The organism is Sphingopyxis sp. (assembly GCF_050725615.1).
GTDB lineage: Bacteria > Pseudomonadota > Alphaproteobacteria > Sphingomonadales > Sphingomonadaceae > Sphingopyxis.
In genome coordinates this window covers 1-57,671 of sequence record NZ_JBOHHU010000010.1, presented here as the reverse complement: position 1 = coordinate 57,671, position 57,671 = coordinate 1, and the positions used below count along the sequence as shown (strand labels likewise).

The window sequence follows — 57,671 nt, the reverse complement described above, 5'->3', positions numbered from 1 at the left end:
AGCTTCCTTGTTGGCGAGCGCGACCGGGGTGCCCGCTTCGAGCGCCGCCATCGTCGGGGCGAGGCCTGCACAACCGACAATCGCCGCCATGACAAGGTCGGTGGGTTGCCGCGCCGCCGCAACCAGCGCGTCGGCGCCTGCAGCGACTTCGATCCCTGTCCCGGCCAGCGCCCCGGCCAGGTCGCCATAACGCTTGTCGTCGGCAATCACCGCGATGGCCGGGCGGAATTCCTTCGCCAGCCGCGCCAGTTCGGTCACATCGCTGTTCGCGGTGAGCACTTCCAACCGCCACGCCTCGCCGTCGCGGCGCACCAGATCGAGGGTCGATTGCCCGACCGATCCCGTCGCGCCGAACAGCGAGAGCCGGCGCGACATCTCAGTGAACCGTGCGCACGACAAGGTCGCCCGCAAAGGCGAGCGCGCCGAGGATCAAAGCCACCGGCAGCAACCCGTCGACACGATCGAAAATCCCGCCATGGCCCGGGATCAGCTTGCCCGAATCCTTGACCCCGGCGCGGCGCTTCATCCAGCTCTGACCAAGGTCGCCGAGTTGCGCGATCAGGCCCATGACGAGGCCGATCCACAAAGGCACCCCGATGATGCCCGCCCGGTCGCCGAGCGTCGCACCGACGACGAGCGCGGCGATCATGCCGCCGAACAGCCCAGACCAGGTTTTCGAAGGGCTGATCGTCGGCGCCAGCCGCGCGCCGCCGAAGGCGCGCCCGGCAAAATAGGCGCCGATGTCGGTCGCCCAGACCATCGCGAAGACCCAGAGCGCGGCGGTCATGCCGAGCGTGTCGCGGATGAACCACAGGCCGCCAACGGCCCCGATCGTCAGCACGGGACCGAGGACCATCAAGCCGGTCTTTGCACCAGCGCCCAGCGTCATCGCGCGGACCAGCGCAAACCATTCGACGAGCAGCAGCGCCGCGCCGACGAGCAGCAGCAGCGCAAAGGCGATCCCGCCGAACCACAGCGCCGCGCCTGCGATCGCGAGCAAGACGATCGCCGATCCCACGCGCACCATCAAGTCCGATTTGGCAGCTGCCATGATTTAGAGTCCCCCGTAGCGGCGGTCACGCCGCGCAAATTGATCGAGCGCCGCCTGCAGATCGGCGGGCTTGAAGTCCGGCCACAGACGGTCGGTGAAATAGAGTTCGGCATAGGCCGACTGCCAGAGCAGGAAGTTCGACAGCCGCACCTCGCCGGAGGTGCGGATGAGCAGGTCGAGCGGCGGCATGTCCGCGGTGTCGAGATGCGCCTCGATCGCCTCGGCGGTGATCGCCCCCTCGGCCGCCGCAGCACTCGCGGCGCGCACCAGTTCATCCTGCGCGCCATAGTTGAGCGCGACGGCGAGCGTCGTGCGCTTGTTGCCGGCCGTGCGTTCGAGCGCGTTGTCGATCAGCGCGACGACGTCGGGCGCGAGCGCGCGCCAGTTGCCGATCACCTTCAGTTTCACGTCATTGGCGGCGAATTCGTCGAGGTCGGACAGGATGAAGCGCTTCATCAGCCCCATCAGGTCGCTGACCTCTTCCTCAGGCCGTTTCCAGTTTTCCGAGGAGAAGGCGTACAGCGTCAGCGCCTCCAGCCCCATGTCGCCCGCCGCGCGGACGATCGTCCGCACCGCCTCGACTCCGGCCTTGTGCCCGGCGACGCGCGGCAGCAGGCGCTTCTTCGCCCAGCGGCCATTGCCGTCCATGATGATCGCGACATGGCGCGCGCCGTGGTTTTGAACCGTCACAAAAGCCTCAGAACGGAAAAGAGGTGCGTGCCAGGCAGCACTAGCCCAGGATTTCCTTTTCCTTGGCGGTCGCGGCGGCATCGAGTTCGGCGATCGTCGCGTCGGTCAGCTTCTGCACCTCGGTTTCGTGGCGCTTGCGCTCGTCTTCGCTGATTTCCTTCTTATTCTCGTCGGTCTTCAGATTGTCCATGCCGTCGCGGCGGACGTTGCGCACCGCGATGCGCGCCGCCTCGGCATATTTGCCGGCGAGCTTCGACAATTCCTTGCGGCGCTCCTGCGTCATTTCGGGGATCGGCAGCCGCAGCGTCTGGCCGTCGACGATCGGATTGAGGCCAAGCCCCGCCGAGCGGATCGCCTTGTCGACCGGACCGACGTTCGACTTGTCCCACACCTGCACCGACAGCATGCGCGGTTCGGGCGCGCTGACCGAGGCGACCTGGTTGAGCGGCATGTGGCTGCCATAGACCTCGACGGTCACCGGATCGAGCAGCGCGGTATGCGCGCGACCGGTGCGCAGGCCCGCAAGGTCGCTCTTCAGCGATTCGACCGCGCCGTGCATGCGGCGCTCGAGATCGGCCTTGTCATATTTCGCCATCGTCTTTTCCTCTCTTATGCGTGGCCGGCGGCGTCGCTGACGACGGTCGAGACACCCTCGCCCGCCAGCACCCGCGCCAGATTGCCCGGCTCGCGAATATTGAACACCACGATCGGGATGTGATTGTCGCGGCACAGCGCCACCGCGCTGGCGTCCATCACCTTCAGATTATCGGCGAGCACGCGGTCATAGCCCAATGTGTCGTACCGGACCGCCGTCGGGTCCTTCTTGGGGTCGGCATTATAAACGCCATCGACGCTGGTGCCCTTCAGCAGCGCGTCGCATTTCATTTCGGCGGCGCGCAGCGCGGCGCCGCTGTCGGTGGTGAAATAGGGTGCACCGACGCCCGCCGCAAAGATCACGACGCGGCCCTTTTCCATATGGCGTTCGGCGCGGCGGCGGATGACGGGTTCGCAGACCTTGTCCATCTCGATTGCCGACTGGACGCGCGTTTCAACGCCAAGCTGTTCGAGCGCATTCTGCATCGCCAGCGCGTTCATCACCGTCGCCAGCATGCCCATATAATCGGCCTGCGCCCGGTCCATGCCCTTGGCGGCGCCCGCCATGCCGCGAAAGATGTTGCCGCCGCCGATGACGAGGCAGATTTCAAGCCCGCTTTCCTTGGCGGCTTTCACCTCGGCTGCCATCGCCGCGACCGTTTCGGGATCGATGCCGAAGGGGGTCGATCCCATCAGCGCCTCGCCCGACAGTTTGAGCAAAATGCGTTTCAGGCCGGGCAATGCCATGTCGGGGGGAACCTCTTGCTTCTTCCAAATAAGCGAATGGCGCGCACCCTAGAGCGGGCACGCGCCATTGCCAAGCGGACTGCCGCGCTGCCGCGCCGCAATCCCGCGTTTCTTTTTAGACGCCGGCGACCGCCGCGACTTCCGCCGCGAAATCGCTTTCTTCCTTCTCGATGCCTTCGCCGAGCTGGAAGCGGGTGAAACCCTTGAGCGTAATCGTCGCACCGACATCCTTGCCGGCAGCGGCGACGACTTCGGCGACCGGGGTCTTGCCGTCCATCACGAACAGCTGCGACAGCAGCGCGTTTTCCTTGCGGAACTTGGCGATGCCGCCGTCGACCATCTTGGCGACGATGTCGGCGGGCTTGCCCGACTGCGCGGCCTTTTCTTCGGCGATCGCGCGTTCGCGGGCGACGAGGTCGGCGTCAAGGTCGTCGCCGTTCAGCGCCAGCGGGTTGGCGGCGGCGACATGCATCGCCAGCTGCTTGCCGAGCGGTTCGAGAACGTCGGCGCCGGCGGTCGATTCGAGCGCGACGAGCACGCCGATCTTGCCCATGCCCGGCGCGGCCGCGTTATGGACATAGGCGGTAACGACGCCCGAGGTCACCGACATGATCGCGCTGCGGCGCAGCGACTGGTTTTCACCGATCGTCGCGACATTCTGGGTCAACGCTTCGCCGACGGTGCCGCCCGACGGATAGGTTGCGGCGCCGAGCGCGTCGATGTCGGTCAGGTTGCCGGCGAGCGCGACCTGGGTCACGTCGCGGACGAAGCCCTGGAACTGCTCGTTCTTGGCAACGAAGTCGGTCTCGCTGTTGACTTCGACCATCGCGCCGCGGGTGCCGTCGGTGGCAACGCCGACCAGGCCTTCGGCGGCAACGCGGCCGGCCTTCTTGGCAGCGGCGGCGAGGCCCTTGGTGCGCAGCCAGTCGATCGACGCTTCGATGTCGCCGCCATTTTCGGCCAGCGCCTTCTTGCAGTCCATCATGCCGGCGCCGGTGCGGTCGCGCAGTTCCTTGACGAGGGAGGCCGTGATCTCAGCCATGAGTGATCCTTTCCTGTGGGGGCAGGCCGTCTCTCCGGCCTGCGTGCCGCCCGCGCGCATGGCGGGGCGATAAGTCAAAACGATGACCGGGACGGCGTACGGACCAGAGGCCCGCACGCCGTCCCGTCATCCGAGCAAGCGCTTAGGCGTCGCTCTGGCGTTCGGTTTCGGCAGCCGCTTCGGGCGCAACCTGTTCGTCTTCGGTCACCGGCGCGGCAACTTCGGCGGCGGGAGCCGCTTCGGCAGCCGGGGCCGCTTCTTCGACGAGCACGGGCTCGGCGACGGGGTTCACCGCCGCACCCAGGTCTTCGCCGCGATCGGCGCGAGCCTGCTGGCCGCCACGGGTCGCCGCCTGGGCGATCGCATCGCAATAAAGACGAATGGCGCGCGCGGCGTCATCGTTCGCCGGAACCGGGAAAGCGATGCCGTCGGGCGAGACGTTCGAATCGAGGATCGCGACGACGGGGATGCCAAGGACATTGGCTTCCTTGATCGCCAGCTCTTCCTTGTTCGCGTCGATCACGAACATCACGTCGGGAATGCCGCCCATGTCGCGGATTCCGCCGAGCGACATTTCGAGCTTGTCGCGTTCGCGGGTGCGGTTGAGCACTTCCTTCTTGGTAAGGCCCGAGGTGTCGCCCGAGAGCTGCTCTTCGAGCGTCTTGAGGCGCTTGATCGAACCCGAGATCGTCTTCCAATTGGTGAGCATGCCGCCCAGCCAGCGATGGTTGACAAAGTGCTGACCCGAAGCGCGGGCCGCATCGGCGATCGGGCCCTGCGCCTGGCGCTTGGTGCCGACGAACAGCACCTTGCCGCCCGAGGCCGCCGAGGACGCGACGAATTCGAGAGCGCGCGCGAAGAGCGGCACGGTCTGCGACAGGTCGAGAATGTGGATGCCGTTGCGCGCGCCGAAGATATACGGCTTCATGCGCGGATTCCAGCGGTGGGTCTGGTGGCCAAAGTGGGCGCCAGCCTCGATAAGATTCTGCATCGTGACGACAGGGGTCGCCATGGTCTTTCTCCTTCCGGTTGGTCCTCTGGAAAGCAAGAACCGGGTGTCGCAAGCGACGGATCCCGGCACCGGTTTATGTGCGCCTTCCATGTGGAATGGGCGGGCCGTTAGCGGCAGCGTCGGTCAAAAGCAAGGGCCAAGCGGCGATTTTCGTCGCATTCACCCGCCGGACAAGCATATCGTACAGACTCGTCCCGGCGACGAAATGACTCCATTCGTCGCAAAACGGTTGAGAACAAAACGAGAACATGGAACGACAGGCCTAACGAAACCGTCGTCCACGAACAGGGTTTCGCACAAAGACACCGGAAGGACAAGATGATGGTTCAGGTCGCCGCCGCTCTCCTCTTCGCCATTGCCGCCGGGCTCGGCATCACCGTGATTCTGGCGATGCTGAAAATGAATGGCGATGCGATTCTCTCGGCACTCGTCGGCGAAGGCGCTTTTCCGATCGTCGCGGCCCCCTCGTCCGGCCCGAGCAGCGAAGCGACGCCGCTGCGCCCCTTGGCGGCGCGCCGCAATGCACCGCGCCCGGTTCGCAGCCCCCTCCCCGCGCAGGTCGTTCTCAGTCGCGCCGCCTGATGCGCGCATAGCTGGCGATGCCGAAGGGCAGCAGCGCCACATAGACGACACAGACGCCGAGCAAGGTCAGCCAGGGCGCGGTAACCAGCGCCGCGCCGAACAGGCCGACGCCCGCCAGGGCGAATATTCGCCACGAGCGACGCAGGCGGAACGACGACCAACTGTAGGTCGGGATCGCCGAAATCATCAACATCGCAACGCCGATCGCCCACGGCATCACCAGATACCATTCGCGGAACAGGTCGTTGTCGGTGACCAGCCAGAGATAGACCGGAACAAACGACAGGCCCGCGCCCGCCGGGGCCGGGATGCCGGTCATAAAGCCCGCCGATTTGTGCGGCTGGAATTCGGCATCCATGCGCGAATTGAAGCGCGCGAGCCGGAGCGCACAGCATACCGCGAGCGCGAGCGCCGCCGTCCAGCCGAATTTCGGCGCATATTGCAGCGACCAGAGGAAGAGGATCATCGCCGGCGACACGCCGAACGCGATGACGTCCGAGAGCGAATCCAGTTCGGCGCCGAACTTGCTTTGCGCGCGCAGCAGCCGGGCGATGCGGCCGTCCATACCGTCGAGCACGCCGGCGACGATGATCATCGTGATCGCCGCCGCCCATTCGCCGTCGATCCCGAAGCGGACGCCGGTCAGGCCCGAACAAAGCGCAAGGATGGTGATCGCATTGGGCGCAAAGGCGCGCAGCGGAATGCCCCCGATGCGGCGACGCGCGGCGTCCGCCGGAACTGGATCGGGATCGGCCACGCTATTGACCGATGCCGTCGAGGAGGTCCGCGGTGCCGATGCGCGCAACGATGGTCTCGCCCGCGAGGGTGCGCTGGCCGAGCAGCACCTGCGGCGTCGTGCCTTGCGGCAGATAGACATCGACGCGGCTGCCGAAGCGGATCAGCCCGACGCGCTGGCCGGTCGAGACATCCTGTCCCATGCTGACGAACGGCAGGATACGGCGGGCGACGAGCCCGGCGATCTGGGTAAAACCGATGCGCACCCCGTCGGCGCGTTCGACGACGAAATGCTGGCGTTCATTCTCTTCGCTCGCTTTGTCGAGGTCGGCGTTGACGAATTTTCCCGGAATATAGACGATCTTGCGCAGTGTGCCGGCGATCGGCGTGCGGTTGATATGAACGTCGAAGACGCTCATAAAAATCGACACGCGCAGCATCGGTGCGTCACCCAAGCCATCGGCGCCGGCGATCTCGGGCGGCGGCGCCACCTCGGCGATCTGCGTGATCAGCCCGTCGGCGGGCGCGATGATCACATCGCTGCCGGTCGGGGTGACGCGCACCGGATCGCGGAAGAAGGCCGCGACCCAGGCCGTGATGCCGAGCATCAGCCAGCCGGCGATTTCCCAGCCGAGCAGCCAGAAGCAGAGGGTGACGATGGCGGCGATCAGGACGAACTTGCGCCCTTCGGGATGGATCGACGGCCAATGCCATTTGACACCGCCACCGGGGCGGTTGGAGGAGATGGAGGAGGACATGGCGGTCTTTCTAGGGGCGAGGTCCGACATAGACAATGCATAAGCGCCGCCATCGGTGCCAGCTTCGGCACCAATTGGGGCGCCACGGGGCGGTTGAACAATCGCGCGGCATTGCTTAAGGCCCCGTGCAACTCGACTCCCCGCAGGAAAAGGCACGCATATGGGCAAGATCAAGGTAGTGAACCCGGTCGTCGAACTCGACGGCGACGAAATGACCCGGATCATCTGGCAATGGATCCGCGAACGCCTGATCCTGCCCTATCTCGACATCGACCTGCATTATTACGACCTCAGCGTCGAAATGCGCGACGAGACCAATGACAAGATCACCGTCGACGCCGCCAATGCGATCGCCAAATATGGCGTCGGCATCAAATGCGCGACGATCACCCCCGACGAAGCACGCGTCGAGGAATTCAAGCTGAAGAAGATGTGGAAGTCGCCGAACGGTACGATCCGCAACATCCTCGGCGGCGTCGTGTTCCGCGAACCGATCGTGATGAAGAATGTCCCGCGCTTGGTTCCCGGCTGGACCGACCCGATCGTCGTCGGCCGCCACGCGTTCGGCGACCAGTATAAGGCGACCGACTTCCGCGTCCCCGGCCCCGGCAAGCTGCGCCTGGTGTTCGAGGGCGAGGATGGCACGCTGATCGACGAGGAAGTGTTCCAGTTCCCGTCGGCGGGCGTCGCGATGGGCATGTACAACCTCGACGATTCGATCCGCGACTTCGCGCGCGCCAGCCTGAACTATGGCCTCGCGCGCGGCTGGCCGGTGTACCTCTCGACCAAGAACACGATCCTCAAGGCCTATGACGGCCGTTTCAAGGACCTGTTCGAAGAGGTGTTCAACGCCGAGTTCAAGACCCAGTTCGACGCCGCCGGCATTGTCTACGAACATCGCCTGATCGATGACATGGTCGCCTCGGCGCTGAAATGGTCGGGCAAGTTCGTGTGGGCGTGCAAGAATTACGACGGCGACGTCCAGTCGGACACCGTCGCGCAGGGTTTCGGCTCGCTCGGCCTGATGACCAGCGTGCTGATGACCCCCGACGGCAAGACGGTCGAATCCGAAGCCGCGCACGGCACCGTCACCCGCCACTATCGCATGCACCAGCAGGGCAAGGCGACCTCGACCAACCCGATCGCGTCGATCTTCGCCTGGACCGGCGGCCTTAAGCATCGCGGCAAGCTGGACAACACCCCCGAGGTGATCCAATTCGCCGAAACGCTCGAGCGCGTCTGCGTCGATACCGTGGAAAGCGGCAAGATGACCAAGGACCTCGCGCTGCTGATCGGCCCCGACCAGAATTGGCTGACCACCGAAGGCTTCTTCGAAGCGGTCGTCGAGAATCTCGAAAAGGCCATGGCCGCCTGAGGCTCAATCGAAGGGCCGGCAAAGTTTGCCGATTTGATTGACATAGGCGACTAGCCAAGGGGGGCCGGCCTGCATAAGGTCGGCCCCTATGGTATCGGAAACCGACACATCGGCCATCGGCAACGCGCTGGTGGTGCTGGGCGCCGCAGGCATCGTCATCCCCGCGTTCGCGCGCTTTCGGATCACGCCGGTGATCGGCTTCATCCTCGTCGGCCTGCTCGTCGGCCCGTCGGGACTGGGGTCGTTGGCGGGCGATTATCCGTGGCTCCGACATGTCACGATCGCCTCGACCGAGGATATCGCGCTCTTCGCCGAGTTCGGCATCATCCTGCTGCTCTTCTCGATCGGCCTCGAACTCTCGTTCCGGCGCCTGTGGCAATTGCGCAAGCTGGTGTTCGGGGTCGGTGCGGCCGAATTGCTGCTCGGCGGGGCCATCCTCGGCGGCGCCCTGATGCTGTTCGGAAGCTATTCGGCGCCCGCCGCCTTCGGCCTCGGCATCGCGCTCGCCCTGTCCTCGACCGCGATCGTGCTGCCGATCGCGGGAACAAAAAGCGCGGTCGGCCGTGCCTCCTTTTCGATGCTGCTGTTCGAGGATCTGGCGATCGTGCCGATCATCTTCCTGCTCGGCGCGCTGTCGCCGACCGCGACCGGCGACAGCGCCGAACTGCTGATCACAACGCTATGGCAGGGCGCGCTCGTCGTCGCGGTGCTGGCGCTCGCCGGCTGGTTCCTGCTGCCGCGCATCTTCGCGCAGGCCGCCCGCGCCAAGGACCCCGAACTCTTCCTCGCCGCCAGCCTGCTCGTCGTCATCGTCGCGGCGCTGGCGACCGCGACGGTCGGCCTGTCGCCGATCGTCGGTGCGCTGCTCGCCGGGGTGATGATCGCCGAAACCGAATATCATGGCGAGGTCGAGGCGATCACGGCGCCGTTCAAGGGGCTCGCGCTCGGGGTATTCCTGATCAGCGTCGGGATGGGGCTCAACCTCAAGACGATCGCCGATCAATGGCCGCAACTGATCGCCGCGGTCGTCGGCGTCGTCGCGATCAAGGCGACCGTGACCGCCGCGCTGCTACGTTTTTCGGGCGTCGCGCGGCGCGGTACCGCCACCGAAGTCGGCCTGTTGATGGCAAGCCCGTCGGAAACGACCCTGATCGTGCTCACGGCGGCGCTTGCCGCACAGCTGATCGACCCCGAAACGGCGTCCTTCTGGCAATTGGTGACCGCGATCGGCCTGACTATCACCCCGCTGCTCGCGCGCGTCGGGCATGACATCGCTCGGCGCATCGAAATGCGCAGCGGCGACACCCAGGTCGATGAGACACCGGCCGGGCGCACCGTCGTCGTCGGCTTCGGCCGTGTCGGACGGACCGTCGCCGAATTGCTGCGCGACCATCAGCGGCCCTATATCGCCGTCGATGCCGATATCGACACGGTGGCGACGGCGCGACGCGACGGTTTTCTCGTTCGTTTCGCCGATGTCGCGCGCCCGGGCAGCCTCGACAAGCTGGGCATCGAAAATGCCGATGCGGTCGTGCTGACGATGGACGATCCCGTCCAGCAACTGCGCATGACCAAACAGATGCGACAGAAATATCCCAAACTGCCGATCATCAGTCGCGCCCGCGACGCCGATCATGCCGCCGCCCTCTATCAGGCGGGGGCGACCGACGCAGTGCCCGAAACGCTCGAAAGTTCACTGCAACTCGCCGAGGCGGTGCTGATCGACCTGGGCGTCGCGATGGGGCCGGTGATCGCGTCGATCCACGACGTGCGCGCCAAGATGCGGCGCGAGATTATGACCAAGGGCGACCTCGACCAGGAACCGCGCATCCGCAAGCTGCGCGCGCAGCCCCCGAGCCGGGGCGAAGAAACCGCCTAGGGCCTTTTAGCGCCCGCCTGCGGCGGCAGACGCCGAACTGCCCAGCGCCGATGCCTCGGCGAGCGTCATGCCCGTCGGCAGGATCGCCAGCGACCATTGTTTGTCGGCGACCAGATACTGCTTCGCCAGCCGCTGAATGTCGGCGGCGGTGACCGCGCCGATATCCTGTTCCATCGACAGCGCAGCATCGGCGATGCGAGGATCGGTGGTCGCACCCTCCAGCAGATACATCCAGAAAACATTGCCGGTGGAGGCGCGCATCACCTGCTCGCGGATCGGCCCGGCGTTGCGTGCGAGTTCGTCGGCGGTCACCGGATTGGTGGCAAGATCGGCGGCGATATCGCGGGCAATGCTGTAGAAACGATCGATGTCCTTCGGCGCGAGCAGGCTGCCGACGAGCAGATAGCCGCCGCTGTCGAAACCCGTCGGCCAATGGCTGTCGACGACGGGACCATAACTCGCGCCTTGCTCGGCGCGCAGCCGGTCGAACAGGCGGTCGTTGAAGATCGCCGCGAGCACTTCGAGCGCGCGGGTGTCGCGCGGTGCCGCCATGCCGCCGCTGGTCGGCCAGGCCGTCATCGCCGCCGCCTGCCCCTTTTCGCCGCGGTGATAGGCGAGCTCGGGCTTGGCATCGTGCCTGGCGAAGGCGACCTTCTGGCCGCCGGCGGGCAGGATCGGCGGGCGCAGTTTCAGCGCGCCGACGGTTTCGGACAGAATCTTGCGATAATCCACGCTCGACAGGTCGCCGAACAACTGCACCTCGATCGGCCCGCTCGCGAGGCGCGGTTCCCAGAAGGCGCGGAAAGCGGCGGGTGTCAGCGCCTCGATCGCGGCCTTGTCGGGCGGCGACCAGCGCGTGTCGTTGGCGCTGAGCCAGCCGCGCAGATTGCGATCGAGCACGGCGTTGGGGGTCGCATCGTTGAGGTCGTAGCCGGTGAGGAAACCGACGCGCAGCCGCTCGACCGGCGCCGCGTCCCAGCGCGGCGTGGCGAGCTTGCCCGCAATCAGCCGCATCTGGTCGGCAAGGTCGTCGGGTTTGGTCTCCGCCGACAGTTCGAAGGCATCGTCGTCGATCGCGAAATTGAGCTGGATCTGGCGCCCGTTGGTCAGCGCGTCGATCTCGTTCTGGCCCCATGGACCGACGCCGCTGGCGATCAGCGCATAGTCGCCCGTCCACAGCAGGTTGGGTTCGGTCGCGGCGACGCTGCGGTTGCCGGTGCCGAAGCGGACGTTGACGCGCACCTTGCCGGGTTCGACCCGGTTGTCCGATACCAGCGCGGTCACGCCATTGGCGAAGGCGATCCGTTCGGCGCGCAGTCCGCCAAGCCGGCTGGTGGCGGTGATCGCGGTCGGCGTCCCGATCGGCGGCAGTTGCTTGAAATTGACGTCGGCGGCGGTCAGCCGGTCGTCGCGAATCGTCGCGGGAGCATTGAGCGCCGCGAGCAGCGCGGGCTGCCCCCCTTCGATCGGCGTCGGGGTGGTGAGCACGACGCGCGTCGTGGCGGCGGAGAAGATCGCCTTGCTGACGTCGAGCATCACCTTCGGGGTCGCCGAGGCGCGGATCGCGGCGAACATGTCGACCTGCCCCTGTGGGCTGGTCACCGTCTCGCCGATGTCGACCGCCCGCACCATATCGTCGGCAAGCCGGGCGCCGGGTTCGTTGCGGGCGTTCTGCAGTTCCTTGACCAGAAACGCCTGGATCTCGTTCGCTTCACGGTCGATGTCGGCCTGCGACGGCGCGGTCTGGGTCGCGTCGGCGATGACGCCGCGGACGTCGGCCAGCGCCGATTTCCAGTCGCCAAGCGGCACGATCTGCGCCAGCGTCACATCGGCGCTGCGGCTGATATATTGCTGCTCGGCGGTTGCGACGAGATAACTGCCCCCCGCGCGCGCGCGATTTTCGAGCCGCCGGTTGACGAGCGCTATCGCGAGAAATTCGAGGTAGAGCCGCCGGGTGTTTTCGACGGTATCGATCCGCTTCACCCACGGCCGGACCATCGCGAGGGTCAGCGCGGGTGGCTGGTTGGCCTCGACGATCGACAGCGCAGCGGGCGCCTTGGGATTGGGCTTGCCGAAATCGGGCTGGGTCGGCGCCGGACCGCCGGCTTTCCAGTCGCCATAATATTTGGCGATCAGGCGTGCGAATTCGGCGGGATCGCCGTCGCCGACGATCACCACGACGGCGCGGTCCGGGCGGTACCAGCGATCATGGAAGGCCTTGACGGTGCCGGCGCGCGCGGCGGCCAGCGATTCGTATGTCCCGATCGGCGAACGATCGCCGAGCAACTGCCCCGCGAAGAGATGCGCGTTGGTCGCGTCGGCGATTCGCTTTTGCGGGCCGTCCGATTCGCGCAGTTCCGACTGCACGACGCCGCGCTCGGCGGCGACTGCGGTGTCCGAAATCAAGGGTTCGCGCACCATGCCGGCGAGCAATTTCATGCTTTCGTCGAGCGTTGCCGGCGTCGCGCTGGGCAGGTCGAGTTGATAGGCGGTCTGCGTCGGGGTCGTCTGGGCGTTGGAATCGCTGCCGAAGCTGACCCCGAAACGCTGCCAGATGCGCTTGGCTTCGCCGTCGGGAATATGTTCGGAGCCGCGGAAGGTCAGATGCTCCAGAAGATGCGCAAAGCCGCGCTCCTGCTCGGTTTCGAACATCGATCCGACGTCCATGCGGACCCGGATCGACACCTGTCCCGGGGGGACGCCGTTGTTGCGCACCGCGTAGCGCACGCCGTTGGGCAGCACACCGAATTGCCACGCGGTGTCGCGCGGAATGTCGCTGCCTTTATAGAGCCAGCTGTCGGGGTCGGCCTGCGTCGTCGGGCTGATGTTTTGCGCCAGCGCGAGCGGCGGCGCCGCCAGCAAGGCGGCGGCGGCGCAGGCGGAAAGGAGCGATCGGGCGAAGCGCAGCGTCGGCGCGGGAGAAGTGGACATTGCCCCACCTTATCGCGTCCGAACCTTGCTCGCCACTGAACTGTCGCGGCGCTTGCCCTCTTCATCGCTTCTGCTTAGCCCTTGGGCATGACCGATGCCCCCGCCCCGCCGTTGATAGCGCTTGTCGAGATGACGAGCGGGATCGATCCCGATGCCAATCTGCGGACGATGGACCGCGCGCTGGGCGCCGCTGCGGCAGCGGGCGCAACCATGGCCTTTTTCCCCGAAATGTCGGTACTGCTCGACCGCGACCGCACAAGGTCGGCGGCGCATATCGGAACGGAGGGCGACAGCAGCTGGGTTCCGGCGCTGCAGGCGATGGCGCAGGCCCGCGGGCTGTGGATCCATTCGGGCTCGATGCCCTTCCTGTCGGACGACGGAAGCCGCCGCATCAATCGCAGCCATGTGATCGCCGCCGACGGAACGGTCGTCGCGGCCTATGACAAGATCCATATGTTCGACGTGTCGCTGCCATCGGGCGAAAGCTGGAGCGAATCATCGAGCTATGCCGGCGGCGAGTCGCTGGTGGTGGTCGGGACACCGATCGGCATGCTCGGCCTCAGCATCTGTTACGACCTGCGCTTCCCCGAACTCTATCGCGCGCTCGTCGAGCGCGGTGCCGAGGTGATCGCGATCCCCGCCGCCTTCACCGTATCGACCGGCGAGGCGCATTGGCATGTGCTGCAGCGCGCCCGCGCGATCGAAAACGGCTGCCATGTGGTTGCTGCGGCACAGGCCGGGACGCACGCCGACGGGCGATCGACCTATGGCCACAGCTTGGCGGTCGGACCGTGGGGCGAGATACTCGGCGAATCGACGGCATCGGGCGTTGCGGGCGACACCTACGCCCGACTGGTGCTGGCGCCGATCGACGGCGCCGCCACCGCACGCGCGCGTCAATCGATCCCGATCGACCGATCCCGCGCGAATCGCCGCCTGATCCTCTGATAACGGCAAGGAACGGCGACGGGAGGGATGCGTCCGCTTCCTCCAGACGTGCAAAAGGCCCCGAGCGAAACTCGGAGCCTTTTGAAACTCGAACTCGACGAGCCGATTACGGGCTGGTCGGGGTGTCGCTGTTGTTGCCGCCGGCGATCACGGCGCCGCCGATGATGGCGAGCAGTGCGAGGAGCGCGATGATCCAGGTGCTGCCGTCCAGTTCGCTCTGGCCGTCAACGGCCGAGACGGCGCGAACGTCGTCGAACGACACCGCCGAAATAGCAGGCGCAGCCGAGGCCGCAACCGGTGCTGCAATCATCGATGTCGCGGCGAGGGAGATCGCAGCTTTCTTGAGCAGGTTCATCATTTTCTCCATCCACTGGAATTTTGATCTTCTCGAATTGATCCGGGGAATCACCCCAAACCGCTTCTGCCTCACCCTTCTATGCAGGGCTGCCAGATATTGCAAGGCGTTTTGCCGTACTGCAGCATTTCTTAGGATTCTGCTAAATCTGGAAAAAATCCTTCTGGCGGTGTTCGTTACCCGCGTCGCACGCGCTCGAAAGGTTCGCTGGTGACGGGATAGCCCAGATGGCTTGGGATGCACAGGTGCGACTCTCCCCCGCGTTCCTCGATCCACGGGGTCACCAACTCGAACGGATGCGCGGCAGCATGAGCGGAAAATGCGGCGAAATCATCGGCCTGTGCCAGCTTTTCAAGGTTCCGGCGGGTCGGAAAGATGATCGAGACCTCGCCGCGGTCCGCCATGGCCAGCGTTTCGGACGCGCTGGCCCAGAAAATATGGCTGTGCTCGGCCTCCTCGACCGTCAGTTCATGGCTGTGCGCGGGGGCCTCGATCGCAAAAAAACGCGTGTCGAAGGTGCGCGCTTCCTTGAAGTTGGGGCACCAGCGCGCGAAGGGCACCAGGGCGTCGAGTTCCAGCCGGTCGCCGCGTTCGGCCAAAATGTCGGACAGCAGCCGCTCGGCGAGCAGCGCCTGCCGCACCGCCGGAACATCTTGCTCGTCCAGCGAGGGCCAGCCCACGGCAAGGCCGGTTTCTTCGAGCGTTTCGCGCAAGGCGGCCACGCGCCCTGCGCCATCGGCGCTCATCTCGCCATAGCCGTGATTGCTGGCGACCAGATAATCGTCCGGGTCGATCCGGCCGCCGGGAAACACCATCGCGCCGGCGGCAAAGGCCATGGTCGCCGCGCGCTTGACCATCAGGATCTCGGCGGGGCCGCCCGCGTCGGCAGGCCGCATGATGACGAGGGTGGCTGCGGGAATCGCGCCGTCGGGCAGGGTCTCTGGTTCGCTCATTATCACTGGCGATAGTCCCACGCGGGCGGCTTGTCATCCGCCATTGCGAGCGGACGGACGCCGGTGCAAGATGGCCGCACAAGAGGTCATGGGGGAGCAAGGTCTTGGGTATCGTCGAGATATTGGGCGTCGCGGGCAGCCTCAGCCTGCTCGCGGGCTGGCGGCTCTACCTCACCATATTGGCGACCGGCGTGGCGATGCACTTCGGCTGGCTGCCGCTGCCCGACCATCTGCAATCGCTCCAGATTCTCGCCAACCCCTGGGTGCTCGGCGTCGCATTGGTCGGCACGATCGCCGAATTCCTCGCCGACAAGGTCGCCTGGGTCGATTCGGCATGGGACGCCGTCCATAGCTTCATCCGGCCGCTCGGCGGCGCGCTGCTCGCACTGGCGCTCGTCGACAGCTCGGACCCGGCGTGGCAGGTGATCGCCTTCCTGCTCGGCGGCGGTGGCGCGCTGCTCAGCCATAGCGCCAAGGCGACGACCCGCGCCGTCGTCAACGTCAGCCCCGAACCCTTCAGCAATGTCGCGGTGTCGACCGGCGAGGATGTCGCGACGGGCGGGCTGCTGGCGCTCGCCATCGCTTATCCGCCGCTCGCGATCGTCATCGCGGTGCTGATGCTGGTCGCGGCGGTGATCGTCATCATCGCGCTGCGACGCCTGCTCCGCAACATCAAGGCGACGCTGAAGCGGACGCTGGGTGACGAACCCGCCGGCGAGTTGCCGCCCGCCTGATCAGCCGGGCAGCAACGCCTTCAGCGGCGTCTCGGTATCGGCAAGCTGTTCGGCGCTCGCCTCCAGCCCGGCCGTCACCAGCATCCGGCCCTGGACATAATCCTTGGTCGCGTTGACGCAGTCGAGCGCGATCACCTTGCCCCGGCGCAGATACACGACCGAAAAGCTGCGATCGGCGACCTGGCCACGCAGCACCGTCTGATCGTGCCCGGTCGACAGCCCCGCCGTCTGGAGCTTGAGGTCATATTGGTTCGACCAGAACCAGGGTATGGCATGATAGCGCGCTTCGTCGCCGCAAATGCCCTTGGCGACCACATTGGCCTGGTCATTGGCATTTTGCACCGATTCCAAACGGATGACCGCACCCTCGGCAAAGTCGTTCTCGTGCGCGGCGCAGTCGCCGATCGCATAGATGTCGGCGAGGCTGGTCTTGCAATGATGGTCGACGAGCACGCCATTGCCGCCTGTCGCGCCCGCCGCGATCAGCGGCTCGACGGCGGGAACGATGCCGATGCCGACGATGACGAGATCGGCGGGAACGACCTCACCGTCCGCCAGCCGGACGCCGGTGGCGCGCTCGCTGCCTTCGATCGCCGCGACCTGCACGCCGAGGCGGAGGTCGACGCCATGGTCGCGATGTTCCTTTTCATAAAAGCGCGACAGATCCTCACCCGCAACGCGCGCGAGCACGCGGTCGAGCGCTTCGAGCAGCACGACGGGCTTGCCCGCCTTGCGCAGCACCGCCGCGGCTTCGAGCCCGATATAGCCGCCGCCGATGACGACGATCTGGCTCGCGGTCTCCGACGCCGCCTTCATCGCGTCGGCATCGGCGCGGGTCCGCACGCCCTGGACGCCGGGCAGGTCGCCGCCGGGGATCGGCAGCATCCGGGGGCTGCCGCCCGTCGCCCAAACGAGCTTGCCATAGGCGATCGTCTCGCCGCCGTCGGTGGTGACGCTGTGCGCCGCCGGATCGACCGACACGACGCGCTTGTTCAGCAGCATCGCGACGTCGCGTTCGTCCCAATATTTGGCGGGACGGATCTGGATGCGTTCGAATTCCTTTTCGCCGGCGAAATATTCCTTCGACAGCGGCGGACGCTCATAGGGAAGTTCGGGCTCGTCGCCGATGATCGCGATGCTGCCTTCGAACTTCTGGGTGCGCAGCGCGACCGCGACCTGCGCGCCGCCATGCCCTGCCCCCACGATCACCACGTCGAACCGCATCGCCATATCTCTCCCGCACCGGTTTATGCGGTGTCCCTTGCACGCGGCAGGGGGAGAGGCAAGCGGCGGCGGCGCCGTAACGGAATAGAAATTCTTGGGGAGCCTTTCGGTCGGCTCCCGACCGGATCGACCCGTCGCGCCGTTATTTCGTCGTCCACCCGGGCCGCAGATAGGGCGCCAGATTTTCGCAAAGCTGCTTCCATTCGGCGGGCGTCACCGGCAGCATTGCGCGTTCGCGCGCGAAATATTCGGCCGGGGGCGCCAGCGCCGGCCAATCGCTGGCGAGGACGAAGCGGTCGAGGCCGATTTTGCGCATCCCGGCGACATAGAGTCGGCGCATTTCCTCGGGCGTGCGCGTTTCGGTCGATTCCTTGGCGCCCGGCAATTTTGCCGGATCGAATGTCATCACCGCCGACATGTCGAGGACGAGGTTGGCGGTTCCCGGCGCCTTGCGCGCGATGGCGTCGCCATAAGCGCCCAGTGCTTCGAGCGTCGGCTGGTCGATGCCGGCATAACCGCCGCCATGCGCGATCTGGACCGGCAGATCGCCCGCCTGCGCCAGCACCTTGTCGATGAAGATATTGACGCTGGCCGCGTTGAACGGCGCCGCGCCGCGCAGATGGACGACCAGCGGCATATGCGCCTTGTTCGCCGCCGCGAAGAAACGGCCGAGCGCGTCGACCTGTCCGGCATCGGCGGTGTCGAAACCGCTGTTGCCGAGGTGGAGCTTGACCCCCGACGCGCCCGGCTGCTGCGCCCAATAGGCAAGCTCGTCGAGGGCGTTGGGGGCGAAAGGATTGATCCCGACAAAGGCGACCAGCCGCCCCTTCGACGCCAGCGCGGCGTCGACGTTGAAGCGGTTCTCGCCGCGCATCCGCTCGGCCATGACGGCGGGCTCGAGCGGCACCCCCGCGAAGCCGAACATATAGGCGGTCGACAGCAGCACTCCCTTGTCGATACCGGCACGATCGAGTTCGCGCACCGCATCCTCGCCCGACCGTTCGAGGAACAGGTCGGACGAAATGCCGTCGAAGATGTCGGGATAGGCAGCCTGCATCGCGCGCAGATGATCGGTGATCAGCTTGCTGTCGATATGCATATGATGGTCGGCGCGGGGCGCTGGCTCGGCGCGACCGGCCTCCTGCGCCAGCGCCAGCGGCGCGGCGAACAAGGCGAGTCCGAGGACAAGAGATCGGCCGATCATCGCGCAACGCCCTGCGCCGCGAGCACGCGCAGGATATTGCCGCTCCACATCTTTTCCAGGTCGCTGTTCGAATAGCCTGCGGCCTTCAGCCGCTCGGTCACCTTGGGCAGCGCGGATATGTCCTCGATCCCCGGAAGGCCGCCACCGCCGTCCCAATCGGCACCGAAGCAGATATGATCGACCCCGCCGACCGCGATCGCGCGTTCCACCATGGTCAGATAGGCCTCGAAATCGGCGGCCCACATCTTCTCCTTCTGGTCGAGCGCGCGCCAGCGCCGCGTCAGCTCGGCCTGCTCGGCGGGCGTCATTTCGCCGATATGCTCATATTGTCCGAACAGCTCGGCGCGCGCGGGCGTCATGTCCATCTCCGACATGAAGATCGTCGAGATGCACATCGCCCCGCCCTTCGCTGCAAGCGCCTTCAGCCGCCCCTCGTCGAGGTTGCGCGGATGATCGTGCGCCGAGCGCAGGCTCGAATGCGAGAGCAGGATCGGATATTTCGACAGCGCGAGGATCTGGTCGAACGTCGCATCGGACGAATGGCTGGCGTCGATGACGATGCCGAGGCGGTTCATCTCCGCGACCCATTTTTTGCCGAGCGGGCTGAGGCCGTTCCAGCGCGGCTTGTCGGTCGCGCTGTCGGCAAACTGGTTATTCTTCGAATGCACCGGACCCGCGAGCCGCACGCCTTTTTTGTAGAATTCGTCGAGCAATGTCAGGTCTTCGCCGAGCGGATAGCTGTTCTCCATCGACTTGAAGGCGATCAGCTTGCCCGCCTTGTCGAGCCGGCGCGCATCGTCGGCCGTCAGCGCGGGGCTGATCGCGTCGGCGTGTTTGGCGATCGTGGCGTCGATCAGGTCCGATCGCTTGCGCGCAAAGGCCAGCGCATCGGCATAGCCCTTGGCATCGAGCGGCCCCTGTTCGGTGTAGATCGCGAAAAAGCCGCCATCGAGATTTCCGTCCTTCATGCGCGGGATGTCGAGTTGCGACAGGTCGGTCGCGAGGCTGTGGCGGTCGGCGAAGCTCCAGCCCGCGCGGTCGAAATGGAGCGGGGTGTCGAGATGGGTGTCGAGCACCAGCATCCGGCTGTGCAGCGGACGCTCATCGGTCGCGCCCTTTTCCTTGGCCGCCGTGCAACCCGCCAGCGCCGTCGCGGCCAACAATATGGCGAACCGCTTCACTTCTTTTCCTCCACCGGTTTCAGGTCGAGGTCGTGATAATCCCAGCTGAAGTCGGCGATCTTGCTCACTGCCTTCATCGTCACGCCGCTGACTTTGCCGTCGGCGTCGAGTGCGAAGGTCACATAAGCGGGCTCGATCGCGGGATCGTCAAAGTCGGTGACGAAGCTGTCATATTGCCAATGCTTGAGCCGTCCAACCATGCGCGGCGTCGAGGTGAAATCGATCGTCAGCCCCTTGTCGCTATTGGCGACGACGATGTCGCCATACCAGGGGTCGCGGTAGCGCCCGGCGTAGCGCGCAGGATCGAGCGACGGCCCGACCTTGGCGGGGGCGGCCTGCGTCTGCTTCAGATATTCGACGCCGCCCGCGAGCCGCTGCTTGTACCAATCCTGCCATTTTGTCGTCCAGCCATAGTCGGGCTGGTCGAGATAGTGATCGATCAGCTTGAAGGTCAGCCCGAGCAACATCCCGCTTTCTTCGCTGTTCATCATAATCGCAAAGCCGACATTCTTGTCGGGGATCATCACGACGCGGGTGATCGATCCGAACACGCCGCCGCTGTGCTGGACGATGCGATGGCCGCGATAATCCTGCACCTGCCAGCCGAGCGCATAGGCTTGCTGCATCGGCTGCGCGGGTTTGAGCGCAGCGGGCAATTCGGTGATCGGCATCGGGGTCACCGGCTTCCACATCTCGGCCGCGTGCGCTTCGCTGAACAGATGCTGGCCGTTCGGCAGCGCACCGTGCGCGAGCTGGATCTTGAGCCAGGCCGCCATATCGTCGGCGCTGAGCGCCAGCCCGCCCGCCGGCGCGCCGTTTCGTCCCAGCTCATCGCGCTCGTCGAGCGCCTGCTGGTCGCCGAGCCCGCGCAGCGGCCCGTTCAATCGTGCGTGCGGCCAACTGCGGTTGGGGATGCGAAAGCGGTCCTCGCTGTCGCTGGTCGCGTTCTTCATGCCGCCGGGGCGCAGCACGCGGTCGCGCATGAAGGCTTCCCAGGTCTGGCCGCTGACCTCCTCGATCAACTGCCCCGCGACGGCATAGAGGATATTGTCGTAGGCGTAGGCCGAGCGGAAACTGGTCTGCGGCTTGAGCCAGGCGACGCGCTCGACCGTCTGCTTGCGCGTCAGGTTGGTGCGCGGGACGAACATCAAATCGCCCTGCCCCAGCCCGAGGCCGCTGCGGTGGACGAGCAGGTCGCGGATCGTGATCTCCCGCGTCACCCAGGCGTCGTACATGCGGAACCAGGGCATATGCTTGATGACCGGATCGTCCCACGCGATCTTGCCCTCGTCGACGAGGATCGCGAGCGCGGCGGCGGTCATCGCCTTGCCGGTCGAGCCGGTCTGGAAGAGCGTCTGGCCATCGACCGTCCCGCGCTCGCCGAGCTTGCGCTCGCCCCAGCCGCGCGACAGCGTCGTCTTGCCGTCCTCGACGATCGCGATCGACACGCCCGTGGCGCCGATCTCCTTGCGCAGCGCCTCGACGTCGGTCGCGAGATCCTTGGGCGGCTCGGCCCAGGCGGGTATCGCCGTCGTGGCGAGCAGCGAAAAGGCGAACAAGCGGGCGTGTTTCATCGCACGGTCTCCAGGGGGGCAAGGGGGGATGGACGCAGCAGGCGCCAGATACCGATGGTCAGCAGCGGCGCGACAAAGACGGCAAGGAACAGCCAGGCGAGGAAGCGGTAGCCGCTGGCGATCAGATCGACGAGGCCGATGCGCCCCGCGACGAAGATGCAGCCCGCGAGGATCACCGCACCGATCGCCGCGCGCGCGCCGGTGGTCAGCGGCGCGCGGCCGCGGCTTTCGATCGCACCCGAAATACGCTCGTTGATCGCATGCACCGCCCCCGCCCCGCTTTCGAGCAGCGCGGCGAAGATCATCACCTGGAAGATCACGTGGAACCCCGGCACCGTCATCTGGCGGAGCAGGAAATCCGACGGCAAGGTCTCGGCGCCAATCGCGGGATAAAAAGCCATCATCGCGACGAAGAAGAGGATCGCGGGCAACATCGACAACGGCCCTGCGATGATCCCCGCCAGCACCGCGTCGCGCTGGCTGGTCAGATGGCGCAACACCGGCAGGATCACCACCGCGCCAACGATATTATAGCTCGCGTAAGTGAGCCCGCCCGCCATCCAGTTGCCCGACGGCGGCGGCGCGTTGGCGAACCCCTGCCCGATCAGCCCGCCGAAACTGGCGAGCGCGATGACGAGGAACAGGCCGTAGACTGTGTAGAGCAGGATCGAGACATATTTGAACATCTGCTCGACGACGCCCGTCCCCCACGCGACCACCGCCGTGATCGACACGCCCAGCAGCAGCGACCCCGTCCATTCGGGCCAGCCGAAGGTCGCGGCGCCGATCGCCCCCGCCGCCGCGCCGAACACCGCGAGGATCAGGACGACGAAGATCAGATAGGCGATCTCGAACGCGATCCAGCCCGGACCGAGAAGCCCCTGGAAGAAGGCGCGATAATCATAAGCGCCGAGCTTGCGCGCGAGCGCGAAGGTGACCGCCGCGACCAGACTCCAGACGCCTGTCGCAAGCAGCATCGCCGCGAGCCCGCCCCACGGTCCCGAGGGCACGAAATATTCGGCGAGTTCGCGTCCCGTCGCATAACCGCCGCCGATGATCACCGCCTTGAGCGCGAAGCCCGGGAGCAGGAAGCGCTGGAACCAGCTCGACGTCCCGGCTGGTTCGGCGGCGCTCATGCGAGGCAGCTGTCCACGAGCGCGGCGAAGGCCGCGCCGCCGCGGATGGGATCGGCGACCGGCAGCCCGAGCCGCCGGCTTTCGGCCGTCATCAAGGCTTCGGCCTCATCGGTCCCCAGGCTGGAGGTGTTGAGGCTGATCCCGCCGCAGCGGATCGCCGGGTTGGTCCGGCTGCCGAGGCGGATCGTCAGGTCGATGACCTCCTCGACCGTTGGCAGCGCGAAGCTTTCCATGCCGAGGATCACCGTGCGCGACGGATCGTGGCAGACGACGAACACGTCGGGCTGGCTGCCATGGAGCAGCCCGAGCGACACGGCCGCATAGGCGGGATTGAAGATCGACCCCTGCCCCTCGATCAGGTCCCAATGATCGGCGGGCGCATCGGGGCTGAGGATTTCGGCGGCCCCGGCCTCGAAGTCCGACACCACCGCATCCATCGGGATGCCCCCGCCCGCGATCATAATTCCGGTCTGGCCGGTCGCCCGGAAATCGGCGTCGAGACCGCGTTCGACAAAGGCGCGGTGCAGCGCAAGCGCGGTATATTTCTTGCCAAGCGCGCAGTCGGTGCCGACGGTAAGCAGGCGTTTGCCGGTGCGCTTTTGCCCGTTGCCCACGGGAATGTCCGCAGGCGGGGTCCGCACGTCGATCAGCCGCTGGCCGGTGCGGCGCGCCGCCTCGACGAGCGCAGGCACGCTGTTCAGCCGCGTGTGCAGCCCGCTGATGATGTCGAGCCCGGCCTCCATCGCGTCGATCAGGATCGCGACCCAGCTTTCGCCGATCACGCCCCCCTGGTTGGCGACCCCGATCACCAGCGAGCGAGCGCCTGCAGCCTTGGCCGCCGCAGGGTCGAGCCGCGGCAGGCCGGTGGTGACGGTGCAGCCTGCGGCGGAAAACTCGCCAACGCAGCGGTCAGCCGCCCAATCGGCGAGCCCGAAGGCGGTCTTCGCAAAGCTCGCCTCCCTCGTGTCACCAAGGAACAGCAGATAGGGCTGCGGCAGGGTCAGTCGGTCGGACAGGCGTCCGGTGGGCGCGTTCATCTGGTTCACTCCGTCGGCGTCAAAAGGACATGTCGAGCGCGACGCCAACCGTGCGCGGCTGCAGCGGCGAAATCGCGAGGAAGCTCGGCCGGTTGAGTCCGTCCGCCATCGTCGAGCGCGCCATCTCCCCCTTGTTGTCGAGCAGGTTACGCGCATAGGCGCGCAGCGTCCAATGGTCGCTGAAGGTCACCGATGCGTTGAGATCGACCGACGTATAGGGTTTGGCGAGCGCGGTCAGCGGATCGCTCTCCACCAGCGAAAAGCGGTTTCCGGCATGGCGGACGCCCGCACCGAAGCTGCCCTTGTTGCCACCGCCGAGTTCGAATTCATAATCGGCGCGCAGCGCACCGCTGAACTTGGGCACTGCGGGCAAGCGGTCGCCGTCGAAACCGCTGATTTCGGGGACATCCTCGCTGAGCGTCGCGTCGGTATAGCTGCCCGTTGCGGTGATCGTCAGCCCCGGCGCCGGGCGCAGCAGCATCGATCCCTCGATGCCCTTGCTCGTCGCCTTGCCGCCGTTGGCGCCGCCCGACACGCCACCGAAGGCGCGCACGACCTGGATGTCGGTCCAGTCCATCCAGAAGAGCGCGACATCGACCGACACCAGACGGTCGGCGAAATCGGCCTTCAACCCGATCTCGTAATTCTTCATCCGGTCGGCATCGACCGTCGGGGGCACATTGGGCACGACGACGTTGGGGCCGCCCGGACGATAACCGGTGGCGACGCGGGCATAGAGCATCGCATCGTCGTTGATGTGGAACTGCGGGCTGATCGAGTATGTGAAGACATTCTCCGCCGATTCACCCGGATTGTTCGCCTGCGGCACGATCGCGCCCGAACTGATCTGGCGGAACGTCTGCTCGTTACGCGCCCAGCGCAGGCCGCCGGTGATCTCGAACTGGTCGGAGAAGCGGAAGGTCGCGTTGGCGAAGGCGGCATATTCCTTATAGGTCGCAGGCAGGCCGACGATCGCGAGCGGATCGAGTCCAGGGATCGGATTGCCCGCCATGTCGAACGACCGGACGAGCTGGGAATTGCTCGTCGTCTCGTCGGTGAAGAAGCCACCGATCAGCCATTCGAAACGCCCGCCGCCCGGCGAGGCGAGGCGCAGTTCCTGCGTCCATTTTTCGAGCCCGAGATCAAGATAGAAGGGCGTGATGCCCGGCGCGATCGCGCCCCCGGTAAGCAGCGGGAAGAGCACGCCAAAGGCATAGCTCGTATCCTGCACCTGCCGACTCTGCGTCTTGCTATAGGTCGTCGCCGAGGTCAGCGACGCCGCGCCGAAATCATAGTCGAGTGTCGCCGAATAATAGTCGAGGTCGATGTCAAAGGATTCGGGCACATAATTGTTGAACGATCGCCCGTCGCCGAGCCGGTTGCCCGCCAGGTCGGCGGCATAGGTTCCGTTGCCGTCCGAATCGAGCGATTGCCAGATGCCCGCAAGCTTGACGCTGAATTCGGGGGTCGGCTGCCACAGCAAGGCCACGCGGCCGCCGCGCTGTTCATAGTCGTTCTGGTCCTTGAGCGCGGCATTGTTGACGCTGTCGACCCAGCCCGGCGTCTTGCGCCAGGCGAAGCTCGCCGACATCGCCAGCCTGTCGGTCACGATCGGGACATTGACCATCGCCTGCGCGCCCCAGCCGAGTCCGTCGCCACCCTTGATCGCGAAGCCCTCGACCCCGGCGCGCACCTTGAACGCGCTGGTGTCGGGCTGGACCGTGACATATTTGACCAGTCCGCCGATCGAGCTTGCGCCATAGAGCGTGCCCTGCGGGCCCTTCAGCACTTCGATACGCTGGAGGTCATAGGGCATCAGGTCGATCGTGAACGCGCCAGAGCGGTTGTAAATCGCGCTCGATCCGACCGGCGCCTCGTCGAGATAGATGCCGACCGTCTGTGCGGAGCTGAGCGGCGCGACGCCGCGCAACGTGATCGTGGTCTGGCCCGGCGTGCCGCTGTTCGATACCTGCATGCCGGGAACGAAGCCCGCATAGTCGACAAGCGACGCCGCGCCTTGTTCCTGCAGCGCCTTGCCGTCGACGACGCTGATCGAGATCGGCACGTCCTGGACGTTCTCCACGCGCTTCTGCGCGGTGACGACGATTTCGCCCTCGACGGCAACCGCTCCGGCTTCCTGCGCCGCCGCCGGCATCGCGGCCATCAGTGCGGCCATGCTTCCTGCAATAAAGAGACCCTGTTTCATCGTCTTACCCCCAGACTTGCGCGAGCAGGCGGCGGAAATTGCCCCCCAACACCGCGGTGATGTTTTCGTTGGAATAGCCCCGGCGGATCAGTTCCTCGGTCAGGTCAAAGACCTTGAGCGGATGGTCGAACCCGTCGATGTCGATCTTGTCGCGAAAGCCGTAGCTCGCCTTGTAGCCCTGCTTGAGCAGCGCATATTCGTCCGGCTTCATATCGTCATAGCCGTTGAGATCGGCGTCCGAACCGATGCCGACATGCTCGATCGCCGTGAGCTTTGCGACATGATCGATATGGTCGGCCATATGCCCGACATTGGTCGGATCGGTGCTGCGCACGAACATGCGCACCCCGGTGATGCCCATCACCCCGCCCTTCGCCGCGAGCGCCTTGATCGCCGCATCAGTCTTGACGCGTGGATGGTCGACCAGCGCACGCGCATTGCTATGGGTGATCGCGATCGGCCCCTTGGCGATCTCGATCGCGTCGAGCGTGGTCTTGTCGCCGCAATGCGAGACGTCGATCAGCATCTTCTGCTTTTCCATCTCGGCGATGATCGCGGCGCCATAGTCGCTGACCCCGCCATCGACGCGTTCGGTACTGCCCGACCCGATCATGTTCTGGCTGTTATAGGTGAGTTGCGCGCAGCGCAGGCCGAGGCGGCGGAAGGTCGCGACATCCTCGACGCGCTCGAACTGCTCGGCATTCTGGATGCCCATGATGACGGCGCATTTCCGGTCGGCCTTGGCGCGGTCGAGGTCGTCCACGGTGTCGACGAGCGTGAAGACATGGCTGTTGCGGCCGGCAAAACCCTGCCAGCCGGCAAGGAACTCCAGCCCCTGCGCCCGCGCGTCGGGGCCGCCGAGGCCATAGGCGTTGTGGAAACCGGTGATGCCGCTACCGCGAAACTCGGCGGCTTCGGCGTCGGTCAGGCGATGCGCGACATAGTCGGGCGAGGTGGTGATCTTGAGTGGCGCGAGCATGTCGATGACCAGCGACGACGCGACGATATCGACCGCGCGGCGCGAATAGCTGCGCCCCGGCGTGGCGGCAAAGGCGAACGCACTCCGGCCGATCATCGGCGCGGACAAAGCGGTGCCGACCGCGCCGGCGACCAAGGCGCGGCGCGTCAACGGGAATGACGTCTTCATTCCACCCTCCAACTCACGAAATCTACAATTTCGACACTATTGTCCTAATCAGAGAATTGTCAACCCAAATAGGACATCGTTACGTCACAAACCCCAAATTTCTTCCGGACAATGTATCCGTCCGCCCGCATAACGCACCCCCGGCTCGCGATCGCTCGCGAGGAAGGTCGGTCCGTCGAGATCGACGATGTCGCAGAGCTGCCCCAGCACGAAGGACGGCGCCATCGACAGGCTGCTGCCCATCATGTTGCCGACCATCACGTCGAGCCCGAGCTTCTTCGCCTGCCGCGCGATCGCCAGCCCCTCGGTCAGCCCGCCGCATTTATCGAGCTTGATGTTCACGACGTCGAAACGCCCGACGAGCGACGCGGTGTCGGCGAGCGTCACCGCGCTTTCGTCGGCGACGAAGGGCAGCGGCCGTTTCAGTCCGTCGAGATCGGCCTCACATCCCCGTTTCAACGGTTGTTCGAGCTGCGCGACCCGGTTCGCCACCAGGACTGGAAGCAGCGCGCGCAAGGTCGCGATGCTATAGCCCTGGTTGGCGTCGACGCCGATCCAGGCGTCGGGCCGCGCGGCGCGGATCGCCTCGACCCGCGCGATGTCGTCATCCAAATCGCCGGTCAGCTTGACCTTGACCGGCGCCTCCGGATCGAGCGCCAGCGCGGCGCGCGCCATCTTGCCCGGCGCGTCGGCGCCCAGCGTCAGCGTCGAGAGCAGCGGCTGCGGCGGCGCGAGTCCGGCGATGTCCCACACCGGTCTGCCCGCCTGTTTCGCTTCGAGTTCCCAGAAGGCGCAGTCGATCGCATTGCGCGCGCCGCCCGCCGGGAGCAGGTCCTGCAATTGCTCGCGCGTGATCCCGGCCTCGATCGCGCCGCGGACGCGCTGCGCCTCGTCCAGCATATGGTCGATGTCGTCGCCGAGATAATAGACCCCGGCCCCCTCGCCACGCCCCGAATGCGTGCCATCCGAAAGCTCGGCGACGAGCAATGCGGTCTCGGTGAAGACATGCCCCGAAATGCGGAACGGCTGGTGGTAGGGAAAGCGCTCGACCCGAAGGTCGAGCGCCAGTTTCTGCTTGCCCATCGTCGTCATCAATACACCATGTTGAAACCATAGAGGTGGAAGACCAGCGTCACCCAGACAAGAACCAGCGCGGCCAGCACGAGCAGCACCGCGCCGAGCTTCATCGTCCAGCGGCGCTTGCCCTTGATGCTCTGTCCCAGGTGCCACACCGCGGTGATCAGCAGCCCGAAGGTGGCGAGCGGGGTCAGGATGCGCAGCAGGTGGATCAGCCAGTCGAGCGGCCCGCCGATGCTGCCGATATCGGCCGAGAAGGCCGCGATCAGGCCGATCCAACCCGCGAGCGCGCCAAGCACCAGCCAGGCAAAGATCCGCGACAGGCGGTAAGCGCGGCGCGCCTTGCCTTCGAGCGCGAAGTCGGCCTTGAAGCTGCGCCGGACCAGCGCGCGCACCGGCCACGCCAGCGCGGCGAGCAGGACGATGCCGAGCGCGAAGATCAGCGCCGGGTTGAGCCAGGCCGCATTGGTGCCGGCGGACGCGGGTTCGAACACCATGAAGGGCGAGCCCGCATCGAGGCTCCAGCGCGTGACGCGGCCGTCCTTGACCTCGGCGGCGAGCCGCTCACCGGTGCCGGTGTCGCGCCACACGAACGGCTCGACCTCGACCCAGTCGCGCGCGCCGGCGCCCAGGCCGTCGAGCGCCGGGAGGGTAATCTTGCCATCCTCGGTCAGGGTGATCTTCGCCTGTCCGAGCAGCCCGAACAGGCTCATAAAATTGGTGAAGCTGCCACGGCTGCTTTCATAATGTCCGACCATCATCTGCGCGTGCGCGGCGGCGGTTTTGGCGTCGACGGTGCCGGGCTTGTCGGCGCCGGGCAGGTAGCGGTCGGCGAATTTGTGGAACAGGGCGCTGCGCACCGCGCCCGCATCGCCCGCCTGCCCGGGGCTGTTCATCGAGATATAGACGCCGATGTCGGCATCGGGGAACAGCCACAGATAGGAGTGGAACCAGACGGTGTCGCCGCCATGCGCGATCGCGCGGTGACCGTTGACCCATTGTTCGTAGAAGCCGAGCGCCATGCTGTTGAGCGGACCCACACCCGGAGCCTTATAATCATGCATCATCTTCGCGGTTTCGGGCTTGAGCAGCCCGGCGCCGTCATTGAGGTGCGCGATCATAAACTTGCCCATGTCGGCGCCCGACGCCGACAGGCTGCCCGCAGGGGCAGGGACGACGATCTCGAACGGCTGCGCCTTGCCGGTGACGTTGGGATAGCCCTTCGACATGTGCGGCGCGAGGCTGGCGGGAAGCGGCTGACGGAACGATGCATGCGTCATGCCGAGCGGCGTGAAGATATGCTTTTCGACATAGGAGTCGAAATCCTCGCCGCTCACCCGCTCGACGATATAGCCGGCCAAGGCGGTCGCGTAATTGGAGTAAGCCGGCGTCGTTCCGGGCGCGAAAACGCGATCGGGCAGCGCCAGCGGCATCTGTTTCTTGAGCGTCATCACCGCCTTGGGATCGCTGCTGATCAGGTAACGCACCGATTCCTGGAAACCCGCCGTATGCGTCATAATGTTGCGCAGCGTGACCGGCTTGCCCTGATAGGGCGGAATCTTGAAATCCAGATAGGCGTTGACGTCCTTGTCGAGGTCGAGCTTGCCCGCTTCGACCTGCTGCATCACCGCCGTCCAGGTGAACAGTTTCGATACCGAGCCGGGGCGGAACAAGGTAGTTTCGGGCAGCACCGGCGCGCGCTTGGCGACGTCGGCGAAGCCATAGCCCTTCTCCAGCACGACCTGACCGTCCTTCACGACGACGACGACCGCGCCGGGGATCCGCCCGCGTTCGAGCGCATAGGGCAGATAGCCGTCGAGCCAGGCTTCGAGGTCGGCGCGGTCGAGCGTCACCGGCGGCGCATCGGCTTTCGCGGTCGGCGCTGCGGGCGCCGCCACCTTCTTGGCGGGCGGCGCGACCGCCGGCCCCTGCGCCATCAGCGGCACCGCCGCGAGCGCGGCCAGTCCGATCATCAGCTTGCGAACAAAACGCATCGCGACCTCCCTTTTGCTGGCGCGCTCACTTAGCCTTGCAGCGAGCCGCGCGACCCCTTACCAAGGGACCAACATCTGTTAGCCCAATAGGGACATAATGATCCTGATTAGAGAATTGTCAAACGGCTTATGGCGACTTTGATGGCAAACCGCACAAAACCGCCGACGCTGGGCGAGGTGATGCGCGGGATTCGCTCGCGAAATCGCTGGACGCTCAAGGAGATGAGTGCGAAGTCGGGCATCCCCGTGTCGACGCTGTCCAAGGTCGAGCACGACCGGCTGACGCTGAGCTACGACAAGCTCCAGCAGCTCAGCCAGCGACTCAACATGCGCATGTCCGACCTGTTCGCCGAGGATTCGGAAGACGCGTCGCCGCGCCCGACCGGCCGCCGCAGCGTCGGCACGATCGACAATGCGGTGCGCGTCACCACCGACAATTATGATTATCACTACCTGTGCACCGACCTGCGCCAGAAGCGGATGATTCCGATCCTGACGCGCATTCGCGCGCACAGTGCGACCGAATTCGGCGAGCTCGTCCATCACCAGGGCGAGGAATTCATCTATGTCCTCGAAGGCCGGATGGCGGTGCACACCGAATATTACGACCCGGTCGTGCTCGAAGTCGGCCAGGGCATCTATCTCGATTCGTCGATGGGCCACGCCTATGTCGTCGCGGATGGGTGCGAGGAGGCGCTCGTGCTGGGCGTCTGCTCCAGCGCCGACGACGGCTTGATGGATTCGCTGATGAGCCTGCACGGCGACGGCGAAGGCGGGCTCTGACCCAAAGGGCGGTGGCCTTGGCCCGCCGAATGAGGCACAACCGGGTCCGGTGGCGGAACACGGGGAGCAAGCCGGTCAATGCAGAGCCAAGTTCGCCCCGGCAGCCGACCGACCGACCATCCGGACGTCCAAGCCTGACGCATGGCGGAGGGCGACGCGGATATCCTTGCTGCCGCCATCGCCGGGAACCGCGACGCGTTCGAAGCGCTGCTCCGCCGGCACTATGACCGCATCCATGGGCTGGCGTGGCAGTTGACCGGGTCGCGCGCCGACGCCGACGATATCACGCAGGATGTGTGCTGCATCCTCGCCGAGAAATTGTCGGGCTTTCGCGGCGAGGCCAAATTCACCACCTGGCTGTGCAGCATCGTCTTCAACGCGTGCCGCGACTTTCGCCGACGCCGCAAGGCCTTTGCGGGCTTCACCGACCGGCTGGCGGTGATGGTCGGGCTGATGGACGCGCCCGACGGCCGCGACCTGTACGACGCGCTGTGGGTCAAGAGCGCGATCGCGCGGCTGAAACCCGATCTGCGCGATACCGCCATACTCGTCGCCGGGCAGCAACTGACCCATGGCGAGGCCGCCGCGATCCTGGGGGTTGCTGAAAACACCGTTTCGTGGCGGATGCGCGAGATCCGCCGCCTGCTCGCCGCCGGGTCCGACGCGCCCGAATAGGGTCGAGGCCGGACCCGCAAATTTTTTTCGCAAAGCCGCCAAGGATATCCGGACCCGGCGCGTCCCAGTGACATGCGGGCGATTGTGCACCGCAGTCATCAGGGAGGTTTCCATGCCCCGTATCCATGTCACGACGACCGCCGGACTGGCGTTCGCGCTCCTCGCCGCCTGCGCGGCCGTCGACAACAGCGACGTCGCGTCGCCATCCGCTTCGCCCGACGCGGCCGCACCCGGCGAACGGCGCGAAGCCGACAAGTCCTCGTCCGAAATCATCGTCACCGCCGCTCGTGTGCGGGGGACACAGGATGTCCCGGTATCGGTGGTTTCCCATCATAATGGCTATGTCGCCGCGCCCCCTCCGCCGCCTCCGCCGCCGCCGGCTTATGTGTCCGGCGCCGTGACGGCGAAGCGGGCGGCGCCGATGCCGATGGGCGGCACCCGCCTCGACCAGCGCGCGCCGATCTATCAGGAGGTCGGGCGCGACAAATTCACCTCGACCACCGAAAACCCCTTCAAGATCGCCGAGGCCGAACCGGTGTCGACCTTCTCGATCGACGTCGACACCGCCTCCTATTCCTTCGTCCGCGCCTCGCTGAACCAGAATGTCCTGCCGCAGCCGGCGGCGGTGCGGACCGAGGAACTGGTCAATTATTTCCCCTATGACTATGCGGCGCCGACGAGCGCGCAGCAGCCGTTCAGCACCAATGTCGCGGTGATGCCGAGCCCGTGGACCGAGGGGCGCAAGCTCGTGCGGATCGGCATCAAGGGCTATAAGATCGCCCCCGAAACGCGGCCACGCGCCAATCTGGTGTTCCTGCTCGATACCTCGGGATCGATGCAGTCGGCCAACAAGCTGCCGCTGGTCAAACAATCGCTCGCCATGCTGCTCGATCAGCTCGACGCGGGCGACCGGGTGTCGATCGTCACCTATGCCGGCAGCGCCGGGACGGTGCTCGAACCGACGTCGGCCGGCGAAAAGAGCAAGATATTGGCAGCGCTCGACCGGCTCGAGGCGGGCGGCAGCACCGCCGGGGCCGAGGGGATCCGCCAGGCCTATGCACTCGCCGAACAGAATCTCGACCCCAAGAGCGTCAACCGCGTGATCCTGGCGACCGACGGCGATTTCAACGTCGGCATCACCGACCAGAATGAGCTGAAGGGCTATATCGAGCGCCAGCGCGGCAAGGGCATTTTCCTGTCGGTGCTCGGCTTCGGCATGGGCAATTACAACGACGCGCTGATGCAGACGCTGGCGCAGAACGGCAATGGCGCCGCCGCCTATATCGACACGCTGAGCGAGGCGCGGAAGACGCTGGTCGACGAAGCGACCTCGACGCTGTTTCCGATCGCCAAGGACGTCAAGATCCAGGTCGAATTCAACCCCGCGACCGTCGCCGAATATCGCCTGATCGGATATGAAACGCGGATGCTGAACCGCGAGGATTTCGAGAATGACAAGGTCGACGCCGGCGATGTCGGATCGGGGCAGACGGTGACCGCGATCTATGAAATTACCCCCGTCGACGGGCCGCGCGCGAACGGCGAGCTGCGCTATCAGACGGTGGCGCAGCGCGCGCCGGTCGTCGGCAAGGCCAGCGAATATGGCTTTGTGAAAATCCGCTACAAATTGCCGAAATCGGACACCAGCCAGCTGATCTCGACCAGCATCGATCGCCGGGTCGAATTCGCCCGCTTCGACGATGCCCCGCGCGATGCGCGCTTCGCGGTCGGGGTCGCCGCCTTTGCCGAACTGCTGCGCGGCGGCAAATATAGCGGGTCGATGACCTATGACGATGTGCTGGCGATTGTCGGCGCGGCGCGCGGGTCCGATGATTTCGGCTATCGCACCGAACTGGTGCAGATGGTCCGCGCCGCCAAGAGCGCCGGTGCGCTGGCGCGCCTCGATCGCTGAAGCGATGCGGGAACGGCGGCGCGGGGCAATCCGCGCCGCCGCATCCGCCATTGCCGAACGTCGCGAGGCGACTTCGAGACAATCGACCCCCGCGTTTTTGTGCGTATAAGGCGAAACGATGCCGATCCTCGCTTCCTCTGGCGCAGCGCCACTGCCGCACGGCCGGGACGGGCGATAGGTGGACCGCGACGACGACATTCTGGCCGCGCTGCCCGGTGCGCCGCCCCCGGCGCCGCAGCGCCGCGAAGCCGCGATCACCGCCGCGCTCGCGCGCTTCGACGGGGCAGATGCCGCGCCGGCTGCCGATCGCCCGCGTCCCAGGGCCGATAGCTGGTGGGCGAGGTTGCAGCGGCCGCAGATGGGCGCGCTGGTCGCGGCGGTGCTGGTCGTCGGGATCAGCGTGCCGCTCGCCATGCGCATGGTCGACCAGCCGATCGACGGGATCGGCGAGCCAGTCGCGCCGGACCTTCCCGATACCGCGCCGCCCGCTGCAACCGAGTTGGCAGATGCGGCGGCGACGGTGCCCCCGACGACGACGGAAAAAACGCTCGCGACCGGACCGGCGCCGGCGACTGGGCGAGTTGATCGCGCGCGGCAAGAAATTGCCGCGACCCGGCCCGGCGATGCAGGCGAAAGCGCGGCTGTCGCAAAGCCGGTCGCCGCGCCTCCCCATGCCCCCCCGCCCCCGCCTCCTCCTCCGCCTCCGCCTCCGCCTCCGCCGCCGCCTCCCGCTCCGCCGCCCCGGATGATGGCGCAGGCCGAAGCGCGCGGGTCGGTCGCGGCCGCGAAACGAAGCGACACCGCCGATCGCGACATCGTCGTGTCGGCGCAGCGCCGATCGTCGACCATGGCCGACGTGCCCGTTGCCGTCGCCGCTGCGCCGGCCGTCGACCGCGCTCGCGACAACAGCAGCGAAATCATCGTCACCGGGGCGAAGATGGCCGCGCCGAAGCGGGCACCGCGCGGCGACTGGAACGCCTGCACGGTGGACGATCCGAGCCAGAGCCTGTCGCGCTGCACCCGGCTGGTGACGCAGGGCAATCGCAAGACCCGCGAGCGCGCCGAAACCCATCTCGCCGACGGCCTGGTCCAGGCCTGGCAGGGCGACACCGACGCGGCGGTCGCGAATTTCGACAAGGCGATCGCGGCCGCGCCGCAGCTGTCGATCGGCTATCTCAACCGGGGGCTGGTCTATGACCGCAAGGGCGATATCGACCGGGCGATCGCCGACCTCGACCTGGCGGTGCGCTTTGCCCCCGATTCGGCGCGCGCTTATTATGTCCGCAGTCGGCTGTTGCGGAAAAATGGCGACGACGACAAAGCCAGCGCCGACGAGAAGCGCGCGATCGAACTCGATCGCCGCTATCAGGACGTCATCGAATAACAGTCAACGCGCGCGGGTTTCGATGGCTCGGCGAGCGTAGCTGAAATCCGGTAAATTTCGACGATTTGCGGGGCGAACCCGCCACCTGTGAACAAGCCTATTGAAATCCTGTCCGACGTCGTTGATATCGATGTCATCAGAGAGGATACCCCATGCTTGACCCCGATATCGCCGCGCTCATTGGCCAGCCGGCCGAAATGCCGCCGCTGACCCCCGAACTGATTCCGATGATGCGCGCCAATATGGCGATGATGGCGGCGGCGATGCCGGGAACCGACATCGACCATGTCGAGGATTTCGATGCCGATGGCGTGCCCGCCCGCCTCTATCGCCCGGCATCGGACGAACCCTTGCCGCTTCTGGTCTTCCTCCATGGCGGGGGTTGGATGTTCGGCGATCTCGACACGCATGATGCGATGACGCGCCACCTGACCGCCGCCAGCGGTTGCGCGGTGCTCGGGGTCGGTTATCGGCTCGCGCCCGAGCATAAATTCCCCGCCGGGCTCGACGATGCGATGACCGCGCTCGACTGGGCGCGCCGGTCGGCGGCCAGGCTCGGCTGCGATCCCGCGCGCATCGCGCTGGGCGGCGAAAGCGCGGGCGGCAACCTGACCGCTGCAGTGACGCTGCGGCTGCGTGACGAAGGCAAGCCACAGCCCTTGTTCCAGCTGCTGATCCACCCGGCGACCGACATGAGCTTCGCGCTGCCATCGTTCGCCGAAGTCGCCGCGCCGGGCCTGTCGAAAACCTATCTCGATGCGTGCCGCGAATATTATCTGGGCGATACGCCCGAGTCCGACCCGCTCGCCTCGCCGCTGCACGCCGCCAGCCATGCGGGCCTCGCGCCCGCGATCGTCCTGACCGCGTCCGAAGACCCGCTGCGCGACGACGGCGAATATTATGCGGCGGCGCTGGTGCGGAGCGGGGTCGAAACGCTCGCCTGCCGCCTTCCGGGGCTGCCGCACGGCTTTCAGTTCCTGCCGATCACCATTGCGGCGGTCGCGGCGGCCAACGACTTGATTGGTGGGCTGGTCCGCCGCTACTTCGCCTGTAGATAGGAACCGGCTTTTGGGGGGCGTTCATCGATGAACCGAATCGGCAATGGCGAACGACCGACCATGGAAATGGTCGCGGCGCTGGCCGGCGTGTCGAAGATCACCGTATCGCGCGCGCTGCGCGGCAGCGACCTCGTGCGCCCGGAAGTGCGCGAACGCATCGCCGAGGTTGCGAAAAAGGTCGGATACCGCATGAACGTCGCGGCGCGCAGCCTGCGCACGCGCGAGACGCGGACGATCGCGGTGGTGATCGACCATCGTGATTCCGACCACCAGTCGCACACCGATCCGCTGATCCTCGCGATCATCGGCGGGTTGCTCGATGCGCTGACGCCTGCGGGCTATTCGATGCTGCTGACCACCAACGAGCATTTCCTGTCGTCGAACGCAGTCGGCGCCGACGGCGCGGTGATGCTCGGCCAGGGCGAAGGCGCACAGCGGGTGACCGAGGTCGCAGCGATGAACCTGCCGATCGTCGCCTGGGGCGAGCCTGTGCCGGGGGTCAGCATCAAGGTCGTCGGCAGCGACAATCGCATGGGCGGCAAGCTCGCCGCCGAACATCTGGTCGCGCGTGGCGCGGCGCGGCTGCTGTTCCTCGGCGACATGCAGCATCCCGAGATCGCGGCGCGGCTCGAAGGCTTTCGCGAGGCGCTGGCGGCGAGCGAGGCGCGGCTGGTCGGCGCGCTGCCCTGCCCGTTCACGCCCGAAGGCGCAGCGAATGTGGTGCGGCGCGCGCTCGACGACGGCACCACCTTCGACGCGATTTTCGCCGCGAGCGATTTCATCGCCGCCGGCGCGTGCGACGCGCTGCTCGCGCATGGCATATCGGTGCCGGGCGACGTGTCCATTGTCGGCTTCGACGACGCGCCGATCGCCAGCGTGCACCGCCCGTCGATCAGCTCGATCCGGCAGGACGGCGCCGCGGCGGGCCGCGCCCTCGGGGCGGCGGCGATCGCGCTGGTCGAGGGCAATAGCAGCACGACCGCGCACGCACTGGCCGTCGAACTCGTCGCGCGCGAGACGAGCCGCTAGATCTCAGCCGAGATATTTGCGGAAAAAGTCCGCGACGATGGCGTAGGTCTCGACCGATTCGGGCAGGTCCACGTCCATATGATGGGCGTGCCAGAGGCCGTCGAACAGGATGAAGCTCGCCTCGACCCCGGCGGCGAGCAGGCGGCGATGCAGCACCGACACCGGGCTCGCCGCAAAGTCGCGCGTCGCCGAGATCAACAGGCTCGGCGGAAAGGCGCTGAGCGTTTCGGGATGGCGACCGGGCAGGACGAGCGGATCGTCGAGGTCGGCGCCCGCGAAATAGGGCAAGGTCGCCGCGCTCGGTATCGCCGCCGCACCGCCGGCCGGATTGAAAATGTCCTGCGCCAGCACCGAATCACCGGCGAAATCGAGCGCAGCGCCGTGAAACATCCCCACCGCGCCGGGCTTGCCCAGGCCCTCGCGCGCGATCCGCGCCGCCGCCTGCGCGGTGAGCGCCGCCCCCGCCGAGCAACCGTAGATGCCGACTTTTGCAGGCTCGACCTGGTCGATCACCGCGCGGTAGACCGCGACGATGTCGTCGACGGCGGCCGGATAGACATGCTCGGGCGCTAGCCGATAGTCGATCGCAAGGACGCGCATGTCGGCGACCGCCGCGACCGGCACGGCTTCGAGCAGCGCGCCGGGCCCTTCGCCCCACATGAAAGCGCCGCCATGGAGGCAGAGGAGCACGGGCGAGTCGGGCGCGCCACCCGCCGGCGTCACCTCATGGACCTTGACCCCCGCGATCTCGCGTTCGGCGATGTCCACGGCATATTTCGCCTGCGCCTTGTCGAGCAGCCGCTGGTTATAGGCCGCGAAGAAGGGGCGCGCCTCCGCGAGGTCCGCGGGCGATGCGGATTCGGTCAGAAAGGCGGCGAAGCGGGCTTTCGCTTCCTCGCTGACCCATGGACCGAACTGCTCGATATCGCTCATGTCATCCTCATCCTGCTATCGATGTCAGCTATCGACTTGCTTCATTGATAGCGCGCTGCTCGCTTGGCGCAAGCGCCTATTGACATCGATATCATTTTCCTTCATCCGCTATCTCGACCGGGGGAATCCGGCTATCCTTTGGGAGGGAAGAGATGATGTCGATGCGTTCCGCCTTTCTTGCCGCGCTGGCTTGCAGCGCGAGCTTGCTGCCCGCCGCCGCGTTCGCGCAGACCGAGACGGCGCCCGCCGACCAGCCCGATACGACGGCCGAAGCCGGTGGCGGCCTCAATGACATCGTGGTCACCGCGCGGCGGCGCGAAGAGCGGTTGCAGGATGTGCCGATCGCGGTCACCGCCTTCACCGACGAAGCGCTCGAGCAGAAGGGGGTCACCGACCGCACCTCGCTCGCCGACAACACGCCGTCGCTGTTCACGATCAGCGGCGGCTATCCCCGCGAGTTCGCCTATTTCGCGCTGCGCGGCCAGGGCCCGGCTTTCGGCTCGACCCCCGGCGTGGTCAATTATTTCGCCGAGGTCCCGAACAGCGTCAACGTCGACGGCCGCGTCGGCACCTATTTCGACCTCGCCAATATCCAGGTTCTCGCGGGGCCGCAGGGCACCTTGTTCGGCAAGAATGCGACCGGCGGCAACATCTTGTTCGAACCGGTCAAGCCGCAGGACGAGTTTGAGGGCTATGTCCGCGTCCAGCTCGGCAATTATGACGACCGCCGGATCGAGGGCGCGCTCAACACCCCGATCGTCCCCGGCCGCGTGCTGCTGCGCGTCGCGGGCGAGGTCGGGCGTCGCGACGGCTATACCAAGGACGTCGGCCCCTTTTTCGCGGGCAAGGATTATGACAATCTTGCCTATGAGAGCTTCCGCTTCGGCCTGACCTTGAAGCCGACCGACAATGTCGAACTCTATACAATGCTGCGTTATTATCATTCGGACAATAATGGCGGCGGCACCGTGCTCGGGGCGTACAACCCCGCTGCGGGTTTCGATGCCAGCGCACTGGGCTTGGGCTTCCTGCCGGTGGCGGCCTTCTATCCCGGCGTGCTGACCGCGGTCGCCGAGCAGCAGGCGCGCGGGCCGCGCCGCGTGTCCTACGACCTCGACCAATTCTCGGAGACGAAATATTGGCAGGTGATCAACCAGGCGTCGGTCCAGCTGAGCGACACGATCAAGCTGCGCAACATCATCAGCTATTCCGAGCTGCGCACGATCTACGGCTATGATTATGACGCGATGCCCTTCCCGATCGCCGGGCAGCGCGGGCGCATCCCGACCGTCGCACCCAATTTCTTCACCGAGGAACTGCAGCTGCAGGGCACGCTGTTCGACGATGCGGTCGATTTCTCGATCGGCGGCTATCTCGATCGCCAGAGCTGGAGCGATCCCGCGGGGATCGAGGAATATACCTTCTTCCCGATCGGCACCTTGCTCCCGACGATCTCGGGCTTCTTCACCCAGACGAACAAGAGCGAGGCGGTCTTCGGGCAGGCGACCGTCGACCTCGGCAAGCTGTCGGGCGCGCTGACCGGGCTCAGCGTCACCGGTGGCCTCCGCTACACCTGGGAGCATAGCTTCACCTCGCAGACGATCGGCGGTCCGCCGGCGGTCTCGGGGTCGGTCGACAGCGATTATCCGAGCTACACCGCGACGATCGACTATGATGTGACACCCGGCGTCCATGCCTATGTCACCGCGCGCGACGCCTATAAGTCGGGCGGCGTCAACGGCCCGGTGCCCGTCGGTTCGGCATTCCGCACCTATGCACCCGAACGCCTCTCCGACATCGAGGTCGGGCTGAAGTCGCAATTCTCGCTCGGCGACGTCGACGTGCGCGCCAATGTCGCCGCCTATCGCGGCATCTACGACAATATCCAGCGCACCACCGCGGAGGCGGTGCAGACGCCGGCCGGCACGGTGCTGCTCAACGTCACGCGCAGCGCGGCGAAGGGCAAGATCCAGGGGGTCGAGCTGAACCTCGCGGTCATGCCGGTGCAGGGGCTGACGCTCAACGGCAGCTATTCCTACATCGACGCGCGCTACACCGAAGTGGCGGATGCGAGCGCGGGGGCGATATTGAACGGCGCGCCCTTCCCCTACACCCCCAAGCATAAATTCTCGGTCGGCGGCTCGTACGAGACCTCGCTCGGCAGCGCGGGCAACCTCGTGCTCGCAGCCAATTATGTGCGCCAGACCAAGGTCTCGACCGCGCAGACCAACAGCAGCTTCTACAATTTCCTGCCCGCCTATGGCCTGCTCAACGGCAGCATCGGGCTGAAGGACGTCGGCGGGCGGCCGATCGACCTCAGCTTCTTCGTCAACAACCTCACCAACGAGGCCAAGCCGGTCGGGGTGCTCGACCAATATGCGCAGTCGTCGGGCATGGTTGGGCTGACCTACAGCGAGCCGCGCATGTACGGGGTGCGGATCGGTTATCGGTTCGGGAACTGATCCGATGGCAGACCGCCCCGTGCAACCGCCCTTCGCGCCGACCGTCAGCGAAGAAGCGCGCGCCGCCATGGCGCCGCTGCTGGCGGCCGGTTCGGCGCCCGAGATGACCGCGACGCTGATGCGCAACGCGATCACGCGCAAGGCGGTCCGCGCCGCCGCCGTCAATCATCTGAAGCCGCTGAACAAGAGCCGCGCCAAACGGTTCGACGTCGCGGTGAGCAAGGACAAGGTCGCGGGCGTGCCGGTCAAGTTCGTCCGGCGCCGGGGCAGCGATGCGTCTGCGGACCAGCGGCTGCTGATCAATTTCCACGGCGGCGGCTTCATGGTCGATTCGGGGTCGGAAACCGAGACGATCCCCATCGCCGGGCTGACCGGGATATCGGTCGTCACGGTGATGTACCGCATGGCGCCCGAACATCCCTTTCCCGCTGCGGTCGACGATGCGCTGGCGGTCTACACCGATGCCCTCTCGCAGCGACCGGCGACCGCGATCGGTATTTACGGCACGTCCGCCGGCGCGGTGCTGACGGGACAGCTTCTGGCACGGATCAAGGCCGAAGGCCTGCCGATGCCCGCGGCGGCGGGCGTCTTTTCCGGGTCGGCGGACCTCGCGCTGGTGAGTGATTGCGAGGCGTTTCTGCCCTCGATCATGGGCGCACGGACCGCGCCCGATACATTGGCCGACTATAGCGCCGGGACCGAGCGCACCGACCCGTTGCTGTCGCCGCTCTATGGCGACCTGTCGGGCCTGCCGCCGACGCTGCTGATGACCAGCACCCGCGACCAGTTGCTCAGCCAGACCGTGCGCTTCCATCTGGCGCTGCGCAAGGCCGGGGTCGATGCCGACCTGCTGGTCTATGAAGCCATGCTCCACGCCTTCTGGGCCTATATGGAATGCCCCGAAACCGACGACGCGCTAGCGGCGCAGGCCGCCTTCTTCAGCCGCCATCTGGTCCGCTGACCCTTGACCCGATCACCCATGCGCCCCGACCCCAGTCCCGCCGACCTGTTCGGCCCCCTCCTCGCCAAGGTGCAGGAGCGCGCGATCCTGCCCGACGGCAAGACCTTCGTCGATGCGCTGCCGAAGCGGCCGGTCGCCGAGATCATGCGCGATTTCGCCGACCTGCCCGCTGGCGACGAAGCGCTGCGTGCCTTTATCGCGGCCAATTTCGACCTGCCGGCGACCACCGAAACTGCGGGACGCACCGCCTCCGCCCAGCCCGTCCGCGCACGGATCGGCGCGATGTGGAAAGAACTGGCACGCGCACCCGATGACCTTGTCACAGGCGGGTCGGCACTGCCCGTCCAGCACCCGCACGTCGTGCCGGGCGGGCGCTTTCGCGAAATCTATTATTGGGACAGCTTCTTTACCATGCTCGGCCTCGTCCGCGACGGCGAGTTCGAACTCGCCAACGGCATCGTCGATGCGATGACCGACCTGATCGAGGCGCATGGCCACGTCCCCAACGGCACGCGCACCTATTATCTCGGCCGGTCGCAGCCGCCGCTGTTCCACATGATGGTCGAACTGCTCGACGACCCGCGCCCCGACGTCGCGGCGCGGCGATTGTCGGCGATGAAGCGCGAACATGGCTGGTGGATGGCCGGCACCGACGAACTGGCCCCCGGCCAAAGCGCGGCGCGCGGCGCGCGGCTGGCGGACGGCCGCATGCTCAACCGCTATTGGGATCCCCGCGACACGCCGCGCGACGAAAGCTGGCGCGAAGATGTCGCGACCGCCGCAAAAAGCAGCCGCCCCGCGGGCGAGGTCTATCGCGACCTGCGCGCCGGGGCCGAAAGCGGCTGGGATTTCTCGTCGCGCTGGTTGGGCGACGGCACGCTCGCGTCGATCCGGACGACGGCGATCGCCCCGGTCGACCTCAATGCCTTTCTGTTCGGCCTCGAATCCGCGATCGCCGCGAGTCCGGACGCCGAGGCCGGTCGTTATGCCCGACTGGCGGAGCAGCGGCGCGACGCGATGAACCGCCACTTGTGGAACGCCGAGGGCGGCTATTTCGCCGACCATGACATCGACAGGGGCGCGTTGCGCACGCCGCTTACCGCTGCAGCGCTCGCCCCGCTCGCCGTCGGCGCCGCGACGCAGGAGCAAGCCGACAGCACCGCCCGCGCGGTCGCAAGTCAACTTCTCGCGCCCGGCGGCCTCCGCACGACGCTCGTTGAGACCGGCGAGCAATGGGACCGCCCGAACGGCTGGGCGCCGCTGCAATGGATCGGCGTGGCGGGTCTGAAACGTTATGGCCATGACGCGCTGGCACGCGATATCGCCAGCCGCTGGGTCGACACGGTCGGCGCGACCTTCGCCCGCACCGGCTTGCTGTTCGAGAAATATGACATCGAAGCGGCCACCGTCGGCGGCGGCGGCGAATATGAGGCGCAGATCGGTTTTGGCTGGACGAACGGCGTGACAGCCGATTTTATCGACGGCTACGCGCTCCTGCCCTCCGGCAAGTGACGCACTGCGAGAGAGAAACGACGATGCTGCCCGGCTTGATGCAGGACGCCCCGCTGCAGATCAGTTCGATCCTGACCCACGCCGCCCGCGCCCACGGCGCGCGCGCGATCGTCTCGAAACGCGTCGACGAACCCTTGTGGCGCTACGACTGGGCCGGCTGCGAACGCCGCTCGCGGCAGGCGGCGCAGATGCTCGGCACCCTCGGCATCGTCAGCGGCGACCGCGTCTCGTCGCTGGCGTGGAACACCCACCGGCACCTCGAACTTTTCTATGCCGTCCCAGGTATCGGCGCGGTGCTCCATACAGCGAATCCGCGGCTCAGCGACGAGCAGATCGCCTTCACGATCAACCATGCGGGCAGCCGCATCCTCTTTTTCGAGGCGAACCTCGCCGACCTCGTCGACCGGCTGAAACCTTTGCTTCCCGCCATCGAGCATTTCGTCCTGCTGGGCGATCCATATGAAAATCTGATCGCCGCCGAGGATGGCGAATTCGACTGGCCGCGCTTCGACGAAAAGGCCGCGGCCTTTCTCTGCTACACCTCGGGCACCACCGGCGATCCCAAGGGCGTGCTCTACAGCCATCGCTCGATCGTGTTGCACGCGATGGCGGCGGGGCTGAGCAGCGCCTTCGGGTTCAGCGCCTTCGATACGATCATGCCCTGCTCGTCGATGTATCATGCGACCGCCTGGGGTCTGCCCTTCACCGCCGCGATCAACGGCTGCAAGCTCGTGCTGCCGTGCGACCGGATGGACGGCGCCAGCCTCGCCGACCTGATCGCGGACGAGGGCGTGACCTTCTCGGGTGGCGTCCCGACGATCTGGACCATGTATCTCGCGCATCTCGAGGCCAGCGGCCAGGGCGTCGGCGATTTGAAGCGTCTCGTCATCGGCGGATCGGCGGTACCGCGCGCGATGGCCGAGACCTTCCGCGAAACATATGGCGTCACCGTGCTCCAGATCTGGGGTATGACCGAAACCAACCCGCTCGGCGTGATCTCGACCCCGACCCCGCTGCTGGCGGCCGAGGGCGAGGACTATGCGACCGAGACGATCCTGACGCGGCAAGGCCGGATGCAGTTCGGCATCGAACTGCGCATCATCGACGACGACGGTGCGCCGCTGCCGTGGGACGGCGAGCAGGCCGGCGCGCTGCAGGTGCGCGGGCCGTGGGTCGTCGACCGCTATTATCCCGACTTGCCCGCCGCGCATGCCGACGGCTGGTTCGACACCGGCGATATCGGCACGATCGACCGCTTCGGCTTCCTGCGCCTGACCGACCGTGCCAAGGACGTCATCAAATCGGGCGGCGAATGGATCAGTTCGATCGACCTGGAGAATGCCGCGGTGGGCTGTCCCGGCGTCCGCATCGCCGCGGTCATCGGCGTCCATCACCCCAAATGGGAAGAACGCCCCTTGCTCGTGATCGAGCCGCACGAGGGCGACAAGGTCACCGCCGCGCAAATCCGCGCGCATCTCGAAAGCCGCGTCGTGCGCTGGTGGATGCCCGACGATATAATCTTCGACACCGTCCCGCTCACCGCGACGGGCAAGATCGACAAAAAGGCGCTACGCGACCGTTACCGCGACCATCTGGCGAAGGGCTGATCGCGGCCTCCAATTTGCCGTCACCCCAGGCTTGACCCGGGGCCTGCCTTGTCTTCGATCGACGGCGACGGAAGGAAGGCGGGTCCCGGGTCAAGCCCGGAATGACGATGGGACATGAGGCTACGTCTGCGTCCCGCCCCAAAGCCGCCGCCCCGCGCGCTATTTCGCGCCCGCCAGCCTATCCTTCAAAAACCGCGCAACCAGCTCGTTCGCCTGATCGCTCTCGGGCGCCGCCATATACGCCCAGAAGGCGTGCGGCAGCCCGTCGAACACCACCAGCCGCGCGTCGACGCCCTTTTCGGTCAGCGCCCGCGCGAAGATCGCTGTCGGGCTCAGCAAGAAATCGCGCGAACTGGTGAGCAACAGCGTCGGCGGAAATTTCGACACGTCGCCGCGGATCGGCGACAGGATCGGGTCGGTCATCGCCGTCTTGCCCGCATAGGCCGCGACCCAGTCGAACCCCGGACCCGGCATCCAGCTTTCGGAATCGCCATGCGTCGTCAGATCGGCATTGCCCGAGAAATAGCCGAGCGCGGCGGGCATCGGACGCCCGGTGCTGGCGAGCTTCGCGACCAATTGTCCCGATAGCACCGCGCCCGCCGACGTCCCGAACACCGCGATAGACTTTGCGCCCCGCTCTTTCTCGAGCGCCCCATACACCGCCAGCGCATCGTCAAGCGCCGCCGGATAGGGATGTTCGGGCGCGAGCCGATACAACACCGCAACCACCGGCAGGCCCGTGCGCGCCGCGATCGGGATCGTCTCGGTCAACGAGCCCGAGTCCAGCGCGAAGCCGCCGCCGTGCAGGTTGAGCAGCACCGGACCCTTGCCGAGCGCGGCCATCTCCTTCGGATAGACGATGCGCACCGGCACGCCCGCGATCGTCGCTGCTTCGACCCGCACCGCATAGCGCTTCTCAAGCTCCGCCCCCATGCTCGCCTGCATCGCGCCGATGAACTGGCGCAGGTCGACGATCGGCGGCAGCGGGTCGGGCATCGCCTGACTGGCGGCGGCAGCCGCAGCGGCTTTGCCTTCGGGGCTCAGCGTATCTGGCAGCGGCCAGCTCTGCATATTGAGCGTCGGCGGAGCCACCGGGGTCGTCTGCCCGAGCCCAGAGGCGGGCAAACTAACCGCGACCAAGCCGGCGAGCAGGATCGTCTTGTGGCGGATCATAAGTCCACTCCCGATGCAGACAGGCTGTCCGGGTTGATGTCCGACCCGGCCTGCTCGCCGCGCGGCCAGGCGCACAGCGCCCCGAGCAGCGCGAGCACGACCATCGCCAGATAGGCAAAGGCGAGCCCATGGGACCACAGCAGCCCCGACCCGGCGGTGGCGACGGCGAGCACGGCGCCGAGCAGGACGGCGTTCATACCCTGGGCGGTGGCGCTGAGATGCATCGGCACCCGCGTCGCGATCACCAGCATGATGCCAAGGATGGTGCCCGTCGCGGTGATCCCGTTGAGCAATTGCGCCGCGATCAGGACCGGCAAGCCCGGGCTGGTCGCCATGATCGCCCACCGCATCGCCGCCGCGATCGCACCGACACAAATCAGCCAGCGCGGGTCGCGCGCTCCCAACAGCTTCGCGCCGAACCAGAAGGCCAGGATTTCGGCGGCGACGGCCAGCGCCTGCAACAGCCCGATCGTCGTCGTCGAGATGCCCTGCGCGGTCCACTGGATCGCCCCGAAACTGGTCAGCACGCCATGGCTTCCCATGATCAGCGACGCCGCCACCATCGCGAGGATCAGTCCCCGGTCGCCGACAAGGTCGCGCCAGCGCCCGTCGCGCGTCTCGCCCGCCGCCGAAAGCGTCCGGTCGCCGGGGAGCAGGAAGGCGACGACGGCCGGTGCGATCAGCAGCACCGCCACCATCAGCGGCAGCATCTTGATCCCCGCGACGCCGATCGCCCAGCCGGCGGCCGCGTTCGAGGCGACGACCGCGATCGATCCCCACACGCGCAGCCGTCCGAAATCGAGCGACCGGCTGCGCACCGCCATCACCGCATAAGCGTCGGTCAGCACGGGGATCTGGTCCCAGACGATCGAGAGCAGGATCACGATGACGATGCGCCCGGCATGGTCGGGCTCGCCGAGCAAAAGCAGGATGATCGCCGCCGACGAGAGCGCGGTATAGGCAATCGCGTTACGCACCCATCCACGCCGCCCGACGAACGCCGAAAAGGGTGCGACGGTCAGCAGGCGCAGGATCAACGGGATGGCCAGCAGCACCCCGATTTCCTCGGCCGATGCGCCCGTCGCCTTCAGCCACAAGGGCAGGAAAGCGAAAAAGCCGTAATGAATATAGAGCGCCAGATAGAGGCCCGACACGCCGAGGCCAAGCCGGTCGCGGACGCCGCCCGCAGCGTGCGGAGCCGCCGCGATCACGCCGCTGTCATCGCTATGCATCATGGGCCTCTCCCGTTATCGAGGCCTCTATAGTTGCAATTGTTATCGATGTCATTCGATAATTTTCGGGCATCGGCTTTCCAGACTTTCTCCTTCTGGAGCGGCGAAACGGTCGACCACGACCGCAACCGGTCAGGCAGGTTTCAGGTCATCTTGCCTTCGGCGGCGATGGCCGGCGATGCGCCGCCATCGACACGCCGCTCAAAGTTCGACCGCGATCTTGCCCAGATGGCCGCCCGACAGTTGATAGCGAAAGGCATCGCCGAGATGGGCCAGGGGAAATGTCCGGTCGATGGCGGGCCGGATGGAGCGCGCTTCGACAAAGGCGACAAGATCGGCCAGCTGCGCGACGCTGCCCACCGCCATGCCGCCGACCCGGATATGGCGCATCACCACGTCGCGCAGCGGCAGTTCGGGCACGCCGTTCGAGGTGGTGCCGACGACGATCAGATGGCCGCCCATCCGACACGCCGCGACCGACCGGGCGAAGGTCGACTGGCCGCCGATATCGAGCGCGAGGTCGACGCCGCGCCCGCCGGTGCGGTCGCGGACCGTCGCGGCCCATTCGGGATCGGAGCGGTAATTGATCAGAACATCGGCGCCCATCGCCTTGAGCCGCGCGAGTTTTTCGTCGGACGACGAGATCAGGATCTTGCCGATGCCGAGCGCCTTGGCGATCTGGAGCATGAACACCGACAATCCGCCCGATCCCGGCAGCAAAACCGTAGCCCCCGCCTCCAGCCGCCCTTCGACACGCAGCGCCCGCCAGGCGGTCAGCCCGGTGCAGGGCAAGGTCGCCGCCTCGGCGAAGGACCAGCCCTTGGGCATACGGCAGAGCGAATGGGCGGGAACGACGACATGGGTCGCGGCGAAGCCATCGATCGTTTCGCCCGAAATGGCGGCATTGTTGGCATCGGTCGGCGCGCCATCGGTCCAGTTCGGGAAAAAGGCGCCCATCACCCGATCGCCGACCGCCCAACTCGTGACCCCCTCGCCCAGCGCCGCGATCTCCCCCGCCCCGTCGGACATCGGCACCCGGCCGGCGGGCTGCGGAATATACCCCGCGACGACCAGATAGTCGTGATAGTTGAGCGATGAGGCGCGAATGCGAAGCAGCACCTCGCCCGGCCCCGGTGTCGGGATCGGCTCTTCGGTCACCGTCACATTGTCGAGTGTCGGCTTCGCCGCCAACCGGATGATCCGCCGCGTCCCGTCGGTCATGGTCGTTTCACCAAAGTCTCGGCTCCTTCCAGATGGCTCGCCCCGTCGAGGATGCGCGTGAAATTGGGCATTCCGGTATGCGCCAAGCCGCCGCCGTCGACGACGAGGTTGTGCCCGTTGATATAGCTCGCATCGTCCGACGCGAGGAAGGCGATGGCGGCGGCGACCTCGGCGGGTTCGCCGGGACGGCCGAGCGGCAGGCCGTCGGTCCAGGCGGCCATGATCGCGGGGTTGTCGGTCAGCCCGGTGGCGAGCGGAGTGCGCGTCAGGCCGGGGCTGACGACATTGACCCGGACGCGCGGGGCATGGTCGAGCGCCATCGCGCGGGTCAGGTTGATCACCGCCGCCTTGGCCGCATTATAGGCCGCAAAGCCATAGTCGCCGCCGATGCCCGCGATCGAGGCGACATTGACGATGGTGCCGCCGCTCGCCTCCAGATGCGGCATCGCGGTGCGGCTCGCCCACATCACGCCCTCGACGTCGACCCCCATCACTTCGCGCCAATGCGCGAGGTCGATGTCGGTGACCTTGCCGAAGGATCCGATCCCGGCGTTATTGACGAGGATGTCGAGCCGCCCGCAGCGCTCGACGACCGCCGCGATCATCGCCTCGATATCCTGGGCGTCGATCATGTCGACGCGGTGGCCGATGATGCGGTCGCTGGCGAGAGCCGCGACCAGCGCATCGATCGCTTCGGGTCGGATATCGGCGACCACCACCGTCGCGCCCTCGGCGTGCAACCGCCGCACCGTCGCCTCGCCGATTCCCGACGCGCCGCCGGTGACGATCGCGACCTTGCCGATGAACCGCCCGCTCATCGCGCAGTATAGCCGCCGTCGACGGTCAAGAGCGCGCCGTTGACGAAGGAGGCGCGGTCGCTGAGCAGCCAGCAGGCCGCCTGCCCGACCTCTTCGGGTTGGCCGAAACGGCCGATCGAATGGCGCTCGACCATCGGCGCGACCTGCGCCTCGAAGGCCGGGTTGCCGAGCAATCTTTCCTCGACCATCGGGGTCAGGATCAGCCCCGGCAGCACCGCATTGACGCGCACCCCGGTGTAGCGCGCCTCGCATGCGGCGGCGCGGGTCAGGCCGATCACGCCATGTTTCGCGGCGACATAGTCGCTCGCATAGGGTGCGCCGATGATGCCGTCGCCCGACGAATTGTTGACGATCGCCCCGCCCGTGCCCTGCATCGCCCGCGTCTGATATTTCATGCACAGGAAGACGCCGGTCAGGTTGATCCCCATCATCCGCGACCAGTCGGCGGCGTCGAGGTCGGCAACCAGCTTGTTCGCCATCTCGATCCCGGCATTGTTGAACGCCCCGTCGAGCCGGCCGAAGGCATCGATCACGTCTGCAACGGCGGCGGCGACCGAAGCTTCGTCGGACACGTCGCAGGTCCACGCCCGCGCGCTGTCGCCGATCAGCTCGCGCGTCTCTTCATTGCTCTCGGCATCGCGATCAAACAGCGCGACGCGCGCGCCCTCCTCGGCGAAGACTTGTGCAGCGGCGCGGCCGATGCCCGATCCGGCGCCGGTGACGATCACGACCTTGTCGCCGAGCATCGGTTTAGCGCCGCTCATGCCGGATGGTGGATCGTCTGCGGCACGGTGAATTCGAGCAGCCCGTCCATGCCGTTCTCGGCGCCGATGCCCGACTGCTTGTGCCCGGCAAAGGCCGCGAAGGGGGTCAGTCCTTGCGCCGAATTGATCCATACCGTCCCGGTTTCCAGCCGCGCCGCAACATTGGCCGCTGCGACGGGATCCGCCGACCAGACCGAACCGCCCAGCCCATATTCGGAAGCATTGGCGCGGGCGACCGCATCGTCCACGTCGCTGTAGCGCAGCAGCGGCAGCACGGGGCCGAACGCCTCCTCGGCCACTACCCGCGCGTTGTCGGGCGGGTTGTCGACCAGCGTGACGGGTACGAAATATCCCGGGCCGTCGCTGGGTTCGCCGCCGGCCAGGAATTTGTGCCCCGCCGCCTTGCTGTCGGCGATCATCGCCTTCACCCGCTCATATTGCGCGCGGTTCTGCACCGGGCCGAGCGCATTGTCGGGATCGGTGCCGTTGCCGATCCGCACCCGGCCCGCGATCTCGACCAGCGCCGCCGCCAGTTCGTCATAGAGGCTGTCGTGCACGAACATCCGTTTGGTCGCGACGCACACCTGGCCGCTGTTGGTGAAGGCCGCCCAGAACAAAGGTTCGGCGACATCGGCGACCTTGGCGTCGGGCAGGACGATCGCGGCGTCATTGCCGCCGAGTTCGAGCGTCAGTCGTTTCAAATTCGCTGCCGCGCTCGCCATCACCCGGCGCCCGGTGGCGGTCGATCCGGTGAAGCTGATCTTGTCGATGTCCGAATGCTCGGACATCATCGGACCAAGCGCATCGCCGCCCGACACGATGTTAAGCACGCCCGGCGGCAACACGCCTTGCAGCAATTCGCCGAGGCGCAGCGTCGCGAGCGGGGTGAAGGGCGACGGCTTGAGCACCATCGTATTGCCCGCGAGCAGCGCCGGGCCGATCTTCCAGATCGCGAGCAGCACGGGGAAATTCCACGGCACGATCGCGCCGACGACGCCGAGCGGCACATGGTTGGTGACGCTGCGCTGGCCCGGCATATCCTCGTTGACCGTCTCGGGCAGTAGCTGCTCGGCGACGACGCCGATCCACCAGGCCGCCGCCTGGATCTCGCCAAGCGCCGCCGCGTGCGGCTTGCCCTGTTCGGCGGTGAGCAACTGTTTCAATTCCTCGGCATGCTCGGCGACCAGCGCACCAATCGACCGCAGCGCGGCCTGCCGTTCGGCATAGGGCGTCGCCCGCCAGCCGGGATAAGCGGCGCGGGCGGCCGCAACGGCCTGGTCGAGCTGCGCCCGCGAGCAATCGGGGATCGTCGCGACGACCGCCTCGGTCGCGGGATTGACGACGTCGATCTGGTCGGACGAATTTTCGGGTCGACCGTCGATGGTCATGGTGAAGACGCTGTTGATCATGGAGCTACTCCCGCAGCAAAGAGAGGGCGTCATGGTCGAGCACATGGCTGACATGACGGTCGAGCATGGTGAGGAACATCTGGTCGCCGCGTTCGGTACGCTGGACCAGCATCGCGGCCCCGACCGCGACATTGATGCCGGCGAAGCTATAGCGACGGTAATCCGCCTCGAAATCCTCGCGCGAATAGTCGGAGACGCCCTGCGCGCGTAGCTCGTCCAGATAGGCGGTCATCAGCGCCGGTTCGATCGCGCGCCGCGCCTCGGGCGAATAACCGCCGCCGATCAAATAGGCGACATCGACCGCGCCACAGCCCAGCGCGACCGACTGCCAGTCGACGACGACCAGCCGCGCGTCGTCGAACAGCATATTGTCGGGACGGAAATCATTGTGGGTGACGCAGCGCGGGCGCGGAGGCGCGCGGTCATAGATATCATAGCCCTCGGCGAGCGCATCGCACACCCGGCGCTGGTCGTCGCTGAGCATCGCGTCATAGCGGTCGCGAAAGCCCGGCCAGGCGCCGCGAAAAACCTCGGCGGTGTAGAAGGGCTGGCCGCGCGCCTGGGTGTCGAGCCAGGCGAGCTCGTCGCCCTCCCCCTGCTCCCAGAAGGCCGCGTGCAGCCGCGCCGCCTCGCGCACCGCGCGCTCCGCGTTGCGGTCGGACAGGCCTTTGAACTGGTCGCCCGGCGCGGCGGGGGCCAGGTCTTCGAGCAGCAATGCAAAGCCCTCGGCTTCGTCCATCTGCGCCCCGTAACAGGCGGGCACCGCGATCCGCGCCCGGGCCGCGAGTTCGTGATAAAAACGCACCTCGCGCGCATAAAGCGACCAGGCGGCCGCGACCTCGCGGCTGGTCGGATCGGTCGAGGAGAATTTGCCGATCAGCGTCGCGGGAGCGGGGTCGCTGCCCGGCGCATAGGTCAGGCGAAAGCGGGCGGTATCGCCCAGCTGTCCGGTGCCGATGCGCTCGACGCTCAGCGACGCGATCGCAACGCGATAACCGGCGTCGGCGAGCAAGGCTTCGACCCAGGCCGCGTCGGCCTGTTCGGGACGGGGGACGGGGCGGACCGCAACCAGTTCGGCGGGCGCGATGGCCATGTTCACGATAACCTCTCCAACTGCCTGTTTTCGACAGGTCTGAGGGTCAGGATGCGAAGCGACCGAGACAAAGTCCAATCGGCCTTTGCCGCCGACCTATTGGCGGTGCCGATGAATGGCGGCGCGGAAACAATTGGTGTCGGCGGCAGCGGCGCCCGATCATGGCCCCGACATCGGGAGAGAGATAGCATGACCGACGACCACACGCAGCGCGCGCTCGCGATATTGGCCGCGATCGGCACGGGCGCGGTGCCGCTCGATCCCTTCACCGCCAACGCGCATTGGTGGTGGAACGGCGGGCTCGACCTGCCCGTCGCCGAATTTGCCGCGCTGCTCGCCGACCTCCATGGGCGGACCGAGGACGGCATCGCGATCACACCCGGCCTGACGATGGCCGATGGCGACAGCGTGATGATCGAAGCGACCTCGGCGGCGCGGCTGACCAATGGCCGCGTCTATGCCAACCGCTATATCTTCCTGTTCCACTTCACCGGCGATGCGATCCGCGAGGTGCGCGAATATAGCGACAGCGCGCATGTCAACGCGACCTTCGACTTGGCCGGCCCAATGGGGGGCGGCTGATCAGCCGAAGGACGCGATCGGCAGCCGCTCGACGCTCTCGCCCGCCGCCTCGCGTTCGGCCTGCCAGCGTTCGGCGAAGGCGAAGAACCGCCGCGCCGCCTTGTTCGGCGCGGTGCCGAGGACGACCGAGAAATCCATGAAAAAATGCATGCCCTCGACCGGGCGCAGCACCAATCCCGCCGGACTCGGGAACCAGCCGATGCCGATGCAGCAATTGCCGCTGCGCAGCGCATAGCGTTCGATCGCCAGCGCATTGCCCTCCGACGGCGCGAGCGGGATCGCGCCGTGCGACAGCATGAAACTGACCATCGGATTGATGAAGGCGTCGCCATGTTCGCCGCTGAGCATCGCGATCCGCCGGCCGGCGAGCGCGTCGCCGGGGATGATGTCCATCGCCGCCAGATCGCTCTCCTCGGGCACCAGCAGGCCGATCTTGCGGCGACACAGCAGCACCCGTTCGAGGACGTCGGGATATTGCACCTCGTTGACGATATGCCCCGTCGGCACGTCGCGGGTGAAGTCGCCCGGCGGCACGTCGGCCGCGATGCCGAGCAGCAGCGCGGCGTCGAGCCGGTCGGTGAGCAGGTCGCGGATCTGGTCGGACTGCAGCCGGTTGTCGATCGTATGGCGAATCTCGGGCCGCGCGGCGGCAAAGGCGTCGAGCAAATCGATGCGATCGGAAAAATCCATCGTGTACATCGCGGCGCCGAGGCGGAATTGGGTCACCGTCGCATGCTGCATTTCCTCGGCATCGCGGCGGACTTCTTCGGCACCCTCCAGCAACGCCTCGACCTTGGGCAGCAACCGCGCGCCCTGCTCGGTCAACGTCACGCTGCGCGACGTGCGATGGAACAAGAGGAAGCCGAGAATCTGCTCCAGCTCCTTGATCTGTCCCGATACCGTCGGCTGGGTCAGGTGCAGCCGTTCGGCCGCCCGGGTGACCGAGCTTTCGCGGGCGACCGCGGCAAAGCTGCGCAGCAGCTTGAGATCGAGATGGTGCATATCCTCTGACCCGTCGCTCTATCGGCAATTGCCTGCGAGCATAACAGATTGATCGGCGCGGTCTATCGATTCACCGCGAATGCCGATTGGACGCGGGCCGCCCCGCCTCCCTACCAAGGCCGCGAGAGGAGAACCGACGTGGCAACAAAGCTCGCGGACAATATCGACGAGATCATCACCGATCCGGCCACCTACGCCGATGAGGATCTCTATCACCGTATCTTCGCCCAATTGCGCGCGAGCGATCCGGTCCACTGGTGCGCAGCGACGCAATATCACCCCTTCTGGGCGGTGACACGCCACGCCGACATCATGCGCGTCGAGCTCGACGCGAAAAATTTCCTCAACGAGCCTCGCCAGTTCCTCGTCACCATCGACGACCAGAAGATGCTGGAGGAACAGACCGGCGGCAGTAATTTCGCGCGCAATCTGGTCGCGATGGATAACCCTGATCATAAAGCCTATCGCGCGCTGACCGCCGACTGGTTCGGCGCCAAGAGTGTCCGCGCGCTCGAAGACAAGATCACCGACCTCGCGCGCGAAACCGTCGACCGCATGATCGCCAAGGGCGGCAGCTGCGACTTCGCCAAGGAAATTGCGGCCTGGTACCCGCTGCGCACGATTATGATCGTACTCGGCGTCCCGCGCGAGGACGAGCCGTTGATGCTCGAGCTGTCGCAGAAGGTGTTCGGCGGCAGCGATGCCGACACCGGCGGCGGCGAGGGCATGGCGTCGATGCTGGAGGCATTCAACGCGTTTAATCAGTATTTCGGCGGCGTCGTGTCGGACCGGCTGACCAATCCGCGCAATGATGTCGCGACCCTGCTCTCAACCGCGACAATCGACGGCACTCCGATCGGCGAAGCCGAGCGCAACGCCTATTTCCTGATCATCGCCGCCGCCGGGCATGACACCACCAGCTCGGCGATTTCGGGCGGGTTGCTCGCGCTGATCCGCAACCCCGACCAGATGGCGATGCTGCGCGCCAATCCCGACCTGATGCCACAGGCGGTCGACGAATTCATCCGCTGGACCACCCCGGTGAAGCATTTCTTCCGCACCGCGGTCGAGGATTGCGACGTCGGCGGACAGGCGGTGAAGGCGGGCGATAGCCTGATGATGTGTTACCCCTCGGCGAACCGCGACGAGGCGGTATTCGACGACCCGATGGCATTTCGCATCGACCGCAAACCCAACCGCCAGCTTGCCTTCGGTTATGGTCCGCACGTCTGCCTCGGCCAGTTTCTCGCCAAGATGGAGATCCGCATCCTGTTCGCCGAACTGCTCGCGCGGATCGACGAGATCGAACTCGACGGCGATCCGGCGTGGGTGAAAGCGAATTTCGTGTCGGGGCTCAAGCGCTTGCCGATCCGCTATCGCTGCTGACCCGCGGCCGTTCGTCATCGGAGGATGACGGAAATCAGTCACGATATCCACACGACAATCGTGGTTAGGACACATGGCGATACTCGAAGGCTTCCATGCCTTTTTCCAATGAATGGGCGATCAGTCCCGATTGGACAGAGGCACGGTGGGGGTGTGACAAAGTGCAACAAAGCCCGCGGCCACGAAGCCGCGCGGCACAATATGGGATGGAGGGTTTCATGAAAGTCATTCGGATTTTTTCCGCCGCGCTGCTCGGCGCGACCGCGCTGACGGCGGTACCGGCACTCGCGCAGGACGGCGGCGGCGACACCGCGCCGGCCGCCGAGGAGCAGGGCACGACCGGCATCGACGATATCGTCGTCACCGCGAACCGCCGCTCGGAATCGCTGATGAAGGTTCCCGTCGCGGTGTCCGCGCTCAACACCGAGGACCTGACGCGCCAAGGCATCACTTCCAGCTTCGACCTCAGCGGCTCGGTTCCCTCGCTCCAGGTCACCAGCGCCTTTGGCGAGGCGCAGCCGAACTTCACGATGCGCGGCATCGGTGTGGGCAATGAATATGGCGCCAACCAGGTGTCGCCGGTCGGCGTCTACACCGACGACAATTACCTCAGCGCGCGCACCATGCACGGCCTCCAGCTCTATGACCTCGAACGCGTCGAGGCGCTGCGCGGACCGCAGGGCACGCTCTATGGCCGCAACACCACCGGCGGCGCGATCAACTTCATCTCGAACAAGCCGACGCTCGAACCCGGCGCCCGCGGCTATGTCGAGGCGGGCTATGGCCGCTTCAGCGAGGTTCGCGGCCAGGGCGCCATCGAAGGCACGCTGATCGACGACGTCCTCGGTTTCCGCGCCTCGGTGAACTATGTCGAGGCCGACGGCTATGTGAAGAATATCTTCCCCGGCCAGCCCGACGCGAACTCCAAGGATTCGATCGCCGGCCGCCTGATCATCCGCGCCAAGCCGAGCGAGAAGCTCGACATGATGCTGAAGTTCACGGGCAGCAAGGGCAAGCCGACCCAGGCCGCCGCCTTCCACCGCAACGACGGTTCGGGCCGCTCGACCTATCTCCGCTCGAACGACAATCTCAGCTTCTTCGAAACCAACCAGCCCGACCTCGGTTTCAACGACGTCGCCAACGCCGGGGTGCAGTTCAACATCAATTACGAACTGTCCGACACGCTCTCGCTGCAGACGCTGACCGCCTATGACTGGTCGCGCCAGAATCTGTCGCAGGAAGGGTCGGGCACCCCGGTCGTGGGTTTCCTGCAGACCAACTATGGCGACGTGTACAAGCAGTTCAACCAGGAGGTGAAACTCGCCTACGCCGGCGACAGCACCAACCTCCAGGCCGGCGTCTATTATGGCTGGGACAGCATCAACAACGAGGATCGCTACCGGCTGATCAAGACGCTCTATTTCTATCAGCATTATCGTCAGGAGCGGAACAGCTACGCCGCTTTCGCCCAGCTCGACCAGGATTTCGGCGATCATTTCGGGGTAACGCTCGGCGTCCGTTACACCAAGGACAGCAACCGGCATTATGACGCCTATTCCTTCCTGACCGCCTTCGCCGACCCGGCGACGTCGCCGCCGTTCAGCACCTATGACTTCGACCCCGCCGACCCCGATGCGGCGGCGATCACCTTCACCCACGGCAGCATTTCGCCTGCGGGCGTGATCACCCCCGAGGCCTCGAAGCGCCGGACGAGCAGCCGGGTGACCGGCAAGGTCGGCATCGATTACACCTTCGACAGCGGTGCGATGCTCTATGCGAATTACAGCCGCGGCTATCGCGCCGGATCGTTCGCCAGCCAATTCTATGGCGGCAACCCGATCGACTTCGTGCCGCCCGAACAGGTCGACGCTTATGAAATCGGCGCCAAGACCCGGTTGTTCGACGGCATGGCGACCTTCACCACCGCCGCGTTCCTGACCAAATACAAGAACCAGCAGCTCAACGAGGTCATCGGCACGACGGGCTTCATCCGCTCGGCGCCGGGTTCGACGATCAAGGGCATCGAGGCCGAGCTCAATGTCCGGCCGGTGTCGACGCTGACCGCGAACCTGTCGGTGACCTGGCTCGACGCGACCTATGACAAGCTGACGTTATCGGGCACCAACCTCGACGGCAACACCCTGCCCAACGCGCCGAAATGGACGGTCAACGTCGGAGCCGACTGGAAGATCGCGCCGCTGGGCAATGGCGAGATCGTCTTCTCCCCCAACCTCGTCTACACCAGCAAGCAGTTCTTCTCGCCGTTCAACAACGAGGCGGGCAACCAGTTCCTCAACTCGCCCGGCCATGTGCTGGCCGACGCGACGCTGGGTTGGGAAGGCGAGCAATTGTCGGTGCGGCTGTGGGCGACCAACATCTTCAACAAGAAATATTTCATGTACGGGCTGAACCTGCGCGACGCCTTCGGCTACGACTATCTGCTGCACGCACCGCCGCGCATGTATGGCGTGACCGCGCGGTATAAATTCTAGGAAAAGGGGGCGTGGCC

The 57,671-nt window shown here is 66.2% G+C and carries 49 protein-coding genes (1 of these 49 running past the window's edge); 18 read left to right on the top strand and 31 right to left on the bottom strand.

Going from position 1 to position 57,671, the window contains the following annotated elements:
- The 7 genes from ACREB7_RS04020 to rpsB form a co-directional block, all read right to left on the bottom strand.
- Positions 1-375: the start of a 1-deoxy-D-xylulose-5-phosphate reductoisomerase gene (locus ACREB7_RS04020; protein ID WP_431591004.1), read on the bottom strand. It extends 789 nt beyond the left edge of the window; the window shows 375 of its 1,164 coding nt (coding positions 1-375); it begins with the start codon at positions 373-375; its stop codon lies beyond the left edge, outside the window.
- A gap of 1 nt (position 376) precedes the next feature.
- Positions 377-1,051, bottom strand: a complete 675-nt coding sequence (locus ACREB7_RS04015; RefSeq protein ID WP_431591003.1) for a phosphatidate cytidylyltransferase — start codon at positions 1,049-1,051, stop codon at positions 377-379.
- A gap of 3 nt (positions 1,052-1,054) precedes the next feature.
- Complete coding sequence (gene uppS, locus ACREB7_RS04010) at positions 1,055-1,741, bottom strand: polyprenyl diphosphate synthase (protein WP_431591002.1); 687 nt, start codon at positions 1,739-1,741, stop codon at positions 1,055-1,057.
- Between the two features lie 40 nt (positions 1,742-1,781).
- Positions 1,782-2,336 (bottom strand): ribosome recycling factor, encoded by a 555-nt coding sequence (frr, locus tag ACREB7_RS04005; RefSeq protein ID WP_431591001.1) that lies wholly within the window; start codon positions 2,334-2,336, stop codon positions 1,782-1,784.
- 14 nt (positions 2,337-2,350) lie between these two features.
- Positions 2,351-3,082: a UMP kinase gene (pyrH, locus tag ACREB7_RS04000; protein WP_431591000.1), complete on the bottom strand. Its 732-nt coding sequence runs from the start codon at positions 3,080-3,082 to the stop codon at positions 2,351-2,353.
- A gap of 115 nt (positions 3,083-3,197) precedes the next feature.
- Positions 3,198-4,124: a translation elongation factor Ts gene (tsf, locus tag ACREB7_RS03995; RefSeq protein ID WP_431590999.1), complete on the bottom strand. Its 927-nt coding sequence runs from the start codon at positions 4,122-4,124 to the stop codon at positions 3,198-3,200.
- A 142-nt stretch (positions 4,125-4,266) separates the two neighbouring features.
- Positions 4,267-5,136 (bottom strand): 30S ribosomal protein S2, encoded by an 870-nt coding sequence (gene rpsB / locus ACREB7_RS03990; RefSeq protein ID WP_431590998.1) that lies wholly within the window; start codon positions 5,134-5,136, stop codon positions 4,267-4,269.
- Positions 5,137-5,457: 321 nt separating this feature from the next.
- On the opposite strand from rpsB, the gene ACREB7_RS03985 reads away from it, so the two are divergent.
- The gene (locus ACREB7_RS03985) at positions 5,458-5,718 is read left to right on the top strand and encodes a hypothetical protein (protein ID WP_431590997.1); all 261 of its coding nucleotides are present in this window, start codon (positions 5,458-5,460) and stop codon (positions 5,716-5,718) included.
- On the opposite strand, the gene ACREB7_RS03980 is transcribed toward ACREB7_RS03985, so the two are convergent.
- Both ACREB7_RS03980 and ACREB7_RS03975 read right to left on the bottom strand, forming a co-directional pair.
- Positions 5,702-6,475, bottom strand: coding sequence for a CDP-alcohol phosphatidyltransferase family protein (locus ACREB7_RS03980; protein WP_431590996.1), 774 nt, complete (start codon positions 6,473-6,475; stop codon positions 5,702-5,704). The two genes, ACREB7_RS03985 and ACREB7_RS03980, sit on opposite strands and share 17 nt — an antisense overlap.
- A 1-nt stretch (position 6,476) precedes the next feature.
- Positions 6,477-7,211, bottom strand: coding sequence for a phosphatidylserine decarboxylase (locus ACREB7_RS03975; protein WP_431590995.1), 735 nt, complete (start codon positions 7,209-7,211; stop codon positions 6,477-6,479).
- Positions 7,212-7,371: 160 nt separating this feature from the next.
- On the opposite strand from ACREB7_RS03975, the gene ACREB7_RS03970 reads away from it, so the two are divergent.
- Both ACREB7_RS03970 and ACREB7_RS03965 read left to right on the top strand, forming a co-directional pair.
- The gene (locus ACREB7_RS03970; RefSeq protein ID WP_431590994.1) at positions 7,372-8,586 is read left to right on the top strand and encodes an NADP-dependent isocitrate dehydrogenase; all 1,215 of its coding nucleotides are present in this window, start codon (positions 7,372-7,374) and stop codon (positions 8,584-8,586) included.
- 88 nt (positions 8,587-8,674) lie between these two features.
- Complete coding sequence (locus ACREB7_RS03965) at positions 8,675-10,465, top strand: cation:proton antiporter (RefSeq protein WP_431590993.1); 1,791 nt, start codon at positions 8,675-8,677, stop codon at positions 10,463-10,465.
- A 6-nt stretch (positions 10,466-10,471) separates the two neighbouring features.
- On the opposite strand, the gene ACREB7_RS03960 is transcribed toward ACREB7_RS03965, so the two are convergent.
- Positions 10,472-13,396, bottom strand: coding sequence for a M16 family metallopeptidase (locus ACREB7_RS03960; protein ID WP_431590992.1), 2,925 nt, complete (start codon positions 13,394-13,396; stop codon positions 10,472-10,474).
- An 87-nt stretch (positions 13,397-13,483) separates the two neighbouring features.
- On the opposite strand from ACREB7_RS03960, the gene ACREB7_RS03955 reads away from it, so the two are divergent.
- Complete coding sequence (locus ACREB7_RS03955; RefSeq protein WP_431590991.1) at positions 13,484-14,344, top strand: carbon-nitrogen hydrolase family protein; 861 nt, start codon at positions 13,484-13,486, stop codon at positions 14,342-14,344.
- Between the two features lie 106 nt (positions 14,345-14,450).
- Here the strand turns inward: ACREB7_RS03955 and ACREB7_RS03950 are convergent, their stop codons facing one another.
- Positions 14,451-14,699, bottom strand: coding sequence for a hypothetical protein (locus tag ACREB7_RS03950; protein ID WP_431590990.1), 249 nt, complete (start codon positions 14,697-14,699; stop codon positions 14,451-14,453).
- A 176-nt stretch (positions 14,700-14,875) separates the two neighbouring features.
- Positions 14,876-15,652: an NUDIX domain-containing protein gene (locus ACREB7_RS03945; RefSeq protein WP_431590989.1), complete on the bottom strand. Its 777-nt coding sequence runs from the start codon at positions 15,650-15,652 to the stop codon at positions 14,876-14,878.
- A 104-nt stretch (positions 15,653-15,756) separates the two neighbouring features.
- On the opposite strand from ACREB7_RS03945, the gene ACREB7_RS03940 reads away from it, so the two are divergent.
- Complete coding sequence (locus tag ACREB7_RS03940; protein ID WP_431590988.1) at positions 15,757-16,386, top strand: DUF4126 domain-containing protein; 630 nt, start codon at positions 15,757-15,759, stop codon at positions 16,384-16,386.
- Here ACREB7_RS03940 and ACREB7_RS03935 read toward each other — a convergent pair whose 3' ends face one another.
- The 10 genes from ACREB7_RS03935 to ACREB7_RS03890 form a co-directional block, all read right to left on the bottom strand.
- The gene (locus ACREB7_RS03935) at positions 16,387-17,610 is read right to left on the bottom strand and encodes an NAD(P)/FAD-dependent oxidoreductase (RefSeq protein WP_431591016.1); all 1,224 of its coding nucleotides are present in this window, start codon (positions 17,608-17,610) and stop codon (positions 16,387-16,389) included.
- Between the two features lie 142 nt (positions 17,611-17,752).
- Entirely contained in the window at positions 17,753-18,814 is a 1,062-nt protein-coding gene (locus ACREB7_RS03930) for an amidohydrolase family protein (RefSeq protein ID WP_431590987.1), read from the bottom strand.
- Positions 18,811-19,995, bottom strand: coding sequence for a dipeptidase (locus tag ACREB7_RS03925; protein WP_431590986.1), 1,185 nt, complete (start codon positions 19,993-19,995; stop codon positions 18,811-18,813). The genes ACREB7_RS03930 and ACREB7_RS03925 overlap by 4 nt, the downstream gene beginning before the upstream one ends.
- Positions 19,992-21,569: a serine hydrolase gene (locus ACREB7_RS03920; protein ID WP_431590985.1), complete on the bottom strand. Its 1,578-nt coding sequence runs from the start codon at positions 21,567-21,569 to the stop codon at positions 19,992-19,994. Before ACREB7_RS03920 ends, ACREB7_RS03925 begins: the two co-directional genes overlap by 4 nt.
- Positions 21,566-22,705: a YkvI family membrane protein gene (locus ACREB7_RS03915; protein ID WP_431590984.1), complete on the bottom strand. Its 1,140-nt coding sequence runs from the start codon at positions 22,703-22,705 to the stop codon at positions 21,566-21,568. The genes ACREB7_RS03920 and ACREB7_RS03915 overlap by 4 nt, the downstream gene beginning before the upstream one ends.
- Positions 22,702-23,742 carry a DUF1611 domain-containing protein gene (locus ACREB7_RS03910; protein ID WP_431590983.1) on the bottom strand — a complete coding sequence of 347 codons (1,041 nt, stop codon included), beginning with the start codon at positions 23,740-23,742 and terminating at the stop codon, positions 22,702-22,704. Before ACREB7_RS03910 ends, ACREB7_RS03915 begins: the two co-directional genes overlap by 4 nt.
- 19 nt (positions 23,743-23,761) lie before the next feature.
- Positions 23,762-25,918 carry a TonB-dependent receptor gene (locus ACREB7_RS03905; protein ID WP_431590982.1) on the bottom strand — a complete coding sequence of 719 codons (2,157 nt, stop codon included), beginning with the start codon at positions 25,916-25,918 and terminating at the stop codon, positions 23,762-23,764.
- 34 nt (positions 25,919-25,952) lie between these two features.
- On the bottom strand, positions 25,953-27,095 hold the full coding sequence (locus ACREB7_RS03900) for a dipeptidase (RefSeq protein ID WP_431590981.1): 1,143 nt from the start codon (positions 27,093-27,095) through the stop codon (positions 25,953-25,955).
- 84 nt (positions 27,096-27,179) lie between these two features.
- Entirely contained in the window at positions 27,180-28,187 is a 1,008-nt protein-coding gene (locus ACREB7_RS03895) for a dipeptide epimerase (protein WP_431590980.1), read from the bottom strand.
- A complete protein-coding gene (locus ACREB7_RS03890) occupies positions 28,187-30,166 on the bottom strand; it encodes a serine hydrolase domain-containing protein (protein WP_431590979.1) in 1,980 nt (659 codons plus the stop codon). Before ACREB7_RS03890 ends, ACREB7_RS03895 begins: the two co-directional genes overlap by 1 nt.
- Positions 30,167-30,307: 141 nt before the next feature.
- Here ACREB7_RS03890 and ACREB7_RS03885 point away from each other — a divergent pair, with 141 nt between their 5' ends.
- The 6 genes from ACREB7_RS03885 (at position 30,308) to ACREB7_RS03860 (ending at position 37,007) form a co-directional block, all read left to right on the top strand.
- Positions 30,308-30,949, top strand: coding sequence for a helix-turn-helix domain-containing protein (locus tag ACREB7_RS03885; protein ID WP_431590978.1), 642 nt, complete (start codon positions 30,308-30,310; stop codon positions 30,947-30,949).
- Positions 30,950-31,090: 141 nt separating this feature from the next.
- Entirely contained in the window at positions 31,091-31,624 is a 534-nt protein-coding gene (locus ACREB7_RS03880; RefSeq protein WP_431590977.1) for an RNA polymerase sigma factor, read from the top strand.
- A 112-nt stretch (positions 31,625-31,736) separates the two neighbouring features.
- A complete protein-coding gene (locus ACREB7_RS03875) occupies positions 31,737-33,536 on the top strand; it encodes a vWA domain-containing protein (RefSeq protein WP_431590976.1) in 1,800 nt (599 codons plus the stop codon).
- Positions 33,537-33,714: 178 nt separating this feature from the next.
- Positions 33,715-34,920 carry a tetratricopeptide repeat protein gene (locus ACREB7_RS03870; RefSeq protein ID WP_431590975.1) on the top strand — a complete coding sequence of 402 codons (1,206 nt, stop codon included), beginning with the start codon at positions 33,715-33,717 and terminating at the stop codon, positions 34,918-34,920.
- 152 nt (positions 34,921-35,072) lie between these two features.
- Positions 35,073-35,978: an alpha/beta hydrolase gene (locus tag ACREB7_RS03865; RefSeq protein ID WP_431590974.1), complete on the top strand. Its 906-nt coding sequence runs from the start codon at positions 35,073-35,075 to the stop codon at positions 35,976-35,978.
- A 27-nt stretch (positions 35,979-36,005) separates the two neighbouring features.
- Entirely contained in the window at positions 36,006-37,007 is a 1,002-nt protein-coding gene (locus ACREB7_RS03860; protein WP_431590973.1) for a substrate-binding domain-containing protein, read from the top strand.
- Positions 37,008-37,010: 3 nt separating this feature from the next.
- Here ACREB7_RS03860 and ACREB7_RS03855 read toward each other — a convergent pair whose 3' ends face one another.
- Complete coding sequence (locus ACREB7_RS03855) at positions 37,011-37,940, bottom strand: alpha/beta hydrolase fold domain-containing protein (protein WP_431590972.1); 930 nt, start codon at positions 37,938-37,940, stop codon at positions 37,011-37,013.
- 155 nt (positions 37,941-38,095) lie between these two features.
- On the opposite strand from ACREB7_RS03855, the gene ACREB7_RS03850 reads away from it, so the two are divergent.
- From ACREB7_RS03850 to ACREB7_RS03835, 4 genes are read left to right on the top strand one after another with little or no spacing between them, the layout of a single operon-like run.
- Positions 38,096-40,402: a TonB-dependent receptor gene (locus tag ACREB7_RS03850; protein ID WP_431590971.1), complete on the top strand. Its 2,307-nt coding sequence runs from the start codon at positions 38,096-38,098 to the stop codon at positions 40,400-40,402.
- 4 nt (positions 40,403-40,406) lie between these two features.
- On the top strand, positions 40,407-41,363 hold the full coding sequence (locus tag ACREB7_RS03845) for an alpha/beta hydrolase fold domain-containing protein (protein ID WP_431590970.1): 957 nt from the start codon (positions 40,407-40,409) through the stop codon (positions 41,361-41,363).
- A gap of 18 nt (positions 41,364-41,381) precedes the next feature.
- Positions 41,382-42,875: an alpha,alpha-trehalase TreF gene (gene treF / locus ACREB7_RS03840; RefSeq protein WP_431590969.1), complete on the top strand. Its 1,494-nt coding sequence runs from the start codon at positions 41,382-41,384 to the stop codon at positions 42,873-42,875.
- A gap of 23 nt (positions 42,876-42,898) precedes the next feature.
- Positions 42,899-44,482, top strand: a complete 1,584-nt coding sequence (locus ACREB7_RS03835; RefSeq protein ID WP_431590968.1) for a long-chain fatty acid--CoA ligase — start codon at positions 42,899-42,901, stop codon at positions 44,480-44,482.
- A gap of 159 nt (positions 44,483-44,641) precedes the next feature.
- Here ACREB7_RS03835 and ACREB7_RS03830 read toward each other — a convergent pair whose 3' ends face one another.
- The 7 genes from ACREB7_RS03830 to ACREB7_RS03800 form a co-directional block, all read right to left on the bottom strand.
- Positions 44,642-45,655, bottom strand: coding sequence for an alpha/beta hydrolase (locus tag ACREB7_RS03830; RefSeq protein WP_431590967.1), 1,014 nt, complete (start codon positions 45,653-45,655; stop codon positions 44,642-44,644).
- The gene (locus tag ACREB7_RS03825) at positions 45,652-46,890 is read right to left on the bottom strand and encodes an MFS transporter (RefSeq protein WP_431590966.1); all 1,239 of its coding nucleotides are present in this window, start codon (positions 46,888-46,890) and stop codon (positions 45,652-45,654) included. Before ACREB7_RS03825 ends, ACREB7_RS03830 begins: the two co-directional genes overlap by 4 nt.
- A gap of 198 nt (positions 46,891-47,088) precedes the next feature.
- On the bottom strand, positions 47,089-48,108 hold the full coding sequence (locus ACREB7_RS03820) for a zinc-dependent alcohol dehydrogenase family protein (RefSeq protein ID WP_431590965.1): 1,020 nt from the start codon (positions 48,106-48,108) through the stop codon (positions 47,089-47,091).
- Positions 48,105-48,926: an SDR family NAD(P)-dependent oxidoreductase gene (locus ACREB7_RS03815; protein ID WP_431590964.1), complete on the bottom strand. Its 822-nt coding sequence runs from the start codon at positions 48,924-48,926 to the stop codon at positions 48,105-48,107. Before ACREB7_RS03815 ends, ACREB7_RS03820 begins: the two co-directional genes overlap by 4 nt.
- Positions 48,923-49,690, bottom strand: coding sequence for an SDR family NAD(P)-dependent oxidoreductase (locus ACREB7_RS03810; protein ID WP_431590963.1), 768 nt, complete (start codon positions 49,688-49,690; stop codon positions 48,923-48,925). Before ACREB7_RS03810 ends, ACREB7_RS03815 begins: the two co-directional genes overlap by 4 nt.
- Positions 49,687-51,099, bottom strand: coding sequence for an aldehyde dehydrogenase family protein (locus ACREB7_RS03805; RefSeq protein WP_431590962.1), 1,413 nt, complete (start codon positions 51,097-51,099; stop codon positions 49,687-49,689). The genes ACREB7_RS03810 and ACREB7_RS03805 overlap by 4 nt, the downstream gene beginning before the upstream one ends.
- 4 nt (positions 51,100-51,103) lie before the next feature.
- The gene (locus tag ACREB7_RS03800) at positions 51,104-52,192 is read right to left on the bottom strand and encodes a phosphotransferase (RefSeq protein WP_431591015.1); all 1,089 of its coding nucleotides are present in this window, start codon (positions 52,190-52,192) and stop codon (positions 51,104-51,106) included.
- Positions 52,193-52,381: 189 nt separating this feature from the next.
- On the opposite strand from ACREB7_RS03800, the gene ACREB7_RS03795 reads away from it, so the two are divergent.
- Positions 52,382-52,774, top strand: coding sequence for a nuclear transport factor 2 family protein (locus tag ACREB7_RS03795; protein ID WP_431590961.1), 393 nt, complete (start codon positions 52,382-52,384; stop codon positions 52,772-52,774).
- Here ACREB7_RS03795 and ACREB7_RS03790 read toward each other — a convergent pair whose 3' ends face one another.
- Complete coding sequence (locus ACREB7_RS03790) at positions 52,775-53,776, bottom strand: LysR family transcriptional regulator (protein ID WP_431590960.1); 1,002 nt, start codon at positions 53,774-53,776, stop codon at positions 52,775-52,777.
- A gap of 138 nt (positions 53,777-53,914) precedes the next feature.
- On the opposite strand from ACREB7_RS03790, the gene ACREB7_RS03785 reads away from it, so the two are divergent.
- Together ACREB7_RS03785 and ACREB7_RS03780 are read left to right on the top strand one after the other, a co-directional pair.
- Complete coding sequence (locus tag ACREB7_RS03785; RefSeq protein ID WP_431590959.1) at positions 53,915-55,162, top strand: cytochrome P450; 1,248 nt, start codon at positions 53,915-53,917, stop codon at positions 55,160-55,162.
- Positions 55,163-55,380: 218 nt separating this feature from the next.
- Complete coding sequence (locus tag ACREB7_RS03780) at positions 55,381-57,654, top strand: TonB-dependent receptor (protein WP_431590958.1); 2,274 nt, start codon at positions 55,381-55,383, stop codon at positions 57,652-57,654.
- Positions 57,655-57,671: the final 17 nt, after the last annotated feature.

Coding starts and splice junctions, on each gene's coding strand:
- ACREB7_RS04015 (WP_431591003.1), bottom strand. CDS start 1,051: ATGGCAGCTGCCAAATCGGACTTGATGGTGCGCGTGGGATCGGCGATC.
- frr (WP_431591001.1), bottom strand. CDS start 2,336: ATGGCGAAATATGACAAGGCCGATCTCGAGCGCCGCATGCACGGCGCG.
- pyrH (WP_431591000.1), bottom strand. CDS start 3,082: ATGGCATTGCCCGGCCTGAAACGCATTTTGCTCAAACTGTCGGGCGAG.
- tsf (WP_431590999.1), bottom strand. CDS start 4,124: ATGGCTGAGATCACGGCCTCCCTCGTCAAGGAACTGCGCGACCGCACC.
- rpsB (WP_431590998.1), bottom strand. CDS start 5,136: ATGGCGACCCCTGTCGTCACGATGCAGAATCTTATCGAGGCTGGCGCC.
- ACREB7_RS03985 (WP_431590997.1), top strand. CDS start 5,458: ATGGTTCAGGTCGCCGCCGCTCTCCTCTTCGCCATTGCCGCCGGGCTC.
- ACREB7_RS03975 (WP_431590995.1), bottom strand. CDS start 7,211: ATGTCCTCCTCCATCTCCTCCAACCGCCCCGGTGGCGGTGTCAAATGG.
- ACREB7_RS03970 (WP_431590994.1), top strand. CDS start 7,372: ATGGGCAAGATCAAGGTAGTGAACCCGGTCGTCGAACTCGACGGCGAC.
- ACREB7_RS03965 (WP_431590993.1), top strand. CDS start 8,675: ATGGTATCGGAAACCGACACATCGGCCATCGGCAACGCGCTGGTGGTG.
- ACREB7_RS03960 (WP_431590992.1), bottom strand. CDS start 13,396: ATGTCCACTTCTCCCGCGCCGACGCTGCGCTTCGCCCGATCGCTCCTT.
- ACREB7_RS03955 (WP_431590991.1), top strand. CDS start 13,484: ATGACCGATGCCCCCGCCCCGCCGTTGATAGCGCTTGTCGAGATGACG.
- ACREB7_RS03950 (WP_431590990.1), bottom strand. CDS start 14,699: ATGAACCTGCTCAAGAAAGCTGCGATCTCCCTCGCCGCGACATCGATG.
- ACREB7_RS03945 (WP_431590989.1), bottom strand. CDS start 15,652: ATGAGCGAACCAGAGACCCTGCCCGACGGCGCGATTCCCGCAGCCACC.
- ACREB7_RS03935 (WP_431591016.1), bottom strand. CDS start 17,610: ATGCGGTTCGACGTGGTGATCGTGGGGGCAGGGCATGGCGGCGCGCAG.
- ACREB7_RS03930 (WP_431590987.1), bottom strand. CDS start 18,814: ATGATCGGCCGATCTCTTGTCCTCGGACTCGCCTTGTTCGCCGCGCCG.
- ACREB7_RS03920 (WP_431590985.1), bottom strand. CDS start 21,569: ATGAAACACGCCCGCTTGTTCGCCTTTTCGCTGCTCGCCACGACGGCG.
- ACREB7_RS03915 (WP_431590984.1), bottom strand. CDS start 22,705: ATGAGCGCCGCCGAACCAGCCGGGACGTCGAGCTGGTTCCAGCGCTTC.
- ACREB7_RS03910 (WP_431590983.1), bottom strand. CDS start 23,742: ATGAACGCGCCCACCGGACGCCTGTCCGACCGACTGACCCTGCCGCAG.
- ACREB7_RS03905 (WP_431590982.1), bottom strand. CDS start 25,918: ATGGCCGCACTGATGGCCGCGATGCCGGCGGCGGCGCAGGAAGCCGGA.
- ACREB7_RS03900 (WP_431590981.1), bottom strand. CDS start 27,095: ATGAAGACGTCATTCCCGTTGACGCGCCGCGCCTTGGTCGCCGGCGCG.
- ACREB7_RS03895 (WP_431590980.1), bottom strand. CDS start 28,187: ATGACGACGATGGGCAAGCAGAAACTGGCGCTCGACCTTCGGGTCGAG.
- ACREB7_RS03890 (WP_431590979.1), bottom strand. CDS start 30,166: ATGCGTTTTGTTCGCAAGCTGATGATCGGACTGGCCGCGCTCGCGGCG.
- ACREB7_RS03885 (WP_431590978.1), top strand. CDS start 30,308: ATGGCAAACCGCACAAAACCGCCGACGCTGGGCGAGGTGATGCGCGGG.
- ACREB7_RS03880 (WP_431590977.1), top strand. CDS start 31,091: ATGGCGGAGGGCGACGCGGATATCCTTGCTGCCGCCATCGCCGGGAAC.
- ACREB7_RS03875 (WP_431590976.1), top strand. CDS start 31,737: ATGCCCCGTATCCATGTCACGACGACCGCCGGACTGGCGTTCGCGCTC.
- ACREB7_RS03865 (WP_431590974.1), top strand. CDS start 35,073: ATGCTTGACCCCGATATCGCCGCGCTCATTGGCCAGCCGGCCGAAATG.
- ACREB7_RS03860 (WP_431590973.1), top strand. CDS start 36,006: ATGAACCGAATCGGCAATGGCGAACGACCGACCATGGAAATGGTCGCG.
- ACREB7_RS03855 (WP_431590972.1), bottom strand. CDS start 37,940: ATGAGCGATATCGAGCAGTTCGGTCCATGGGTCAGCGAGGAAGCGAAA.
- ACREB7_RS03850 (WP_431590971.1), top strand. CDS start 38,096: ATGTCGATGCGTTCCGCCTTTCTTGCCGCGCTGGCTTGCAGCGCGAGC.
- ACREB7_RS03845 (WP_431590970.1), top strand. CDS start 40,407: ATGGCAGACCGCCCCGTGCAACCGCCCTTCGCGCCGACCGTCAGCGAA.
- treF (WP_431590969.1), top strand. CDS start 41,382: ATGCGCCCCGACCCCAGTCCCGCCGACCTGTTCGGCCCCCTCCTCGCC.
- ACREB7_RS03835 (WP_431590968.1), top strand. CDS start 42,899: ATGCTGCCCGGCTTGATGCAGGACGCCCCGCTGCAGATCAGTTCGATC.
- ACREB7_RS03830 (WP_431590967.1), bottom strand. CDS start 45,655: ATGATCCGCCACAAGACGATCCTGCTCGCCGGCTTGGTCGCGGTTAGT.
- ACREB7_RS03825 (WP_431590966.1), bottom strand. CDS start 46,890: ATGATGCATAGCGATGACAGCGGCGTGATCGCGGCGGCTCCGCACGCT.
- ACREB7_RS03820 (WP_431590965.1), bottom strand. CDS start 48,108: ATGACCGACGGGACGCGGCGGATCATCCGGTTGGCGGCGAAGCCGACA.
- ACREB7_RS03815 (WP_431590964.1), bottom strand. CDS start 48,926: ATGAGCGGGCGGTTCATCGGCAAGGTCGCGATCGTCACCGGCGGCGCG.
- ACREB7_RS03810 (WP_431590963.1), bottom strand. CDS start 49,690: ATGAGCGGCGCTAAACCGATGCTCGGCGACAAGGTCGTGATCGTCACC.
- ACREB7_RS03805 (WP_431590962.1), bottom strand. CDS start 51,099: ATGATCAACAGCGTCTTCACCATGACCATCGACGGTCGACCCGAAAAT.
- ACREB7_RS03800 (WP_431591015.1), bottom strand. CDS start 52,192: ATGGCCATCGCGCCCGCCGAACTGGTTGCGGTCCGCCCCGTCCCCCGT.
- ACREB7_RS03795 (WP_431590961.1), top strand. CDS start 52,382: ATGACCGACGACCACACGCAGCGCGCGCTCGCGATATTGGCCGCGATC.
- ACREB7_RS03790 (WP_431590960.1), bottom strand. CDS start 53,776: ATGCACCATCTCGATCTCAAGCTGCTGCGCAGCTTTGCCGCGGTCGCC.
- ACREB7_RS03780 (WP_431590958.1), top strand. CDS start 55,381: ATGAAAGTCATTCGGATTTTTTCCGCCGCGCTGCTCGGCGCGACCGCG.